Consider the following 57,671-nt stretch of genomic DNA (forward strand, 5'->3'; position numbering starts at 1 on the left):
AATGGGGGCAAAGCCGTACAAATAATAAAACAAGACAATACGGAAGAGTGGATTATGGAAGCTGAGTATAAGCTACCGGTCAATCTTCCAAAAACTAATGTAAAGCTAACGAATATGAAAAATGAAGATATACCTACTGATGAAGATAGTTACTGGGAAGCTTTTGACTTATTCGGTTCGGAATATATATGTAGATTGTTAGGAGCGCCTTTATATGGTGATGTTCCAGAAGATTTAGGATGTCCAACTTGTTCGAAAGAGATGAAATATGTTGCTACAATTACACAAGATCTTGAAGAACGGGAACTTATTTCAGTAGTTGATTTTCTGTTCGGTGAGATGAATATATATTATTACTTATGTAAAGATTGTTCCGTTATGAAAACTGAAATACAAGGAATATAAAAGAATAAGACTGACATAAAAAGTCAGTCTTATTTTTGATGTGTCACATCATTAAGAATCGCATGAAAGATGTCTTTTTGAATGAAATCATCTGTAAAAATAGTTTCTTTATCAACTTCAATTGTATCGTGAGGGTTATACCATTTACTTAATAAATCCTCACCAAACTCATGTCGTTTTTCTCTTGTATTATGTCGTCTAATGGTTTCCTCTAGTGATAAATCGAAGTAATATGTATGTGCGTCGTCGTCAAAATAATGTATTAATTCTTTTAACATATCTCCATATCTACCGCTGTTTAGAATACCTTCTAAAATAACAAATTTACATTTTCCTTTTCCATACTTCGTAATTTCAAATAGTAAATCATGAGATAAGTTACCCATTGTGTCGTGCACTTTTAACATATCTCTACGTACGGCATCTTGAGAGACTAGTAGTGTCCCTTGCCCGAAATGCTCTTGCAGTTCTTTTGCGATTGTTGTTTTGCCACTTGCGGAGTTTCCTCGAAGAATAATTAATGTTGATTTCAAATTCTCATCTCCAAATTGTTTTAGTTTTTTGCTTTGTTACATTGAAAATTGTTTTAATAAGCGTTTCTCGCCAGTTTATAGAAGCTATTGCTTTCAAAGTGATATGAGACATCGTAAATAACCTCCAGTTTATTTGTGGTTTGATTATAGGAACACTTTATTTTAAAGATACAATATTTTCTTGAAAAATAAACAGAATTATTGTAAAGTAATGATAATTAAAATTTATATTGTTTAAAAGCTATGAAAGGAAATAGTAACAAGTATCTTTTCTTTTAGAGAGTCGGTGGGTGGTGTAAACCGATAGAAAACGCTTGTGAATCCGTCCTTGAGCGAAATGTGGAACCCTTCAATGTGAAGTTAGTAATCGTTTCCGGTTAAAAACCGTTAATTTTTTAAGTGGAAAGCTTTTATATTCTATGCTTTCAACTAGGGTGGCAACGCGGGTTAACTCTCGTCCCTTTTATAGGGACGGGAGTTTTTTGTGTTTTTTTAGTGAAATTCCCTATCTTAAAAGCTTAACGTGAACGAAGAAGATGACATTAGTCACTTATTAAAGGAGAGATAAGACATGTTAGATGTAAAAGTATTACGTGCTAATTTTGAAGAAGTAAAGAAAAAATTGATTAATCGCGGTGGAGAGTTTCTTGAATTGGATACATTTGAAGAATTAGATCAAAATCGTCGTGAACTGTTAGTAGAAGTAGAAGAATTAAAAAGTAAACGTAATGGAGTATCTGAGCGTATTGCGAAGTTAAAGCGTGAAAAACAAGATGCAAATGAACTTATTAGTGAAATGCGTGAAGTAGGAGAAAGTATTAAAACGTTAGATGATGAGTTACGTAATGTAGAAGAGAAATTGAATTCTATATTATTGTCATTACCAAATATACCTAATGAAACAGTGCCTATTGGAGCATCAGAAGACGATAATGTTGAATTACGTAAGTGGGGAGAAATAAACGAATTTTCATTTGAAGCAAAACCACATTGGGAAGTTGCTGAAAAATTAGGGTTACTAGATTTTGAACGAGCAGCAAAAGTAACAGGAAGCCGCTTCGTATATTACAATGGCTTGGGAGCACGTTTAGAGCGAGCGGTAGCTAACTTTATGCTAGATTTACATGTTGAAGAACATGGATACACGGAAGTAATTCCACCGTTTATCGTAAATAGCGATAGTTTAATAGGAACAGGACAATTCCCAAAATTTAAAGAAGATGTATTTACATTAAAAGATACAGATTACTCTTTAATTCCAACGGCGGAAGTACCATTAGCGAACTATTATCGTGACGAAATATTAAATGGTGCAGAATTACCTATTAATTTTACTGCTCATACGCCATGTTTCCGTTCTGAAGCTGGTAGTGCAGGACGTGACACGAGAGGGCTTATTCGCCAGCACCAATTTAGCAAAGTTGAAATGGTTAAGTATACCAAGCCAGAAGAATCATACGATGAGTTAGAAAAATTAACTGCGAATGCCGAAAGGGTACTACAATTGTTACGATTACCTTATCGAGTTATCGTATTATGTACAGCTGATATAGCATTTCCAGCTGCGAAAACATATGACATTGAAGTTTGGTTACCAAGTTATGGGGGATATCGTGAAATATCTTCTTGCTCAAACTGTGAAGATTTCCAAGCGCGTCGTGCAAGCATACGTTTCCGTCGTACACCAGGTGCAAAACCAGAATTTGTGCACACATTAAATGGTTCTGGGTTAGCTATAGGGCGTACAGTAGCAGCAATTTTAGAGAACTACCAACAAGAAGACGGCTCAGTTATAATCCCAGAAGTATTGCGTCCATACATGGGGGGAGTAGAGGTAATTAAATAAGAAAGATGATGATGTAAAATAAAGTTTAGCAGTTTATAAAATACTAGCAACGAGGTGCTACATGTTGTTTCAAAACAATAATTTATCGGTTAGATATGTAATAGAAGAAGATGCATCTATCATCTCTAAATGGTTAACAGATCCAGAAGTCCTGCAGTATTACGAAGGACGAGATAATCCGCAATCTGTAGAAAAGGTGCTTGATCATTTTATACATCATCCAAACGGTCATGAAAAAAGATGTTTAATAGAATTTGATGCCGTTCCAATTGGTTACATTCAAATGTATCCAGTTGATTTTGAATGGAAAGCGTTATATGGATATGAAGAATCACAAAATGTATGGGGCATGGACCAATTTATCGGTGAACCACTCTTTTGGGGAAAGGGAATTGGAACAAAACTCGTTCAAGCAGCAATTACATACATTATGAAAGAAGTGGGTGCAGAAGCAATTGCAATGGATCCTAAAGTAAATAATGAACGTGCGATAAGCTGTTATGAAAAGTGCGGATTTAAAAAGGTGAAGATACTAAAGAAACATGAACTGCATGAGGGGAAATTAGAAGATTGTTGGATGGTAGAATATAAACAATTATAATAAATATGCAGGGGCTTATAAAAATAAAGGGAGCTGTGTGAAATGAAAAAGGCATTACTAGTTATTGATGTGCAAGCGGGTATGTATACAGCAGGAATCCCAGTACATAATGGGGAAAAGTTTTTAGAAACGTTGCAAGAGCTCATTGGGGAATGTCGTTCAAATGGTATTCCGGTTATTTATGTACAACATAACGGGCCAAAAGATCATCCGTTAGAAAAAGGTACAGATGGCTGGAAAGTGCATGCGGCGATTGCTCCGCGAGAAGGGGAGCTTGTCGTTGAAAAGACGACTCCAGACTCATTCCATAAGACAAACTTAAACGAAGTGTTACAAGGAAAAGGGATTGAGCATGTTATTATTTCAGGAATGCAAACAGAGTACTGTGTTGATACGACAACGCGAAGAGCGTTTAGTGAAGGGTATAAAGTAACATTAGTAAGTGATGCACATAGCACATTTGACACAGATGTATTACGCGCTGAAGATATTGTAAAACATCATAATGTTGTGTTTAGATCATTTGCAGATGTTATTACGTTAAAAGATTTAAAAGTAAAAGCGTAATTACAGAAGTTGCTGTCTCTTAAGGGGGCAGCTTTTTTATTTGAAGATAGGCTATCAAACGTTGTCGATAAATCGATATTTCTTGTCGAACCGTTGATATAATTAGAGTTACGATAGATATATTTCCAAAATCGTTGATATAATTTCATTCACCGTATTGATAGTACATAAAACAAAAAGGAGCGCCACATCGTCAAAAATTCGACTGATGAGACAGCTACTTTTTTGCACCAGTAATTATGGCTTTATTTCTTCTTATCTTTATCCAACACATTCTGTTCTTCAGCAAACTCCGTGCCATATGCAAACCGGCGATTAATTCGAATGTTATCATTGCTGTGCCTTGTGTGGGAATTAGAAAAGCGATGGACGATTACTTCAGATAATGTAAAGACGATGGCAGAAAGGATACTGCCCCATGCAATTTGCATGTAGTTGTCTAATAAAATATTACCGAAAATCCAAACACTTAAATACGTAAGTAAGAAATCCGTCATAATGGCAGCGGAATTGCCAATTCGATTTAAAATAATTTTATCAACAAACATATAAGAAACGATTGTGACGAAGAGACTAAAAGAAATGATTTGGACGAGCGTTGCTGGGAAAAATAGAGCTAGTCCGATACTAAAAGCGATGATGCATGATATAAATTTGATAAGTATTACAGTAATATCACTCAATATTTACACCTCCCATTTATACATAGTTTTACAATAAATTCAGGAGTTCATACATTGGAACGGTTTAATTTATATAAAACTTTATCATGCTGAAATTTTATCTAAATATTAAAAAAACAATTAAAAAATGTTATAGTGAAATGAGAGCGTATGACATTTTTAGGTAAGGGGGAATCCGGGATGTGGATAACTTCAGAAGTAGAAATTCCAGATGAGTTAATCGATCACCTTGAACAAGGTAAGTTAGTATTATTCGTTGGAGCAGGAGTTTCTATGAAGGGGAAATCAAACTTACCGAATTTCGATGATTTAGTTGATGAAATTTCGAAAGCTTTATATGTCGAAAGGCGTGAGATGACAGAACCCCACGATTATTATCTCGGTAAAATTGCGAAAACGAAAGATGTGCATCAAGTTGCAAGAGACCTCGTTAATATAGAAAAATCAAAACCAAATCCATTACACTATGCGATTCCAAGGCTGTTTCCGTTAGATACGGATGTTCGAATTGTAACGACAAACTTTGATCAACATTTTACGTCTGTAATTACAGAAATGAATAGAGAGCTGAATATTTATTATGCACCTGCTTTACCGACAGGGAGAGCGTTTAAAGGGTTGGCTTACATACATGGGAATGTAGAACAAGAGAAAGAAGCTTTAATTTTAACGGATGGTGATTTTGGAAGGGCTTACTTAACAGAAGGATGGGCGAGACGATTTTTAGTTGATTTATTCTCAAATTACACTGTTTTATTCGTTGGGTATAGTCATAATGATCCTGTAATGAAATATTTAGCAACAGGCTTACCACCGAGTACAAGGCGTTATGCTTTCGTCGCACAAGGTGATAATACATATCATTGGGAGCATTTAGGGATAAGACCGATTGTGTATCCGAATAAAGCAAATAATCATCAGGCGCTTGTGAAAGCGGTGAAGCGGTGGGCGGAATTAATGGGGGATAATTATATTACGAAAAGAATGCGTATTCGTGATATTGTAACCGTTCCTCCATCAGTAGAGCAGGAGCAATTATCCTATATAAAACAGTCAATAAAAAAAATTGAAACCGTTCGGTACTTCGTTGAATTTGCTCGTGATTATGAATGGGTGGAATGGCTTGAAGCAGAAGGGAAACTAAGAAATTTATTTCTACTTACAGCAAATTATGATGAAGTAGATGAATTGCTTGCGGAATGGTTGGTGGAGCAATTTCTATTTAGTCATCAAAAAGAACTATTTCAATTGATTTTTAAAAATCATTCTAAAATATCCCCATTATGGTGGCGAACAATTTGTACTTACTTAAACGAAACGAAAGAAACGATGGACCCTTTGTTGTTTGCAAGATGGACATTGCTTTTATTAGAAACAGCAGAGAAAGATAGTAGCTCTATTGAAATAATCACATATTTATTGCAAAAATGTTCTTTCCCTGAGCATAAAGAAATTGGCTTGTTGCTATTAACGTTTATTTTAGATGGGAAACTTAAATTGAAGCGTGTAAGAAGATGGGGAAATGATACGCAAGAGTCGATTGAACTCGAGGAATCGAGTCGTATACCGATGCCTATTTTTTCTCATGTGGAGCGAATTTGGAAAGAGAAAATGAGACCACATATCGCTTACTACGCAAATCCGATTATGGTTACGGGGTTAGAAAAGATACAACTATTGTCATTAAGACAAAATGCACTGAAAAGAAGAGATAGAGAAATTTCAGAGCAGGAGTTACAGCAAAATGATTTTACATTTTTAATTCAAATTGTAAAAGAGTGTCTTACATATTTATGTGAAAACAATGAAAAAAAAGCAAATCATTATATTACAGAAATGATAGAAACTGATAGTGTACTTCAAAAGCGAATTGCAATTGAAGCAATGATTAATAATGTATTCGTTACAGCGGATGACAAACTGAAGTGGTTGTTACATGTAGATGTTCTGTTAGATTTCACATGTAAACATGAAGTGTTTCAACTTTTAAAGAATTATTACGCAGATGCTTTAGAGGAAACGAAAGAAGAAGTAATTCAACATGTATTAGAGTATCTTGCAGAAGAGAGGGCGTTTGATGCTTGTCTTGTATTAGACTTACTATTCACGTGTGATTCGAATAGTAAGTGTACGGCGGAAGGATACGAGCTAATGAAACAGAAACACCCCCATTTTTCTTCAGATCTATACAGTGTTCCAAAGAAAGAGGCAAATGAACAACGTATTACATGCAATGTAACAGCTGATGGATTACTGCAGCTGAAAGACGATGAAATAATGGAGCAAGTTCGGCAATTTTCAAGAGACGGTGTTTTTGAACAACGCCATTTTTCAGAGATGTTATCAAAAGCGTGTAAATTGAATGTAGAGTGGAGTATTTCGTTTGCTTATCAACTAGTAGGCGTGCACGAAATTAGTAATGAAGTATGGTTTGTGTGTATTAGAGAATGGCGAAATAATAGGAATTTGGCGAATGAACAAATTCAAAAAATCATTCCGTTATTGCAGAAATTTATTAGAAATACTGCTTTTCATTGGTTAATTAGTAGTTTTCTATATGAAATTAGTAATCGATTAGAAGAGTTAGATGAAAATAGTATAAGGATTGTAAAACGCTTTGCTTTTTCTGTACTTCCACAAGTTATGAGAGGGGAATCGGATTTTAAGATTGGAAAACAAGAGTTTTACAATGAATCTATACAGCATCCTGTTGGGAAGATGACCGCTGTATTACTAAAACTGCTAGCATATGATCATTTATACGATCGCAACGTGTATGAATATTTATTTTTATTTGAGGAGCAGGTAAGGGTTACTTCGGAAAGAACGAATTTCATGTTTGCGCGTTTAACAGCAGATATTACGTTTTTATACCATATTGAGAAGCAATGGTGTCGGAAAAATGTATTACCTTACTTAGATTTAAAGAAAGAAAGTGAGCTTACGAAATATGCGTGGGCGGGATTATGTTATACGCAAATTAATCTACCTTTGTTTACAGAAATAAGACGATATATTAGGTATGCAGTAGAACATTTAGATGCACTACATCCATATACGAGAGAAGCATTTTTAAAATGGCTTAGCTTTGTATTTATTAAATGCGTATTATATTGGGAGCAAAAAACAGATTGGTTATATCCACTTTTGATGCAAGAAAACGAAGAGAATAAAATTAAGTTTATGCAGTATTTATGCTACTACGTAAAAACGTTAAGTGGTAAGGAACAACAAAAATTTTGGACAGCGTGGCTTAGTGTGTTTTTAAGAGAACGTCCGAAAATGGGCGTAATAACAACGAGAGAATATATGATGCTTTTACGTATTGTTTTATGCATGGATGAGGTTTTAGAAAAAGGATTAAATATTATTTCTAGTAAATTTCAAGGTGTGGAAGGACAATCTAATCAAGAAGAAATGAAACAGTTGTTTATAGAGATACTTGAAAAGAAAGAGCGTATGAAAGCGTATAAAGAATTGTATGCAAATGTGTTTTTTACTTTACTGCAGACGTGTCAAGAAGCCGATTTACTTGAAAGTGAGATCATACAAATAAAAGAACTATTAACCAGGTATGAAGTAGAAAGACATGTATTAAATTTAATAGAAAATGAAATAATTCGCATCGGAATCGTAACGGAGAATTTACAAGAGGAATCATAGGGCGGAAGTGGAATTTTAAAAAAATATATAAAAAGTTATTGACAGTGTTTTGAAAAGCGTTCTATAATACGAATCATACTTATTCAATTTCAAAAACATTTGAATAAACAAAGTGCAATGAAGAGATCACAGTAGTGGTTAGTCTTACTGTAACAGAGAGCTGGTGGTTGGTGTGAACCAGTACAGGGATAATCATGAATTACAGTCTTGGAGCATCTTTTTCGTAGTAAAGATAGTATTGTCTTTATGAAGGAAAAGCGGTCAATTGATCGTTAACAGTGAAGAGAGGTAGACGGAAAGTTAGTCTACAACTAGGGTGGTACCGCGATAAATATCGTCCCTACTGATTTATTCAGTAGGGACTTTTTGTATTTTAGTGGTCCAACTTGAAAATAAAATAGTCACGCGTTGAAAGGAAAAGAAGTAGTTGTTGTTTCCCTGTAACAGAGAGCTGGTGGTTGGTGCGAACCAGTACAAAAACAAGAGCGAATTACAGTCCTGGAGCATCTTTTTCGTAGTAAAGATAGTTATTGTCTTTATGAAGGGAAAGACGGTCAGATGATCGTTAACAATGAAGAGAGGTAGGCGAAATAAGTCTACAACTAGGGTGGTACCGCGATAAATATCGTCCCTACTGATTGAATCAGTAGGGCTTTTTTGTACAAAAAAGTGGCTTATTAACCAGTAGTTAGTGTCTTTATGGTAATTATTAGTTTAAAATAAGAAGAGGTATCGATTCCACTTTAAATTTGTATAATTTATCAGTTCAGAAAATAGAGAATTTTTCATTCTCTTACTATACTTTTAAAACATTAGAGGAGGATTTCCAAATGGCAAATCATGAATTAGATCAATTACGTAAACAGGTAGATGAAATTAACTTACAACTATTACACTTATTAAACAAACGCGGTGAAATCGTTCAAAAAATTGGGGAACAAAAGCAAGTACAAGGTACGAAACGTTTTGACCCAGTACGTGAGCGTGAAGTACTTGATATGCTTGCAGAGCATAACGAAGGACCATTCGAAACGTCAACGATTCAACATATTTTCAAAACGATTTTCAAAGCAAGCTTAGAATTACAAGAAGATGATAACCGTAAAGCATTACTAGTTTCACGTAAAAAGAAAAAAGAAAATACAATTGTTAATGTTAAAGGTGAATTGATTGGAAACGGAACACAAACGTTCATCATGGGACCTTGTGCGGTAGAAAGTTTAGAGCAAGTTCGCCAAGTAGGGCAAGCGATGAAAGATCAAGGACTTAAATTAATGCGCGGCGGTGCTTTCAAACCGAGAACATCTCCATACGATTTCCAAGGTTTAGGAGTAGAAGGTTTACAAATTTTACGACAAGTAGCAGATGAGTTCGACTTAGCGATTATTAGTGAAATTTTAAATCCGAATGACGTAGAAATGGCGCTAGAATACGTTGATGTAATTCAAGTTGGAGCACGTAACATGCAAAACTTCGATTTACTACGAGCTGTAGGTAAGGTTAATAAGCCAGTATTACTAAAACGTGGATTAGCAGCAACAATTGATGAGTTCATTAATGCAGCGGAATACATTATTGCACAAGGAAACGACCAAATTATTCTATGTGAGCGTGGTATTCGCACATACGAAAGAGCGACACGTAACACATTAGATATTTCAGCAGTACCGATTTTAAAGAAAGAAACACATTTACCAGTTATCGTTGACGTAACACATTCAACAGGACGTAGAGATCTATTATTACCAACAGCGAAAGCGGCACTTGCTATTGGAGCAGATGCAGTAATGGCTGAAGTTCATCCAGACCCAGCAGTTGCGTTATCAGATTCTGCGCAACAAATGGATATTCCAGAATTCCATAGATTCATGGATGAGTTAAAAGGTTTCAAAAATAAATTATCTTAATTCCATATCATAAATGCACTGAAGAGGAAACAGTAGTGCTTATCTCACTGTTAAAGAGAGCTGATGGCCGGTGTGAATCAGTACAAAGGTAAGCATGAATTACAGCCTTGGAGCATCTTTCCCGCCAACTTTTGGAGAGAAAGACGGTCAAACGATCGTTAAAGAAGAAGAGAGGTAGACGAAAGAAGTCTACAACTAGGGTGGTACCGCGATAAACATCGTCCCTACTGAGCGCTCAGTAGGGACTTTTTTGTACAAAAAAATAGTAAAGGGGCAAGAGAAATGAGATATATTACAGCTGGAGAATCACATGGGCCGCAGTTAACAGTTATTTTAGAAGGTGTACCAGCAGGTTTAACATTAACAGCGGAACATATTAATAAAGAATTATTAAGAAGACAAAAAGGGCATGGGCGCGGAAGACGCATGCAAATTGAAACAGATACAGTTGAAATTGCAAGTGGTGTACGTCACGGAATGACACTTGGTTCACCAATTACGTTAATCGTAAAAAATGATGATTTCAAACATTGGACGAAAGTAATGGGTGCTGAACCAATTTCGGAGCAAGAAAGTAAAGAAATGAAACGTACTATAACGAAACCACGTCCAGGACATGCGGATTTAAACGGGGCAATTAAATACGGCCATCGTGATATAAGAAACGTATTAGAGCGCTCTTCTGCAAGAGAAACGACAGTTCGTGTTGCTGCTGGTGCAGTTGCGAAACAAATTTTGAAAGAATTAGGCGTGGAAATCGCAGGACATGTTCTTGAAATTGGTGGGGTACAAGCGAAGCGTATTTCAAACTTACCAATTGAAGAAATTCAAACGATAACTGAAAATTCACCAGTTCGATGTTTAGATAAAGAAGTAGAACAAGAGATGATGAATGCGATTGATGATGCGAAAAGTAGCGGAGATTCTATAGGCGGTATTGTCGAAGTCGTTGCAGAAGGAATGCCAATTGGAGTGGGTAGCTACGTTCATTACGACCGCAAATTAGATGCAAAACTTGCCGGTGCTATTATGAGCGTGAATGCGTTTAAAGGTGCTGAGATCGGAATTGGTTTTGAAGCGGCAAGACAGCCGGGAAGTAAAGTGCACGATGAAATTTTATGGGATGAAGAAAAAGGATACACGAGAAATACGAATAATGCCGGCGGTTTAGAAGGCGGTATGACAACAGGTATGCCAATTGTCGTAAGAGGCGTAATGAAGCCAATTCCTACATTATATAAACCGTTAGCAAGCGTAGATATTGATACGAAAGAAGCGTTCCAAGCGAGTATTGAGAGATCTGATAGCTGTGCAGTACCAGCAGCAGGTGTTGTAGCTGAAGCTGTCGTTGCATGGGAACTTGCCGGTGCACTAGTCGAGCAATTCGGAAAAGATCGCATGGAATTACTAAAACAAAATATTTCGCAACATAACAAATACGCAAAAGAATTTTAATGAAAAGGTGGATTTAACATGCGAGTAAAAGATCAACTATCATCATTACAACCGTATAAACCAGGTAAATCACCAGAGCAAATGAAAGAAGTATACGGGAATCATTCATTTGTTAAGTTAGCATCAAATGAAAATCCATTTGGCTGTTCACCTCGTGTTTTAGGAGAATTACAAAAATCGTGGCAGGAACATGCTTTATATCCTGACGGAGGTGCTGAAGTACTCCGTCAAACAATTGCAGAGAAATTACAAGTGCAAATGGAACAAGTGCTTTGTGGTAGTGGACTTGATGAAGTCATTCAAATTATAAGTCGTGCAGTGCTCTGTAAAGGAGATAATATCGTAACTGCCGGCGCGACATTCCCTCAGTACCGTCATCATGCAATTATTGAAGGCTGTGAAGTGAAAGAAATTGCTTTAAAGAACGGTGTATATGATCTAGATGAAATTTCTTCAGCAGTTGATGAACATACAAAAATCGTATGGATTTGTAATCCGAACAATCCGACAGGCACATATGTGAATGAGCGAAAATTGACTCAATTCATTGAAAGCATTAGTGAAAATACGTTAATTGTCATTGATGAAGCGTACTATGAATACGTAACAGCAAAAGATTTCCCTGAGACATTACCGCTTCTAGAAAAACATAACAACATTCTTGTACTTAGAACGTTTTCTAAAGCGTACGGATTAGCTTCTTTCCGCGTTGGTTATGCGATTGGACAGGAAGAGTTAATCGAGAAATTAAATGTCGTACGTTTGCCATTTAACGTATCTTCATTAGCGCAAAAAGCAGCGACGATTGCTTTTAACGATGAAGCATTTATTGAAGAAATTGTACGTGTTAATACAGAGGGATTACAACAATACGAGAGTTTTTGTACGGAAAGTGAAATTCCATTTTATCCGTCGCAAACGAACTTTATCTTCTTGCCGGTAGATGATGCTGGGGAAATTTATGAAGCTTGTGCGCATGCAGGGTTTATTATTCGTCCGTTCCCAAATGGTGTCCGTATTACAATCGGAACTAGGGAACAAAATGAAGGAGTGATCTCAGTGTTAAAACAACACTTTGAAAATAAAAAAGGTAAGTCTCGAGATGAGGCAAATGTGTAAAAAGGTAGTATTAATCGGTACTGGATTAATAGGAGGCTCACTTGCATTAGCGATTAAAAAAGAGCACGATGTAACGATTATCGGTTATGACATATTTAAAGAACAAGTAGAACGCGCGAAAGAATTGCACGTAGTTGATGAAGTAGCAGTAGATTTACAGCGTGCATGTGAGGAGGCAAATTTAATTGTATTTGCCTCTCCAGTTGAAGAAACGAAAAAGTTGTTACACAAACTTGCATCATTTCATTTACGAGAAGATGTCATTGTTACCGATGTAGGAAGTACGAAAGGGACAATCATGAATGAAGCGGAAGCTTTATTAACAAAGAAAGTTTCATTTATCGGCGGTCATCCGATGGCAGGTTCTCACAAAACAGGAGTTGAAAGTGCAAAGGCACACCTTTTTGAAAACGCATTTTACATTTTAACGCCAATGAATCACGTGCAGGCGGATCAAGTAGACGAGCTAAAAGAATGGTTAAAAGGAACAGGCTCTCATTTTCTTGTATTAAATACAAAAGAACATGATTATATAACAGGAATTGTTAGCCATTTTCCGCATCTAATTGCAGCAGGATTAGTAAAACAAGTTGAGAAACATGCTGGTGATAATCCGCTTATTCATCAACTAGCGGCAGGCGGATTTAAAGATATAACACGTATTGCATCAAGTAGTCCGAAAATGTGGAGTGATATCGTAAAGCAAAATCGCGGGCATTTATTGGAACTATTAGAAGAATGGATTTCAGAAATGGAAGAGCTATATAAGACGGTTTCTAAAGGAGATGCAGGAGAAATACAAAGTTATTTTGCAGATGCGAAAGAATATCGTGACTCTTTACCAGTTCGAAAAAGAGGGGCGATTCCTGCCTATCACGACTTATACGTCGACGTTTTAGATAAAGTAGGGGCATTAGCCCATATCACAAGCATTCTAGCAGAAGAAGAAATTAGTATTACGAACTTGCAAATATTAGAAGCGCGAGAAGGATTGCTCGGAGTTTTACGAATTAGTTTCCAAAGAGAAGAGGATCGAACGCAGGCAAAAATTGCGCTCGGAAAAGAAGAATACCAAACGTATGAAACAATTTAATGAGGAGGGTGACAACGTGAAAGAAAAAAGAGTACAAACTGTAAATAACGGATTGAATGGCACAATTACAATCCCTGGAGATAAATCAATTTCCCATCGCGCTGTCATGTTTGGCGCAATCGCGGAAGGTAAAACAACAATTAAAGGATTTCTTCCTGGTGCGGATTGTTTAAGTACTATTTCTTGTTTTAAAGAAATGGGAGTAGAGATTACACAAAATAGAGACGAAGTTATGGTAATTGGAACAGGATTAGAAGGTTTACAAGAGCCAAAAGCTGTATTAGATGTTGGTAATTCTGGTACAACGATTCGATTAATGTCAGGAATACTTGCAAACACACCATTCTTTTCTTGCGTGCAAGGTGATGCTTCAATTGCGAAGAGACCGATGCAACGTGTAACAAATCCACTAAAGCAAATGGGTGCAAAAATTGATGGCCGAAAAGAAGGAACGTTTACGCCGCTCACAATACGAGGCGGGAATTTAAAGGCGATTGAATATACTTCACCGGTAGCAAGTGCGCAAGTGAAATCAGCTATTTTACTTGCAGGCCTTCGCGCAGAAGGTGTAACAGCTGTTACCGAACCTCATATTTCCCGCGATCATACAGAAAGAATGCTTGAGGCGTTTGGCGTTACAGTAACTCGCGTGGGGAAAACAGTGAAACTAGCAGGAGGACAGAAGTTAACCGCAACAGATGTTCAAGTGCCAGGTGACGTATCATCAGCGGCATTTTTCTTAGTAGCAGGTGCAATTATCCCAAATAGTAAACTAGTATTACAAAATGTAGGAATGAACCCAACACGTACAGGTATTATAGATGTTTTAGAGAAAATGGGTGCTACATTTACTGTAGAGTCAATTAACGAAGGGGCATCTGAACCAGCTGCAAACATTACAATCGAAACGTCTTCACTAAAAGGAATCGAAATTGGCGGAGATATAATCCCAAGATTAATCGATGAAATTCCAGTAATCGCTTTAGCAGCAACACAAGCAGAAGGAATTACAGTCATTAAAGATGCACACGAATTAAAAGTAAAAGAAACGAACCGTATTGATACAGTCGTTGCTGAACTAACGAAACTAGGAGCTCGTATTGAAGCGACCGACGACGGAATGATTATTTACGGTAAATGTAAGCTAAAAGGAACTACAGTACATAGTCACGGTGATCACCGCATTGGAATGATGCTTGCGATTGCCGGCTGTATAGCTGAAGGAGAAACAACGATTGAAGATGCAGAAGCAGTAGGTGTATCGTATCCTACATTTTTTGAAGAACTGCAAACGTTAGCTAAATAAAGTGATGAGAAGCAGATATGCAATGTATCTGCTTTTTTATGTTGGCTTTTTTCGTAAATAATGTTGCTTTATTGCGTAAGAATTTTATCCTTATTGATTTTATGAGATTTTTACGCATAATTGTAACTAAGGGAGATGGTTCCAAGTTGAGTAAACAGAATATCAGCACAACAGTTTCAGGGGATTTAATTGTTACCCATCTAATTGGCAAGATTAATACAGCTGATGTTTATGAATGGTTTAATGGCTTCGAGCAGGTTTGTCAGCAATTCATTTCCGAGGGTCGGAAATACAAATTGTTGGTGGATAGAAAAGGATACACGCCAGATCATTTTTCTGTTCAAAAAGCATGGAAAGATAAGTTCTTTAATGAAACCATTWTGAATCACAGTAAGGCAATTGCGTTTCTCCTTGAAGAAGGGGAGATAATGAATTATTTACAACAATCCAATACAAAAGAATCCGTAAAATTTTTCGATGATTATGAACAAGCATTAATTTGGTTGAATGAATATCCAATATAAAACCTTTATTGAACCAGTTTCTCTCAATCAACTGGTTTTTTTTATGCCCGTAATGTTGCCGTTGTCATAAGTTTCATCACTTTCAATGGTACCTCTTAGCTTCGCAAACCCAAGAGAACGCAAGGCTTTTAATATTCTTATGCCGCCAATAGAAAGCAGTTGAAAAGAGCCTTTATGTTAGATTGGTTCTAAATCGATATCTTTTGTTGAAACATCCTCGTAATTTCACTTACCGAACTATAATAGTTTGAATTATGATATAATTCAAACTAGGAATGGAGGAGAAATATATGAACGTTATACAATTAAAAGAAGATAAGTTTAGAGAGGCATTACGTTTATCAGAATATGCTTTTCAATATAAAGCAAATGAAGAATGGATAGAGCAGAAAATTGCAAGAATGAAGGAAAGCCATCAAATATACGGTATTATGGAAGGAGAAGAGTTAGCTGCAAAGTTGCACTTAATTCCTTTTCATATTTACATAGGAAAAGAAAAGTTTAAAATGGGCGGCGTTGCGGGGGTAGCGACGTATCCGGAATATAGAAGAAGTGGATATGTAAAAGAGTTACTTCAGCATTCACTGCAAACTATGAAAAGAGATGGATATAGTGTATCGATGTTACATCCATTTGCCGTTTCATTTTATCGTAAATACGGCTGGGAACTTTGTGCGAATCGAATCGTATGTCAGATGACAAAGAGCGATTTAATAATTAAAAAACAAGTGAATGGTACAGTGAAACGTTTTAGTAAAGATAATCATCCAGAAGAAGTAGAGAATCTATATGAAACATTTGCAGAACGATTTTCTGGTATGTTAGTTCGCGGACGTAAATGGTGGATACAAGCGGTGTATCATGATTTAACATTGGCAGTTTACTATGATGAAAATAAAACGGCGGCTGGTTACATTTTATACAAAATAGAGAATTCTAAAATGAAAGTAGAAGAATTTGTCCCATTACATAATGAAGCAAGAATTGGTCTTTGGAACTTCATCTGCCAACATGATTCTATGATTAAAGATCTAGAAATGATACTAAGTGAGACAGAACCACTTCTTTACACATTACAAGAACCACGAGTAAAAGCAGAAGTAACTCCATATTTCATGGGAAGAATTGTAGATGTAGAACAGTTTTTCAAACAATATGAATGGAACTGGAACAACGAAGAGCAAGAAGTAATTTTACATATTACAGATTCATTTGCACCGTGGAATAACGTAACGGTTCAACTTAAAAATAATGAAATAACAATCGTTAAAGAAGAAACAGCAAAAGAAAATGGAATTCAAATCGATATTAATGCGTTATCTACTATTATGTTTGGTTACAAGCGACCGCTAGAATTAAATGAAATAGACTTAATAAGCGGTAGCGAAGAGGAGATACGTGCATTTGAGAATGTAGTGCCGGTGCGTAAGCCGTTTATTTATGATTTCTTTTAATTTTGTAAAGCTTTGTGCGGCATACTAATGTTTAAATGGCAATGTACTATAATTAGTCATAGTACATTGCTGCTTTTAATGAAGCATTATGAATGTTAACCACTTGACTTTTAATCCATGTAATTTATAATTATAAACGGAATGAATTTTCATTCCTGAAAATTGAGGTGAGAAAAATGGCTAAAAATAAGCAAGAGGATATTTTTGATGCTGCTATAAAACTTTTCGCAGAGCGTGGTTACGATGGTACGACAATTCCGATGATCGCTGAAAAAGCAAATGTCGGCGCTGGTACTATTTATCGCTATTTTGAAAATAAAGAGGCACTCGTTAACTCATTATTTTCAAAAAGCATGCTACAGCTATCTGAAACAATAAAAACTGATTTTCCTGTTGAAGCAAATATTCGAGAACAGTTTAGTCATACGTATAACCGTTTATTTGAATTTGCGAGAAACAATGTGGATGCTTTTCTTTTTACAAATTCGCACTGTGATAGTTATTTTCTTGATGAACAGAGTAAGAAAATATTTGACGATTTTATAGGCTTCTTTATGAATATTATTGAAGATGGAATCGAAAAAGGTTTTCTTCGTCCATTGCCTATAATTGCTTTAATTATTATTGTATATCAACCACTTGAAAAATTAATAAAAGTAATGGCGACAGGGCAGTTAGAATACTCAAAAGAATTAGTAAAAGAATTGGAAGAAAGCTCTTGGAATGCTATTAGAATCATTTGATTCTATAGCTTTATAAGGACAGGAATGAACATTCATTCCTAAATAAATATAAAAAACGATTACAGGAGATGATATATCTGTACAATTAATGGAATGAATATTCATTCCGCAGGGAGTGATTTAATAGAATTGAAAAATAATTTAATAGGATAATAGGAATGAACGTTCATTCCGAAATGATATTTTCAAAAACAGGGAATGAATATTCATTCTCTATGCACCATGAAACTCTAATAACAGGAGATGATTCAAATGAGCAAGCTAAAAAGTTGGAGAAGTTTATCTCTTCTATTATGGATAGTTATTACTATTGCAATGATCGTAACGATGCCTAATATGGATCAGTTAGTGAAGGAAAAAGGGCAAATCACGATTCCTAATACAGAACAAAGCAGTATTGCTGACAAGATGATAAAGGAGATGGATAAAGAAGGGGCTGAAAAGTATGAAATTATAGCTGTCTTTAATAGTGGAAGTAAGAAGGCTTTAACAAATGAGCAAAAAGAGGAAATAACGAAAACGATCAATGCCCTGCAAAATGAAAAAGAGCAATTAGGAATTAAGGAAGTCGTTTCACATTTAGATAATAAAGAACTGGAGAAACAATTAGTTTCTAAAGATAATACGACTATTTTAACGCAAATATCGGTAGATAAAAAACATGGTAAAATACCAAAAATTGTAAATAATCTTCATGAAAAAGTACAAACGAAAGGAGTTACAACGTACTTAACAGGAAGTGATTTAATAGCGGGTGATTTTCTTACATCCTCTCAAGAGGGCGTGAAAAAGACAGAAGTTATTTCGATCATTTTCATTCTTGTAGTATTAATCATTGTATTCCGTTCACCAGTTGTTCCGATTATTTCTCTTCTTACAGTTGGTGTTTCGTATTTAATTTCAATGGGGATTATTGCCCATCTTGTTGATCAATTTAATTTTCCGTTTTCAAACTTTACGCAAGTGTTTGTAGTTGTCGTCCTGTTTGGAGTAGGAACAGACTATAACATTTTATTATATACGAGATTTAAAGAAGAATTAAGTAAACAAGAAAATGCATTTTTGGCTACGAAAGAAACGTTTAAATCGGCAGGTAAAACCGTTTTATATAGCGGGATAGCAGTACTAATTGGCTTTGCATCTCTTGCTTTAGCGAGTTTTAAATTATATCAATCTACTTCAGCGGTAGCAATTGGTGTCGCAGTACTACTACTCGTATTAACTACTTTAAATCCATTTTTCATGGTGCTTTTAGGAAAAGGAATGTTTTATCCAGTTAAAACATTTAAAGGTCATGAGGATAGTCGCTTATGGGGATTCTTTGCAAAAAATTCAGTAGCAAGACCATTTATCGCTTTAATTATCGTATTCGTGATATCGATTCCATTCGTATTAAAATATTCTAACACGCTTAATTACAATGATTTATTTGAAGTGGATAATAAATATGAATCAAAAATGGGGATTAACGTAATAGAAGAGCATTTTCCGCCTGGTTTTTCTTCACCAAGTACGTTAGTCATTCAATCGGATAAAAAGTTAGATGAGGCGACTTCTTTACAAACTTTAGATGAACTTACTGATAAAATCTCGAAAGTTAAAGGAGTCTCAGAAGTATATTCACCGACGCGTCCAACTGGAGATAAGATTAAAGAATTATATATAAATAAACAAGCCGGAGAATTGAATACAGGCTTAGGCGATGCAAATGGTGGCATAAAAGAAATTAATGAAGGATTAACTGATGCGAAAGATAAAATGGGTAGTAATGACTCAAATAGTCTTGCAAATGTTCAAAAGTTAATTGATGGAACAAATGAAGCGAAAAATGGCGTATCAGCATTAGGAACAGCTTTAAATCAATTATCGAATGGAATAAACAATGGAGCACAAGGAGCGAAGCAAATAGAGGATGGGCTAGCATCATTAAACGGAAATATCAATGCCCTGTCAAATGCAACTTCGCAGCTTCATGCTGGTTATGCTCAGTTAGAAAAAGGTTTAAGTTCGTACGATCAATATTTCGGAAGTATTTCTCAAGCGATTGATGGTGCGAAAAAAGGATATGAACAAATTGAAACGTTAATGAACAATTTCATTCAAACAAAACCAGAATTAGCAAATGATCCTAATGTGCAGCAAACATTAGGAATTGCAAAAGAAGCTCAGAAGCAATTGAGTGTTCTTTCAAATGAATTAAATCAATTAGCGACGCAGCACAAAGCAGCGATGAGTTCATTTAAAGAAGCAAATCAATCATTATTAAAAGTAGATAATGGTTTAAAGGAAATGAACAATGGAGTAACGCAACTACAAAAAGGAGCTGCTGAACTGAAAAATGGATTGAACGAAGGAGCTACAGGTTCAAAACAAATTTCGAACAAATCGGCTGACTTACAATCTGGATTAACGAAAATAAACGATGGGCAAGGACAGTTATTAACTGGACTGAAAGATTTACAAGAAAAGATGGGGCAATTGCAATCAGGTTTATCTAAAAGTACAGAGGGGTTAGGAAAAGTAAGTAACGGTCTAGGTGACGCTCAAAAATATTTAGGAGAGTTAAATGAGTCGAAAAGCTCTGAGAAATTTTATATTCTGAAAGAAGTTTTAGAAGGAGAAGATTTCCAAAAAGCATTGAATACGTACATGTCACATAATAGAAAGATTGCTAAAATGACAATTATTTTAGACGTAAACCCGTATTCAAAAGAAGCGATGCCTATCATTCAAGAAATTAATAAAACGATAGATGGTACGTTAAAGGGAACAGAACTAAATGATGCGAAAAAAGCAATTGGCGGGACAACAGCTAGAAACGTTGATTTAAAAGAAGTAACCGGGCAAGATTTCCTACGTACTGCTACGATTATGTTATTAGGGATTTCGCTTGTATTAATCGTGATTACACGCTCATTCTTAAACTCAATCTTTATTATTGGGTCGTTAATTTTAGCGTACTTTGCATCACTTGGTATAAGTGAACAAATTAGTGCACATGTATTAAACGTAGGGTCATTAAGCTGGAATGCTCCATTCTTTAGCTTCATTATGATTGTCGCTTTAGGAGTGGATTATAGCATCTTCGTTATGATGCGATACAATGAGCTAGAAGGGGATTCAGTAACGAAAATTGTAAATGCATCTCGTCACATAGGAGGAGTCGTATTATCAGCGGCACTTATTTTAGGAGGGACATTTGCAGCTTTAATTCCTTCAGGAGTATTGACACTTATACAAGTAGCATCCGTTGTTGGCGTTGCTCTTTTACTATTAGCTTTAATTGTAATGCCGATATTGTTACCTGCTTTAATAGGATTGACGAGTAAATTGAAGAGTTATAAAGAGAAAATAATAAATACGAAATAAGAAAAACCTGTAGGGAATGTTTTCTCTACAGGTTTTTGTATATAAAATATGAAATGAAAAAATGATTCAATGTATTACAGAATGAGAAGCGAATAGGGATATTAGAAAGAGGTCGATGATATACAAAAAATAGCTAGGGGAATGGATAAAAACTATTCGATTTCGTTGTAGAAAGCTAATCAACCGTTGCTATTCATCCAGCTTCTACTATATAATAGCTATAGTCTACAATAATTGAGTCGTAATATGCGATTTTTTAAGACAATCGGTGAGAAAACGCTGAAATAAGCGGTATTAGTAGGAGGACACAAATGATTACAGTAAGTAACGTTAGTTTGCGTTTCGCAGATCGCAAATTATTTGAAGATGTTAACATAAAATTCACGCCAGGTAATTGCTACGGTTTAATTGGAGCAAACGGTGCTGGTAAATCAACATTTCTAAAGATTTTATCTGGAGAAATTGACCAATCAACGGGTGACATACATATTACGCCAGGTGAGCGTCTAGCAGTATTAAAACAGAATCACTTCGAATATGAAGAATTCCCTGCACTAGAAACAGTAATGATGGGTCACACACGTCTTTATAAAGTAATGCAAGAGAAAAATGCAATTTACATGAAAGAAGACTTTAGTGATGAAGATGGCATGCGTGCTGCAGAACTTGAAGGTGAGTTCGCTGAGCTAAACGGTTGGGAAGCTGAGTCAGAAGCTGCAATCCTTCTAAAAGGATTAGGTATTGGTGAAGATATTCATGATAAAAAGATGTCTGAATTAACAGGGGCAGAGAAAGTAAAAGTATTACTTGCTCAAGCTTTATTCGGTCAACCTGACATTCTATTACTAGATGAGCCTACCAACCATTTGGACTTAAAAGCGATTCAATGGTTAGAAAACTTCTTAATGAACTTTGAAAATACAGTTATCGTTGTATCCCATGACCGTCACTTCTTAAATAAAGTATGTACGCACATGGCTGACCTTGATTTCGGTAAAATTCAATTATACGTTGGTAACTATGACTTCTGGTATGAATCAAGCCAATTAGCATTAAAACTAACGCAAGATTCTAACAAGAAAAAAGAAGAAAAAGTAAAAGAGTTACAAAACTTTATTGCACGCTTTAGCTCAAATGCATCTAAAGCGAAACAGGCAACTTCTCGTAAAAAATTGTTAGATAAAATTACATTAGATGATATTAGACCATCATCACGTCGTTATCCGTTCGTTGGTTTCACACCAGAACGTGAAGTAGGAAATGACCTATTAACAGTTGAAGGTATTTCGAAAACGATTGATGGCGAAAAAATATTAGATAATGTGAACTTCACTTTAAATAAAGGTGATAAAGTTGCATTTATCGGACGTAACGATATTGCGATGACAACATTATTTAAAATTCTTATGGGTGAAATGGAGCCAGATAGCGGTTCATTCAAATGGGGTGTAACAACATCTCAAGCTCATTTCCCAAGAGATAACTCTGAGTACTTCGAGAACAGTGATTACACTTTAATTGATTGGTTACGTCAGTTCTCTCCACAAGATGAATCAGAAAGTTTCTTACGTGGTTTCTTAGGCCGTATGCTATTCTCTGGTGAAGAAGTAAAGAAAAACGTTTCTGTTTTATCTGGAGGAGAAAAAGTTCGCTGTATGTTATCTAAAATGATGTTAAGCGGTGCAAACGTATTAACACTTGATGATCCGACGAACCATTTAGACCTTGAGTCTATTACAGCATTAAACAACGGTTTAATCACATTTAAAGGAACATTATTATTCACTTCTCATGACCATCAGTTCGTACAAACAATTGCAAACCGTATTATCGAAGTAACGCCAAACGGTGTAGTTGATAAGGTAGCAACGTATGATGAGTTCTTAGAAAGTCAAGAACTTCAAAAACAAGTTGATGCAATGTACAAAGGTCAATAATAAATGATTAAAACCCTCGCTTTCTTTTATGAGAGCGGGGGTTTTTTTTTAGTAAAAAAATATTCGTTTTAATATAAAGTGGGGGGAGGATTAAAATGAATAATTATTCAAAAATAACATTAGCGATGGTAAGAAATTTTTGAAGCGTGGATAAACCCTGAAATGATGAAGAAATGGTTTTTACATTGGAAGGGACGGATAAAGTAACGGGAAATACTCCTGAAGTAGGAGGGAGTTGGGAAACTATTGACCATCGTGGCGGAAAAGATTATCGAGCAATTGGGGAATATATCGAAATGAATCGTCCTAAAAAAATTAGTATTCACATTAAAACGCCGCAGTTTAGTGAATTATTAGATAAAATCACAGTTGAAATAAAAGAGAAACAACAAGGATTTAAAATGATATTTTCACAAAATATAATCGTTGCTCATGAAGAAGATTGGACAAAATATGATATTGAAAAAGCTTTAAAGGGGTGTCATGATGGCTCTGAGCATGGTTGGAATGTAATTATTCATGGGACTGAAAGAATTGGTTAAAAGAAGAGGGGATAGCTACAAAGGATGATAAACGGTAGTCGAAAAAGTGTATTTTGAGCAAATTGCCCAAACTACATTTTTTATTTTATGAAATTGGGTAGTTTACATGAATATACCAAAATTGGAGATAGGTTAGTTTGCAAATGAGGAAATAAAGGATTATAGTTTGTGGAGTCATAATTAGTGGATGAGCCTTGGGAGAAAACAGGAAATGTTACAAATGTATTTTGTTAAATAGAAACCAAGGTCAAAATGTTTAAAAAGAAATAGTTGAATAAATAAAAGCTACAAATTATAATTACTAATATTCTTCATATAGTTAAACAAATAAAATCTATTTGAAGAAGAGAAATTGAATAGAGAGACAGACTTATATAAAATAAGCCTTGGATGATCAAAAGAGGTGGAGAGATGCAACAATTTTTATTAAAGAGTAAACGAGTATTAAGTAATCATTTTGGATTTTTCGTATTTGCCGTTATTTTACTTTGGTTAAAAACATATGCCGCATATGTGACAGAATTTAATTTAGGGATATCGAACACAATCCAAAAGTTCTTACTGTTTTTCAACCCGTTAAGCTCAGCGGTTCTATTTTTAGGGATCGCACTATTCGCAAAAGGGAAACGAGCTTACATTTGGTTAATTATTATTAATTTGCTAATGTCTATACTTTTATACGCAAACGTAGTATATTATCGCTTTTTCAGCGACTTTATTACGTTCCCGACATTAACACAATCGAATAACTTTGGAGATTTAGGTGGTAGTATTTTTGCATTGCTACACTTATATGATCCACTATATTTCTTAGATACAATCATTTTAATTGTTTTAGTAGCAACGAAATTTGTAAATCCTAAACCAATTCGTGTTGCGAAGCATAAATTATCTCTAGTATTTGTAGCAGGTATTTTATTATTTAGCGTTAACTTAGGTCTGGCAGAATCTGACCGTCCTGAATTGTTAACAAGAACATTTGACCGCAATTATATCGTGAAATATTTAGGGGCGTACAACTTTACGATTTATGATGGTATTCAAAGTGCGAAAGCATCAACAGAACGAGCATTAGCGGATGGAGATAATATGACAGAAGTTAGAAACTATCTTTCATCAACTTATGCAAGTCCAAACCCTGAGTATTTCGGTAAAGGAAAAGGAATGAACGTAATTTATATTCATTTAGAGTCATTCCAAAACTTTTTACTAAACTACAAGCTAAATGGTCAAGAGGTTACACCATTCTTAAACTCATTTACAAAAGATGCGAATACGTTATACTTTGATAACTTCTTCCATCAAACAGGACAGGGGAAAACATCTGATGCGGAGTTCATGTTAGAGAACTCAATGTTTGGATTACCACAAGGATCTGTTTTTACAAATAAAGCTCATAACACGTATCAATCAGCACCGGCTATTTTAGGACAACAAGGATACACATCAGCAGTGTTCCACGGTAACTACAAAACGTTCTGGAACCGTGATGAAATTTATAAATCATTTGGTTTTAATAAATTCTTTGATGCGTCATACTACGATATGAATGAAAAAGATGTAGTAAACTATGGCTTAAAAGATAAACCGTTCTTTAATGAATCAATTCCGTTATTACAAACGTTGAAACAACCGTTCTATACGAAGTTCATTACGTTATCGAACCATTTCCCTTATCCGATTGATAAAGCGGAAGCAACGATTGAACCAGCTAAAACAGGTGATTCATCAGTAGATACGTACTTCCAAACAGCACGCTATTTAGATGAATCTGTAAAAGGATTCATTGATTACTTGAAACAATCTGGTCTATACGATAACTCAATTATCGTTATGTACGGTGATCATTACGGTATTTCAGATAATCATAGTGCAGCAATGTCTCAAATAATGGGTAAAGAAATGAACGCATTTGAAAATGCTCAATTACAACGTGTACCATTAATCATTCGCGTACCAGGAATGGAAGGCGGCGTACAACATCAATACGGCGGAGAAATTGACGTTCTTCCAACGTTATTACACTTACTAGGTACAGATACGAAAAATTATGTCCAATTCGGATCAGATTTATTATCACCAGAGCATAAACAAGTTGTTCCGTTCCGTAACGGTAACTACGTAAGCCCAACAGTTACTGCACTTAACGGCAAATACTATGATACAGCGACTGGGAAACCTGTAGAATTTACAGATGAAATAAAACAAAATGAGCAAATGGTTCAAAAATCACTAAAATACTCCGACCAAGTTGTTAACGGTGACTTATTACGATTCTACACACCAGAAGGATTTACACCGGTAGAACCTTCTAAATATAACTATAACAATCGTGATAAAGATAAAACGAAGGTGAAGACGACTGAAGACGGGGAAACGAAATAATAATAAAAAATCCTACTCGTATAGAAAACGAGTAGGATTTTTTGTTTTAAGATTTACTTTCGGATTTTTGGAGTGCTACTTTTTTAGGCATAAAACATGCAATAATCAAAGCTACAAAGGATAAGACTAACATAAATACGTAGGCATCACTTGAGCTGAAGATAGAAGCTAATTTCGTTACTTGCATAGTTGATATGCTTCCGTTCTCACTAGATAACTGTGAAGTATGTGAAGTGGATTGAATTGTATACACAGTGATAATGACTGCTGTTCCTATAGCACCTGATAATTGACGTACGGTATTATTCACTGCGGAACCATGTGAACCGAGTTCTCTTGGTAAAGCGTTTAAACCTGCTGTATTTAAAGGCATCGAAATGAAACTTAGTCCAATGCGTAGAATAATGGTACGAACCATTAAATACATATAAGTGGTGGATTCGGTCAAATCAATTACACCCCACATCGATATAATGATACATATTAAACCTATAATAAAGAGTGGTTTTGCCCCATATTTATCAAACATTTTACCCGTGATAGGTGATAAGAATGCATTAATTACAGCTCCAGGTAATAGAAGTAAACCTGATTCAAAAGCAGTAAAACCTCGTCCGTTTTGCAAGTAAATCGGTAAAAGAATTAAATCAGCATACATAATCATCGTAATGAGTACGTTAATGACTGATGTAAGAGTGAAAATTTTATACTTAAATACGGATAAATTTAATAGTGGATCGCTAGACTTTATTTGACGTAAACAGAATAGAGTTGTAACAATTATTCCGATGATAATTGTAGTAATAACAATTGGATGATCCCATCCTTTACTTCCTGCACTACTAAATCCGAATATAATACAACCAAAGCCAATCGTTGATAAAATGACACTTACGATATCTAATTTTGCTTTTGTTGTCTCAGCAACATTCATTAAATATTTTAGCGCGAGAATAATAACGATGCATACAAATGGAGCGAATCCAATAAATAACCATCTCCATGATACATATTCAATAATAAAGCCAGATAATGTTGGAGCGATGGCTGGCGCAAAAATTATGGCGAAACCGATGGTTCCCATAATACTGCCACGCTTTTCACTAGGGTATAAATATAAAATAACTGTCATCATTAGTGGCATAATAATTCCTGCCCCAACTGCTTGAATCATTCTTCCTGCTAACAAAATGCCAAAATTCATGGCACATGCACAAAGAACAGTCCCAATAAACAAGGAGAGCATTGAGCTAATAAACAGCTGCCTTGTTGTAAATCGTTTCATTAAAAATGCAGTAATTGGCACTAGAACGCCATTTATGAGCATAAAGCCTGTTGATAGCCATTGCACGGTTGCAGCTGTAACATCAAATACTTCCATTAAATTACTCATCGCTACATTTAATAGCGTCTGATTTAATGTTGATAAAAAACAACCGGAAATGAGCACAATTAATATAATTTTTTTATTTCTTTCTGATATTTCCTTTTGCATTGGTAAACTCCTTCATTGTTGTCTTGATTTATCGACATTGTGTCGATAAAATTAATGGTAACAAAATAAATTTTCTTTGACCATGAACAGTTTTGTTGAAAATGTTCACTACTCGACATAGAAGGTATGCACTGTCGAGTAAGTAAAGAGAAAATCTATAAAGGAGTTTCAAAATGTCTACACCTAAAAAAGAAGATCCTCGTACAGTTCGTTCAAGAGAAATGTTTAAAAATGCTGTTTTTTCTCTCCTATGTGAGAATCCTAGTATTTCAAGTTTAACGGTTCAGAAAGTCGCAACAAAAGCAGGATTAAACCGAACAACCTTTTACTTACATTATCAAGATATTCAAGATTTATTAGAACAAATCACTAACGAGATTTTAAATGAGCTTTCTAATAAAATTGTTGATTTAATACATGCAAAAGATTTATCAGAAAAACAAAAGCTAATACAATTGCTTGATTATTTATATAACCACCGAAATTATTTATTTATATTATTTAAAATGAATCAATTTGAGGAGCAACTATTTTTATTTTTAAAAGAGTTAATAGAAACGAGAAGAGAGAATACGAAAAAGGATTTGCCTGATGATTATGTTGCGGTTGATATTAAAACAGCTTCATTGGTAGGTATTATCATGTGGTGGATAAGGAATGGACTTCACTTTAGTTCAGATTATATCGCAAATCAAATTTATTTTATGTATAAAGGGTAATAAATGCAAACAATTTATCCGTATTAAAAAAAGATTAAAATAACCTAGTATAATTTAAAGTATCGGGATTAATAAAAATTTATAAAACAAAAGATCCAGAGATAGAAGGGAGATATGCATGAATTTTCAAAATGAAAAAATATCATTACATTTAGAGGTTGTAAATTACCAATATGCAGATGCAAAAGACGAGTGTGATAGAAATTGGTTAAGAGTAAAAGCGAAACTATCAGAAGAAAATAAAGTTTTTGAAACGATGGATCCTTTTTTACAAACATACGATTTACAGTACATGATAAAATGGTTTGAATCTTTACCAAACCCTACATATAACGAACTAGATTTCATAGAACCAAATTTAGCGTTTGAATTTATGGGGGGAAAAGCAGGGGAGTTTAACATTGTTATTCGCTTATCGCTGGAACTTAACCCCACATGGTGTAAGGAAGAAGAATACGAATTTTCTATCGGTATAACTCAAGAGGATAGGGAGAATATTATTCGTTCTATTGAAGAGCAACAAAGAAAATTCCAAAAACGATAAAAAAAGACTTGATAACCTACTAGAGGGAATCAAGTCTTTTTATTACATACGATTATCATGCCAGAAGTTTACTGGGAAGTGTTCGTTCTCATGGTAGGCTTCTAATTCATATCCTCTTTCTTTCAGTCCTTTAATAATACCAGGTACTGCTTTAACTGATTGTGGATGAATATCGTGCATAAGGATAACTTCTGTTGGATTTGTAGCACCAGCTAGAACATTTTCTACGATTTTAGCTGAAGCAGCGTCAACTGGCATTTTGTTGTATCTCCAGTCTAATGAATCAATTGTCCAGTCCCAAACTTTTAAACCATTTTCTACAACTTTGTTGCGAAGGGCTTCATTTAATCCTGGCATTGAGCCGTAAGCTGGACGAGTTAATACTGGTGCTTTTCCTAGAACGCCAGCGATTAAGCCTTGGTCTTCTTTCATTTCATCAACGTAATGACCTTCTGTGTAAAGCTTCTTGTAGTTATGAGTCATACTGTGCATCCCAACGTAGTGGCCTTCAGTATTTTCACGTTTTACAAGATCAGGGAAAGCTTTCACGTTTGAACCAATTAGGAAAAATGTTGCTTTTGCATTTTCACTTTTTAACATATCTAAAAGCTCAGCTGTGTATTTTCCAGGACCATCGTCAAATGTTAAGTAAGCGACTTTTCTAACTTGCCCGTTATAGTGCTTTGGAGCTTCTTTCGGAGCAAGGGACGTTTGAATTTCACTTACAAGTTGAACAGATTTCGCTTCATCCTCTGTACTTGCTAGAGCGATATGTGTTGATCCGTAAGCAGCTTCGTATGTAAATAATACCCCAGCGCAAATCAACAGAGCCCTTTTCACTAAAGTTGTCATCCGAATTCCATTGTGCATAATTTTCCTACTCTCTATAAAAGTTCTACTCTACTATATTAGCAATTTTAGAGGGGGAAATGCAAAAAAACTTTTTTACAAGCGCAAAAAAGTTTGTTAAAAAGTATGTAAGATTTCACTGTTTTGCAGGTTTGAAAAAATGAAACAAGAATTAAATGAATGGAACTGCATGTAAAATGGTTCATTCACGTTTTTTGTTTTAGAAAAGGAGGATAAGTATGAAAAAATTAGCTTGTTTACATGCTCATCATTCAAATATTGAATACATTGACCGAGCGTTGCAATTTTTTGAAATAGAAATACTCCATTTTGTAGATCCAATCTTATCACACAGACTAAAAATAGAACGAGAACAAGCACGAAATAATTTAAAAGATATTATAAAGTATATAGCTGAAAGTGATGTTGATACACTTTTAATAACTTGTACAGATTATATCACGTTATTAGATGAGAATTTCAAAATAGACATACCTATATTGAAAATTGATGAGCCATTCTTTGAAATGATTTGTCATGTTGAAGAGCCACAGACAATACTTTTTACAAATAATCGTACGGTTTCAGGAACGATGGAACGTTTAAAACAATACGCTCGGCAGAATAATAAATCCATACATGTAAAAGTAGAAGTGATAGAAGGGATATTTGAGTTAATTATGCAAGATCGTAAAGAAGAGCATGATGCTAAGTTAGAAAAGTATTTATATGAAATTATGAAAGATAGAAACGAAATGCTTTCAGTTGCACAATTATCGATGGTAGACGCTGCTACAAGGGTAGAAAATATAATAGGAAGGAACATAATAAATCCGTTGAATGCGCTTGTGGAGTATTGTATACAGAGTGTGAATGAACAACCGTGTGAAAAATAAGGAAGAGGATGTTTTTTATTTTAGAGAACATCAATAAAATTTCACATACCGTATTTAAAAAATAAATATAGGAAAACCAAAAAATAATGTAGAATATATCGTACATACATATGTGAAGGCAACAAAATATATAAAAGAGGTGGACCTATGTTACTTGAAGAAGTAATGCAGCAACTAGAAGAATATGGAACAGAACAAAACCGTAAAATCTTTAAAAATCATGGGGCAAAAGAACCGTTATTTGGAGTTAGTTTTGCAAATTTAAAATTGTTGAAAAAGAAGATAAAAAAGGATCATGATTTAGCAATTTCATTATGGGAAACAAAAAATATGGATGCAATGACTTTAGCAACGATGATTTTAGATCCGAAGAAACTAACATCAGAACAACTAAATAGATGGGTTCAGGATGTTGATTATTATTGTTTAATGGATGTTCTTATGACGGCTATATGTACGTCGCCAATCGCGATAGAAAGAATGGAAGAATGGACGAAGTCTGATGATGAATGGATTGGAAGAGCTGGTTGGTCATTATTAGCGAATATCGCAATGAAAAATAAAACGTTAGACGATGACTTTTTCTTACCGTATTTAGAAGAGATTAAAGTTCATATACATAATGGGAAAAATCGAAAAAGAGAAGCGATGAATAGAGCTTTAATTGCGATAGGGGTTCGAAATGAAAATTTGGAGCAACAAGCAATTGAAATTTCACGTGAAATTGGAAAAGTAGAAGTTGATCACGGTGAAACGTCATGCAAAACACCAAATGCAGAATCCTATATTAAAAAGACACGAGAAAGAGCTGAAAAGAAGAAAGTAAAATAAGAAGGGATAAGATTATGAAACCAATTGAAGTGGCACAAAGTATTATTACATCACAATTTCCGAATTGTGATGTTGCTTTACTAGGGGGAAGTGTTGCTAGAGGAGAGGCTACGAAAACATCTGACCTTGATATTGTAATATTTGACCAAAGTTTGTCATCTTGTTATAGAGAATCTTTCTATAGTAATGGTTGGCCTGTTGAAGTATTCGTACATAATTTTGAAACGTATAAAACCTTTTTTAAAAGTGATTGTGAGCGCGGGAGACCTTCATTACCTCAATTAGTTTCAGAAGGGATTGTGCTAAAAGGAAAAGATGAAATTGTAGAGACACTTAAAAGAGAAGCGAATGGTTTATTAAATAAAGGACCAAAAAAATGGTCAGAAGAAACGATGAAGCAGAAACGCTATTTTATTACGGATACCTTGGATGATTTCATTGGTGCAACAAAGAGAGAAGAAGAATTGTTCATCGCCAATTTATTAGCTGATTTAGTACATGAATATGTTTTAAGGGTAAATGGTCAATGGCTTGGAAATTCAAAATGGTTTATTAGAGTGTTAAGAAGGTATGACGAGCGATATGCAGATCATTTTGTAGCGGCTTTTGATCATTTTTATAAAACAGAGAAGAAAAATGAATTAATTAGTTTTATAGAAAATACGTTAGAGCAGTATGGAGGAAGAATGTTCGAAGGATTTTCTATAGGGAAATGAAAAGGGGATAGCAAAGTGAATGTACCATTCGTTCAATTAAGAGAACTGACAATAGATGATGTAGAAGATCGATATCAATGGTCATTAGATACAGAAGTAACAAAGCATTTAGTTGTACCAGATCAATATCCACCGTTCACTCGTGAAGATACGAGAAGGTGGATTGAAGCATGCATAAGTCGAGGGAATGGTTATGAACAACGAGCTATCGTTACAAAGGAAGGTATACACATTGGATGGGTAGACCTAAAAAACTTTGATAATACAAATAAAAATGCTGAACTAGGGATTGTAATTGGAAATAAAGAATATTGGGGTAAAGGATATGGAATGGCGGCCCTATACAGTATGTTACAAATCGGTTTTTCTGAATTCAAATTAGAAAAAATTTGGCTACGAGTAGACGAAGATAATTTACAAGCTAGAAAGAGTTATGAAAAAGCAGGATTTGTTTGTGAAGGAATAATGAGAAATGATCGGTTACGTAAAGGGAAGTTCATTCATCGTTATCGCTATAGTATGTTAAGAGAAGAATACCAATCTTTAAATAGTAGCTTATAAAAATATTATGTTAACTTAAAGGGGCAGGATAAATATGATTCGATTACTTACGAAAGAAGATGCGGAAAAATATTGGGACTTACGTTTACAAGCTTTACAAGTAAATCCAGAGGCATTTGTAACAACTTATGAAGAGGCGATTCGCCAGGAAAATCCTATTAAGCGAGTGGAAAGTAATTTAACAGCTACTACTAGTTGTACATTTGGTGCATTTAATGAAGAAAATCATTTAGTTGGAGTTGTCACTTTACTAACAGAAGAGAGAGAGGCGTATAAACATAAAGGTCATATCGTTGCGATGTATGTAGATACACAAAACAGGCGGAACGGATTGGCACGTAAGTTAATAACAAATGCCATTCAAAGAGCGCGAGATATAAAACTAGAGCAATTGACATTAGGTGTTGTATCTACAAACGAACCAGCAAAAAAATTGTATGAATCAATGGGCTTTAAAACGTATGGAATTGAAAAAAGAGCTATAAAGGTGAATGGTGTGTATAGTGATGATGAAAATATGGTGTTGTTTCTTTAAAGGAAGGATATTATCATGAAAGATCTCCATTTAGAAAAAGATATGAACCCCAACGTGGCAATTTTGTATGCAACGGTTACTGATACATTTAAACGATTGCAAAGGTTAGTCGAAGGTATTGAAAAGAACGAACTATCCTATAAAGGGTCTGAAAATAATGAAAATAACATTGGACAGCTACTTCAGCATTTAGCAGTAGTCGATTTACACTGGGTGTACCGTTTAAAAGGAGAGGGAGTTCCGCCTGCACTTGAAAATAAATATGGACCAATGTTGAATGAAATCGGAAAATTGCCTAGTTTAAGAAAGTACAAATTACAAGAATTAATGCAAGATTATGAAGCTGTGCAACATATGTTTTATGAGGAATGTATGAAACTAACAGAAAATGATTTAACACGAGAAGTTTTTTATGAAAAGGGAGAAAATGCGACTATAAGGTGGGGAATATGGCATATAGCCGATCATAATCGGTACCATCAAGCTCATATTAGTCGATTACGAAAGTTATATAGAAGTAGACCGCATGTATGATTAAATTTTCGAATATTAATTATATTCATTTTGTTATATAGTAGAAAAAGAAACTATATAAGGGGTTTTATAATGAAAGCTATTGCAGTAGGGATATTGGCATCGTTTTTCTTTGCCTTTACCTTTGTGTTAAACCGGTCGATGGACTTAGGGGGCGGGAGTTGGATTTGGAGTGCATCACTACGGTATTACTTTATGGTTCCAATGCTACTACTTATTGTCATGTATAGAGGGAATTTAAAACAACTCTTGCAATATATGAAAAACAATCCGAAAGAGTGGTTGTTATGGAGTATTGTAGGGTTTGGTCTCTTTTATGCACCGCTTAGTTTCGCGGGTGCGTTTGGACCGGGGTGGCTTGTCGCTTCGACTTGGCAAATTACAATAGTTGCAGGGATTTTGTTAACACCATTTTTTGCAGTAGACCCATTACATAAAAAACTTCCAATGAAAGAATTAGTAATGTCAGGCATTATTTTATTCGGTGTTGTTCTTATGCAAGTAGAACACGCTTCTTCTTTAGGGCTTCGTGAAACCATTTTATGTGTGGTTCCTGTACTCATTGCTGCGTTTGCATATCCACTTGGAAATAGAAAAATGATGCAAGTATGTAAGGGCGAATTAGATGTCTTCCAACGAGTTCTCGGTATGACATTAGCAAGTTTACCATTTTGGTTTTTACTATCTGGTTATGAAGTATCAACAGGCGGATTACCGTCAAGTAGTCAAGTTTTCCAATGTTTTATTGTAGCAGTTAGTTCAGGGTTAATCGCAACGGTATTATTCTTCTTTGCGACAGATCTTGTAAAAGATGATCCGCAAAAATTAGCAACAGTCGAGGCGACACAGTCTGGTGAAGTTTTATTTGCATTAGTAGGAGAGCTGATCTGGTTATCGGCTCCAATTCCGTCTTCTTTATCGTGGGTTGGAATGAGTCTTGTAATTGTCGGAATGATACTTCATAGTTATGTAGCTGTAGTTGTGAAAAAAGAAGAGAAAATAACGGCGTAATGAGATTAGCTCTTTTTCAATAAAGAGCTAATCTTTTTTCATGAGAAAGGATGGAGATAGGATGTTACAACGTGTTGAGTATTTAGAAATAGATCCCATTAAAAAAGTATTAAAGCATGCGACCGGTCCGAGTGAAGCGAGCTTATTTAAAGCAGTTTCAATGTATAAAAATGATCAGGCAGTGCTATATAAATATGGGAATAAGGGTTGCATAGGTATAGTGCTAATTCATACAAATAGAGCGAGAATGTGTCACATAGCTGTTGATGAAAAATATCGTAATCAAGGAATTGCACTTCAAATGATTAAAGAAATAATTAGGGAATATGAGTTAACATATATTGAGGCTGAGACAGATACAGAGGCAGTCGGATTTTACAAGAAATGTAACTTTAAGATTGAAAGTTTGGGTGAAAAATACCCGGGGATAGAAAGGTTTAATTGTTATTTAGAGAATGAATAAAATAAATAGCTCATCATTTGTGATGGGCTATTTCATATTAGTATAAATTAAGATTGCTAGATTGAAAGTTTTTGATTGTGTTCACCTTTCTATATTAATTTTAAATAAATACACCATAATTTAACTGTTTCCGATATGATAAAAACGACAGAGGTATAGTAATTGAAATGATTAAGTTAAAAATTAAGAAAAATATGATAATATATGTATGTATTAGTTTAAAGCAAAATGGGGGAACAATCGTGAAAATGAATGACATAGTGGCGAATACACAATTTCCAAATACAATCGAAACAATTACAAATGATTTAAAAGCATTAGGGATAGAAAAGGGAATGACAGTTATTGTACATTCTTCATTAAGTTCAATCGGTTGGATATCAGGCGGTGCAGTTGCCGTAGTAGAAGCGTTAATGAAAGTTGTTACAGAAGAAGGAACGATAATTATGCCGACGCAATCTTCGGATTTATCCGATCCAAAACATTGGTCAAGACCACCTGTACCAGAAGAATGGTGGCAAATTATTCGGGATAACGTCCCAGCATTTGATCCACGTATAACACCAACAAGGGCAATGGGAGAAGTAGTTGAATGTTTTCGTACATATCCGAATGTATTGCGCAGTAATCATCCACTCAGTAGTTTTGCAGCATGGGGGCAACACGCAGAAGAAATTACAGCGAATCATTCACTTTCCATAAGTTTTGGTGAAGAATCGCCATTACGAAAAATATACGATTTAGATGGATACATATTATTACTTGGTGTTGGTTATGACTCTAATACGTCTATACATTTATCTGAGGTACGTACAGGTGCACGCGAGTTAATAAAGGTAGGAGCACCTATTATAGAAGAAGGTGTAAGAGTATGGAAAGAATTCGTTGAAATGGATTACGATTCTGATACGTTTGTAGAAATCGGAGTTGAATATGAGCTTAAAGGAACAGTTACGCGTGGGAAGATAGGGAATGCGACGTGCCGTTTTATGAGGCAGCGTGATGCAGTTGACTTTGGAACAGAGTGGTTTCGTGCGAAAAATCAGTAAGGGATGGTTATTATGCAGGGGAAAAAAGTATTAATTACGAGCGGCGGCTGCCTAGAAAAATGGGATCAAGTACGTGGACATACAAATTTAGCAAAAGGTACGATTGGAAGAATTATTGCGGAAGAGCTAATGACAAAGGGCGCACATGTAATATATTTGCATGGCTATTTCGCTGAGAAGCCAATGGATGTAAATAACCAATTAGAATTGCACCCATTTGAGGGGATTATTGATTTACAAGATAAGATGAAAAGTATTATTACACATGAAAAAGTAGATGCAGTTATTATGGCTGCTGCTGACTCAGATTGGGTTGTCGAAAAGATTTGTGATCAAGATGGAAATGTTCTTAATATGAACGGAAAGATTTCAAGTGACATCGCTCCAATTATTCATTTTCAAAAAGCGCCAAAAGTATTAAAACAAGTAAAGAGTTGGGATCCAGAAACGATACTCGTTGGCTTTAAACTTGAAAGTGACGTAAATGAAGCAGAACTTATTGAAAGAGCAAGTAAAAGAATGGAAGATGCAAAAGCAAGTGTAATGGTAGCAAACTCACCGCATTCTTTATATTCTCGCGGTGCTGTGCATCACGTTATTGGACAAGACGGTAATGTGAAGTTATGTAATGGGAAAGATGAAACTGCAAAAGAAATTGTCAATATGTTAGAGCATTTATGTAATCGTATCACTACTATGTAGATTTAAGCTTTTAGAAAGAGATGCAGTCGCATAGTATATAATGGAGTTAATATTAAATTAGTGGGGGAACGTATCCCTCACTAATTATTAAATTGAATCAAATCAATGAAATAGGCCATTAGCTGCTCGTAAATGTGTAATACATGATATATGCATAATGAACATTTTGTGAGGAGTGGATTGTATGGAACATTTATTAAAGCAAGCTATTAAACTTAGAAATGAAAAGAAATATGCGCAGTCTAGAGAGATACTTATAGGATTAACAAACTTTACGAGGGATGCAGAAGTACTATATCAATGCGCTTGGATACATGATGTAATGGGTCTTGAAACGGAGGCGGTTCCGTATTATGAACAGGCAATTGCGAACGGACTTGATGGTGAATCCCTTTGCGGTGCGTATATCGGTCTTGGCAGTACGTATCGTTGTATAGGGGAATATGATAAAGCGATTACTGTATTAGAAGCAGGGATAAAGAAGTTCCCGGAAAATGACGTGATGAAAGTGTTTTTATCATTAGCAAAATATAACGTAAACGAACATGAAGAAGCGATGAAATTACTGTTAGAGACAGTTGTGAAAGTAGATGAGATAAAAGAATTTGAACGTGCTATTTCATTTTATAAAGACCATTTAAATGAGGTTTTTGAATAGAGGAGAGAAGGAATGAATCCATCAATTTCACGAAGGAAAAAGGCATTTGGATTGGACTCGTATCTTTAATTATGTTATCAAACTATTTATTGTATGCCCTGCCAATAGTGCCAGCTGCCCCGAAAGAAGTAGTCCTCGGTTCATTATTAGATTTTATGTTTGTAATTCCAGTCATCACATATTTCTTTATTATACGGAAAAGATATTCGTTAACGTATATGTTTCCTGTAGTTATAGCTGGGTATGTATTCGCAAGATTTATAATTCCTAGTGATTATTTACAAGCTTTTTCATTTGTTTCGTATGTAATAGTTGCTGGAGAAATTGTGTTCGTATGTTTTGAACTGTTTCTTATATATAAAATTATAAGAGTACTTCCTAAAATAATAAAACGATATAAAGAATATAGAAGTGAGTATTCTTCATTTTCTTATGCGATTGATGCAGCATTTGATGCTAATATGAAGAGAAGTAAGACAGTAAATATCATTCTAACAGAGTGTAAATTACTCTATTATGCTTTTTTATCGTGGCGTGAAAAAGTATTAGAAAGTGAATCCACATACTCATATCATAAAAAGACCGGTGCAATAGGTGTTTATATCATGATTATTCATGCAACATTAATTGAAAGTATCGGTTTTCATTATTTACTTCATCAATGGAATCCAGTAATAGCTTGGGTTTTACTCATCTTAAACATATATGCGATGTTTTATTTTTTAGCTGAAATACAAGCGATGCGTAAAAATCCAATTATCGTTGCGGAAGAAAAAATGATCATTCAAATTGGATTAGGAAAGAAAATCGTTTTACCATTTACACAAATTGATAACATTGTGTTTTATAAAGGCGAATCTTTAACGAAAGAAGAAGAGAAAGAGGTTCTTGACGCAACTGTTATGGAATTTATAAAGGAACCTCCAACTTTTGAAATAATGTTAAAAGAGCCAATTAAAGCGCAGTTGTTATATGGATTTTCTAAAACAGTAAGTCGTATTCACTTAAATGTAGACGATGAACGGAAATTTTATGATGTAGTTAAGGGAAAGTTAAAACATGAGTAAAGCTCCTAAATATCATCGTGCGTTTGGTGTATATGGAGTTTGTATTGAAAAAAATAAAAGACCATATATGAATTGTGGTTAATAAAATAGTAGTAGTTCATTAACTCCTTCCATTATAGAAGGAGTTTTTATGATGCGGAATACGGTATACTTTCTTAATCAGGAGCGTAAAGGATATAATTAAAAACGGACTATATGATAAAAGGGGTAACTAAAAAATGAATTGTTTACGTACATCAAGGATTGAAATTATAGAAAGAAAAATACGTTATGATTCTACAACTGTAGATCACGTTTGTTTATTAGTAGAAGCACAACCGAAGAGAATCGTACTATTTCATGAGGTACAGTATCCTTTTACTATGACAGCAAACGAAATAAAATTAACTATTCCTAAAGGTAGTTATACAACCGCATATTATTGGGAAGATCGTCCGTATAACCTATACATATGGAGAGATGATGCTGGGCATTATTTAGGGTCATATTTTAATATCATAAAAAACACACATGTAGGAAATGAGTTAGTAACATTTGAAGATTTAATCATTGATATTATGGTTCTTCCTAATGGTGAGTATTTCATATTAGATGAAGTCGAATTACCTGAGTCATTAGATCAATTTGAAAATGGTTATGTGAAAGAAGCTCTTAACGTATTAACGGATACAATTCATGTCTTCTTACCTCAAATGATTTTAGAAACGGAGACTATATTTAAACAGAAAGAGATTTTTTCTACATGAAAAATAAAAAAACTCGCAGCTTACTAGCTTGCGGGTTTTCGTCGTAAACTATTAGAAAATATGATAAAATTAAGAGGTAACTTATGGTACGGTTGGTTGTTCAATTATCACTTCTCCAAAGTAGGAGGGGGGTGATAATAAGTGAGTGAAATTGCGTTGTTATTGCAAGGTGGACTGTTTCTCATTGCATTGTTAACGTTTATTGTCGTCTTAATTGACAAGCTCAAAAAATAACAACCCACCTATGCCTATAGAATGTGGGTTGTTGTGTTTGGACGAAACAAATAGGATAAATGAACAATCCAATCTGCTAAGTTACGTGGACTAGTGTGTAGCCGCACACTAGTCTTTTTTATTTATATACAGGTTTTAATTGTTTTATGTGATTGTATTGTTCTTTTCACACTCATTATAACACAGTGTCTTTTCATGAAGAAAGGAGACCGTATGTTCCTATATGGATTAAATAGAACGTGTAGTTTCTTTAAATAGCCCATCCATATACTGTTTTAAACTTTCCACAAAAAATCCTTTTTTGTCTACATTATTTACGCCGACAATTGGTGATGGAAGATTGTATCTTTTTTCTGATAAATGAACAACAACATCAAAAATATCAAATAGGCGAATGAAGCAGAATAGACCGTCTTTATCACTAAGTAAAATAAAGTAATGGTTTTCGCTCGTTGTATTTAATGTATTCCATAAAGAGCTTTTGCTTAAGTCACGAACGATACTCTTTTCCTTTAATTCCATGAAATCGGCATTTAATAGAATGGTAGAAATATCAATCGCATCTGGATCGTCAAAGTAGCTATCAATTGTTTGTACAGCAAAAGTATAAGCCATTTTTAATACACTCATTTTATATTTACGGTTATCTAAAAGCAATTCACGTTGAATAGAACTAGCTACTTTTGTTACGCGCTCTTCTTTCCAAATTTCATTATGTAATGAAATATCGTGCTTTTTACATAGTTTCATAATTAATGCATTGGAATAAAGTATCTCATCACTTACTTCGACTACATCTGTCTCAGCGGCTGCTAGCTCCTCACCATGTTCATTCGTATAGAGAGGGGAGTCGATTTGTTTTTTCATTTGCTCAATCTTATATTGACTTAATTTATGTCTAATTAAAGGACGGTCAATATTTGTTGTCATATGTTCATGACAGGAATCACAAATTGAGTTTATGAAATAATATCCACATAATATCTCTGGAATGACATATTGTTCACTAAGTTCTTTCGTATCTTTTCTGCAAATGATGCATTGTGTCATATTTATCACCTTTACCTGCAAATTTGTCTGTAATCTCATTGTAGTGTATTTAATGGGATTTTGGAATATTGTAAAGGAAAATATTATGTGAAATCTAAGTTTAATTTGGTACAATGAAGAGAAGTGTTAGTTTAAAGGAGGACGTTTTTTTGAAATCGAAAGTGCACTTTTGGACATTAGAAGTGCTGATGGTTGTAGGAATTATATTTATTTGCACAAAAATATCGTTTCTATTTCAACCGATTGGTATCTTCATATCAACATTATTTTTCCCAATTTTAATCGCGTTATTTTTATACTTCATATTTAACCCATTGTTAGTCTTTTTGGAGAATAAAAAAGTACCTAGAGGTTTAGCGATCTTACTACTGTACCTTTTTATCATTACATTAACTGGAGTTGCTATTGGAGTAGTTGTTCCAACCATCTCACAACAGTTAATGGATTTAGTGAAAAATATGCCGACTTACATAAAAGAGGGAAAAGTATACATACAAGATCTATCCCATCATAGATTATTTGAATGGCTATCTACACAAAACTACGTTTCCATTGAGACAATTGAGAAAAATGCAATTGAATACTTAAAGGAAATACCAAACACACTTACGTCGAGTGCAACGGCTTTATTTGGTATTATCACGAACGTGGCGTTAGTTATCTTTACAGTACCGTTCATTTTATTTTATATGTTTAAAGATGGACATGCATTTCCAGGAAAAGCTGTTAGTGTATTACCAGAGTCTTACCGTGAAGAAGGACTTCGTATCATAAAGGAAACGAACGAAACATTATCTGCATATATTCAAGGTCAAGCGCTCGTTTGTATGTTTATTGGTGCCTTTACATTTACTGGTTATTTAATCATCGGTTTACCGTATGCTTTCGTTTTAGGAATTATCGCAGCATTTACAAATATAATTCCGAACTTAGGTCCATTTATCGGAGCAGCACCAGCTGTCATTATAGGTCTGTTCGTATCTCCGATGCAAGCTCTGTACGTAATTATTATAGTAACAATCGTACAACAGTTTGAAAGTAACATCATTTCACCGCGTATTATGAGTTCAAAATTAAATATCCATCCGTTGACAATTATCATCCTTATTTTAGGGGTAGGTAATTTCGCGGGAATTATCGGGATGATTTTAGCAGTACCAGCTTATGCGGTAACAAAAACAGTTGTTTCGAACTTAGTGAGATTGTTTAAGACGAAACGAAGTAAACGGAAATAGAATATGTTGAGAAAGATACACCGCTTAATAAAAAGGGGTGTATCTTTTATTTTTTAGTGTATGAAATACTTATTATTGTATATTTTTTACACATCAAATCAGGCGGTGAATTTTTGTTAAATAAACTTTATCCCGCTATTTGTGGGCAGTAAAACTCCCACCTCAAAATTCAGGTGAAGAAAAAAGAAGTTAGGTGGGAGATCAACTGCGCGTAAACGCCCGATTGGTGAGAGCTAATAATCAGTGGGGATGAACAAAACCCCCACTGATTAAAGTTTCACTTTATAAACTATGTGGAATCCCTCTGAACTATCCAAATCATTTCTTTACACCGCGTTATTAACATTATAATCGACTCCTTTCATTTCTTATATAAGTTCAAACAATTATAGGCGAGTGTAGTACTTGCTTCTACGATCACGAATTTCATCTATAATCTTTTTATACTGTTCCTCTTGTTTTACTTCATTTGCAGATATAGTTTCTTTTTGAATCGTAATGGTTAAAAAGAAAAGGTGAAACCTCATACATGAATTCCTCCTTTCGAATAGGAATTACAGGTGACTACAATAATGACTTTGTCGCTCTTTTACGTTGTACATAGCCTGCTCAATTTGTCGATCATGAAGCATATCAGACTCAGACAGTTTATTTTTTTGAATGGTAATCGTTAAAAATAATACTCTGAATTTCATTGGATTTTTGCCCCTTTATAATTTATTTAGTAAAGACGATTGTAATAAGAGGACTGGCGCTCTTTCACATCATCCATAATATTTTTAATTTGTTGTTCACGAGAAATTTCATCTCTTGAAAGTTTACGCTTTTGAATGGTAATCGTTAAAAAGAAAGCTTTGAATTTCATTAGGATATTACCCCTTTATAATTTATTTAGTAAAGACGATTGTAATAAGAGGACTGGCGCTCTTTCACATCATCCATAATGTTTTTAATTTGTTGCTCACGAGAAATTTCATCTTTTGAAAGTTTGCGTTTTTGAATGGTAATCGTTAAAAAGAAAGCTTTGAATTTCATTAGGATATTACCCCTTTATAATTTATTTAGTAAAGACGATTGTAATAAGAGGACTGACGCTCTTTTACTTCGTCCATAATAACTTTAATTTGTTGTTCACGTAAGATTTCAGCTTTTGAAGATTTACGTTTTTGAATGGTGATAGTTAAAAAGAAAGCTTTGAATTTCATTAGGAAATTGCCCCTTTAAAAAATATTTTTAATACATTTGTGTATAATACGAACTTTTAATGTCCGTTATTTTATCCATAGTTTGTTTTAATTGTTGTTTACGAAAGATTTCAGCTTCAGATAACGTTTTTTTCTGAAGTGCTGTCGTAAAAAAGAAAATATGAAAAGTCATAGACGAATTCCTCCTTTCGAAAAGGAATTACAGGTGATCGCAATAAAGCACTTGGCGCTCCTTAACATCATTCATAGCTTTTGTAATTTGCTCATTATGAAGAATTTCAGCTTTGGAAAGTGTATTTCTTTGAATCGTAATACTTAAAAACAATACGCTAATTGTCATCGAATGTTGCTCCTTTCTTTAAAAAATAATGTATGAGACTAAAAAATCGCACAAAAAAGCCACAGGAAGATGTCGTTCTCCTATGGCTGGGCGTGAAAAAGCCACAGGAAAGTATACGACCTCCTGTGGCGAATTTATGAATTAAAAGAAATAAAGTACGATTTTTAATTCTCCATTAGGGTGGTCGAATTCATATTTAATTGTCCGAAAAACACAGATGCAGTTAACACTAAAGTTAAAGCATGTAATTGTAATTTCATCATTTCCTTCGACCTCCTTTTAGAATATTTTTCTTACGTTAGTAATTATATACAATTAATGGATAATTGTAAACATAAAAATTGAAAATTTTTAATTTTGATTAAAATGCGTATATTTAAAAGGGCTTTTTAAAGGATACATTGTATAGATTGGATAATAAATAGAACTTGGTGGTGTCTAATGAACTATATGAATAGAATAGCAGGTATTATGCTAACAATTTTATTAGTTGTTACTGCTTGTTCTAATGGGGAGCAAATAAAAGAAATATCACATATTGAACCTGGGGCTTTTAAAAAATATACGGGGACATACGTTGGAAATAATTCCGACGTTATTGCGATTGTTACAAACTTACCTGGTGGTGAAACAGTTCAAAGTTTAAATTTAGAAAAAATGAGAAGGTCGCGGTGAAATATAGTGAGAAAAAGAACGGTAACTTAACAGAAGATATCATTGAGACGTATTTGTTTGATGAAAAGGATATTCCTAGTTTTCATGAGAAGTTAAATTGTGTAATTGATAGAATTAGTGTGGAACGAATTGGTGAGAATGGAGAATCAATTATTGAATTTGAAGTACCATTGCAAAAAAGCTGACAAAAGTCAGCTTTTTTATTTCGAACTATGAAGTAAAGCACCAATTGCACCACTATAACCGCCGTCTTGTAAAAAGACTGGTATTTTGTTTTGATATTCTGTATAGCTACTAATAATATTTTGAAGATGTACGTTATTACATAGAGTAGAACCGATGTAAATGATATGGTCAATATTTTTTGCTTCGGCGAATTGAAGACTTAATGCTGTGACGACTTCACCGACAAGTCCTTGAACGGTAGCTAGTATATCTGAACTACTATAATTTGAGTCTGTAATGGTCGCTTTTCCGAAATTGCTAGCAGTTAAGTTATTATCAAGAGGGGAGAGAATCCCACCATAAATATCTCCAACTGTAATATCTAGACTGTTTCTTGAACCAATTTTCGTAAGCGGAATCACGTCTTCAAAATGATCTATATTTGTTAATAGTTTTGAAAGACCCATAATAGTACCACCGCCAACTCCAGTTCCACCAGCGCGAACATATTGCTTGTCGTGAACATAGTGAATGGAAGTACCTGTACCGATATTTGTTAATACAAAGCTGTTTATAGCACGTTTTTCTTCTTTTAGTATGTATCGTACTCCTGCTAAAGTAGCTTCAAACTCGTTTAATTCTACTATTTTATATGAACTTGAAAGGAGTTGTTCTAACTGTGTAGCTTTACCACCTGTAATGCATAATTGTGTAATTGAATTATTATTATGAAGCCATTCTTTAATTCTTTCTTGTTCATATGAATAAAATTTTTCAAAAACTAATTTGTTCATTTCGTTAAAGTAAGCAATTTTTGTTAATGTTCCCCCAGCATCAATACCAACAACATTCCGCATTTCCCTACCCCTTACTATGTAATCTGTTTAATCAGCTTGATATATTAATAGCTTTTCAATGGTAACGATTGATTGACCGTTTACAGAGGCAATTCCTTTCCCAAGAACAAAACCTCGTCTGTTACGTGTTAATTCATAATGTAAGTCAAGTTTATCACCGGGATACGCATTTTCATGAAATTCCACCCCATCTAAAGAGGAGAGGAAACCAAGTCCTTCAGATTCACCTGTACTTACAAAAGCACTAAGTTGAGCGAGTGCTTCTACAATTAGCATATGAGGCATATAGTTTTGATTTTTATTAATAAACCACTCGTTATTTGTAATCAGTTTGTATCCTGTAGCCGATTGAGATTCTTTAACGTTTGTAATTTTATCAATCATTAAAAATGGATAGCGATGGGGAAGAGTATCTTTAATATTCATATCGTACCTCCAGGAATAATAATACCCCTGCTAAAGTTAAGCAGGGGGGTATTATTAATTCTTAACTAATTCTTCTATTTTTTCAATAGAGAAAATACCGCTGTTTTTAATGTTTTCAACTACTTCTTGTAATACTACTTTATCTTGAACAAGTGCAATACGTACAAAACCTTCGCCATGAGGACCAAATGCATGGCCTGGTGTGACAACGACATTTGCACGATCCATAAGTGCATAAGCGAACTCTAGCGAAGTCCATCCTTTCGGAATTTCAGCCCAAACGAACATACTTCCAGCTGGTTTATCGACATTCCAACCGAATTTGCGGAATCCGTCCACTAAAGTATCTCTACGTTCTTGGTAAATTCCACGGTTTTTTTCGCAAAATGCAGCGCCGTGTCGTAATGCAGCGGATGCAGCTTTTTGAATTGGTAAAAACACACCGTAATCTGTATTAGACTTAAATTGCGTAAGCGCGCCGACAATTCCTTCGTTACCAATCATATAACCAATACGGCTACCAGCTAAACTATAACTTTTAGATAAAGAATTAATTTCAACGCCAACTTCTTTTGCACCAGGTACAGATAAGAAGCTAATTGGCTTTTGACCATCAAAATAAAATTCAGCATAGGCAAAATCATGGACAACGATAATATTATGTTTTTTCGCGAATGCGATTACATCTTTAAAGAAATCTTCATGTGCCATTGCTGGAACTGGATTTCCTGGGAAGTTCAAAATCATCATCTTTGCTTTATTGGCGATTTCTTCAGGGATAACTTCTAAGTTAGGTAAGAAATCATTTTCTTTTTTTAATGGCATGTAGTAAGATGTTGCACCGGCCATTTGAATTCCTGTTTCATAAGCTGTATATCCTGGATCAGGAACTAGTATTATATCTCCCGGATTTGCAAAAACCATAGGTAAATGAACGAGTCCGTCTTGTGAACCCATTAATAATAAAACTTCTTTTTCAGCATTTAATATAACGTTATGAGTGTTGTTGTAATATTCAGTTACAGCTTCGTGAAATTCTTGAATACCAGATAATGTATATCCGTAACTTTCTTTTGCACTTGCTGTATGTACCATTTCTTCTCTCACAAAATCAGCAGGAGGCATATCAGGATTCCCGATACTTAAATCAATCATTTTATGACCTGCTGCAATTTTCTCTTTTTTATAGGCCCCTAATTCACTAAATATAGAAGATTGGAATGCTTTCATTCTAGTTGCTAAAGTGTAAGTCATCAAAACCCCTCCTAAAAACAGTGTTTTCTTTCTGTATTTTTAATTATTCTGAAAACACATGTTTACATTTTATCATTTTTTTATGAAAATTAAAACGATTGACAAATTTAGAGGGAGGATAATAAGGGGAAATATAAAAATAACGTAGAAAATATTTTCTACGTTATAAATGAAGATTAATTGTTTGTTTTTTTATATGTACATGTGTTTTCAGTTGTAAAAAAGTATACATTTAATTCATTATCGACAACTTTTAAAGATTGATCCGATGTAAACGAGTTACCATAATCAATACGATACACGTTAGAATTTTTAACAAACGATCCTTTAAATAAATCCTCTTTTTTATTTGTTGTTTGCATTTCCACTAAATTGTGAACAACCTTTTCTTTCTTTTCTTCTTTCACAACTGTTTCAAATTTATAATATACAGGGCATTCACCTTTTTTATTATCAATGACTTCCCAAGAGCCGTATATATCATTATTGCTACATCCACTAAGTAGAACGATTAATATAGGGAAAATAAATAGAAACTTTTTCATTGTGTACTCCTTTCTTATTCGTTTTTATAAACGTGCGAATACGATAGGAATATTGTAAAAAATAAAGTTTAAATTTTCATAAAGAATTTTTAAATTTCACATAAAAATTTGGAGAAAGGTGAGATTTTTAAAATGAAAAGGCATGAATCTAGTGTAATGCTAGATTCATGCCTAGTACTCTATCTTATGTTATGTTTTTTGAGGATAAATGAAGCGGAAAGAAGAATGACAATTCCATTTACAATATATACATTTAAAATAACGAAGACTAGGTTAGCTACTCCCAAACCACCTTTATCGAATATAGATGTGAGTGCTGTAGTAGTCAAAAAGATAATGGGAGTTAACAATAAAAATAGGAAACCTGCAACAATCCTTCTTTTAAAGTTATTTTGAGATAAGGAAATGGCTAAAAAATTAAGGACGCCAAACATGACCAATGAAAAAAGAAGGATAATTAATAATTGGATGCCATAAGACATTTCCACAGCTCCTTTTTGAAAAATCTATAATTTATTTTATTCGAAAGTAGTAGGGGATACTCCTTTAAATATTTGAACTACATAAAGAAAATAGATTTTAATCCTTGAAATTCAAAAAGAATGGACCCAGTAAAATACGGGATCCATTCTTAAGAAGTATTAGTTTTATATATTCGCAGATTGTGACGTTTGTTTTTTAAATTGTTTCTGCTTAGATAAGGAAATAAAAATAATCAACAACGAAATAACTCCGAAGATGAGAACCATATATTGTAACCCAATCGTATCTAAGAAGAAGCCAGTTCCAAGTAAGACAATTTGGAACATAACTCTTTCAAACATATTACGGAATGAGAAGAGACGTCCGTGATAGCTTTTTTCGACTTTCGTTTGGAAAATTGTCGACATAATAGGGAAGAAGCAGCCTACACTAAATCCAAACAAACCAAATGAGGCAAGTGCCATCCATTTAATATCGCTAAAGAACAACGAAAGGTGTGCAAAAGCGGTACAAATTGCGAAGAAGTATAGTAACTTTTCAGGTTTGAAATGATCAGATAAACGTTTAATAACGAAGGCACCTAACATAAATGCTACACCTTCAATTGTATATATGAATCCTTTAATCGTTGGGTCATGTTGCATTTCGCTAATGTTAATAACCATTAAATTGAATCCAGCTATAAATAATAGAGGGATAATACTTAATATAAGTGCTGTAAAAGCAATAGGAATTCCTTTTAAAATACGAAATACTTCCATAAAACTATTATCTTTAGCTGATTGCTTACTTAATGTAGCGGATTTTTTATCTTCAAATTGTAGGAAGAAAGTTGAGAGGAATAATAAAGCGTATGCTGCCATTGAGAAGGCATACATATACTGTAAACTCATTACAACTAAAAGAATGCCACCTAGTGAAGTACCTGCAATACGAGCGATTGTACCGATATTCATATGTACACCGTTCATTTGTAATAGCTCATGTTCATTAACGATGAGTGGAATTACAGATTGTAATGCAGGGAAATAAAATGCCGCGGAAATTTGAAGTGCAATCATAAATGCAATCATGAAAGCGATACTTTCATATTGAATAGCGAAAAACATGAAAATAACACTAATAACACGACCAAATCCAGCGTAAAGAAGAACTTTCTTTTTTTCATATTGATCAATGACACGCCCAGCCATTGGACCGACTAGAACACCAGCTAACAGTCCGATAAATAATATAACGGATTTCATAAAATCAGAAGGGACGTATTTTTGCATAAATTCAAGATTACCAAGAATACCAAGCCATAACCCTAGACCAGCAATAAACTCCCCAATTAATACGATCCAAACATTTTTATTACGCCACATAATTTAAACCTCTCAGTCTTTTAAAATTAACAACTCGTATATAAAACCTCCTAATTTATTCATTATTTTTTAACGCGCTTTTTTTAGAGTCAGAGTCTATATTACGTGTTTCATTAGTGAATTTCAATCTTTTTGATTTGTTGAAAATTTGATTAATTATATGATGAAATAAGTAATTCAAAATGTGAAAAACTCTTGATTAAATACAAATTGAAAATAAAGAAAAACATAGAGAAAATAAAAAAGTGAGAACGTAGTTACTACGTCTCACTTTTCTCAAATGCAACATCAAACAATAGATTCCTTTAGCAACACTTATGATCTTGTCCAATAGCTAAACCACTAAAAGATAGAGGGCCAACAACGTCTGCACTTGCAGCATTTGTTAGATTTTCCACAGTTAATGAATATTCGTGAGTCCCGCAGCTTACATCTTTATCAATAGCTTGAAATGTTTGCGCGTAAAATTGCTCAGAATCTGTAGATTCAATCCCTACTTGAGCGTTGAAGATTTCTGTATTGTCACGGAAAATTCGGAATAAAACTTGTGAAATCTCAGTTATACCTTTAACCCCAACTGTAGCAATTAATTCTACTCGATTATTACGTGAATCTCTTCTTGAAATTTTTAATTTAATACTTGCTAGAATTGCTTTTTCTGGGGAATGGGGAATTACAAAAGTTGTTTCACCTGTTTTATTTAAAGGTTGAGTAGCTTGATAATCAATGATATGAGTCATATTCGTCACCTCCTCATATACTAAAATATGAAGGTAACGATGAATTAGCTTGGACATATACTATAAGATTTTAAGAGAATTGAGGAGTAATGTTGAATAAAGGGAGATAATATAAAAGCATCAAGAAAAAATCCCAATTATGAGAGTCATTTTTTGATGCTTTTCATACTTTAGGCGGAATATTCTTCTTTACGTACTTCGAAGAATTCATTCCGGCGTAAGTAATTAAAAATTTTTTCCGAAACCTCTTCTTCATGAGACACTAAGAATCGTTGATCAAAAGCATAGAAAGATTGACCTTTAATTAATTTTACGTAGTATATTTTACACGCCTCCTTTAAATTAGGATTCTTAAATACTTTATATTATGATGACCTATCTGGTTGTTAATAATACTTAAAGTTTCAAAGGGGAGAAGTATAAATTCAAAAAAACATTGAAATAGCTTACAAATCTGTAATGTTTTTGTCACCTTTGCCGATAGTTAAAATTAACCAGTATCTTCTATACTACAAATAGGTTCCATAAAACAAGGGGGTAGAAAGATGGAGGAAGTAATTGGAGAAGTTGTAGCAGGGATTTGTGAATTTGTAGTTGAAGTTACGGTGGATGTTTTAGGAGATTTAGTTTCTGGAAATGATGAAGAGAAAGAAACATTATAAAATTTGTAAAAAGTTTAAAGATAAACAATGTGTAAAAGCTGATTTCTAAAGGAAAGTCAGCTTTTATATTTTTTACATTATATTAATAATATCTAAATATTAATATGTTATAATATTAATGAAATCAATAAAGGAGCTGACCGATATGAATATGCCGAATTCTAGATGTGATGTACCTGATTCTAATACGATTGTAGCGAATATAAATGAAAAAGAATATCACTTTATAGTTCGTATACATCCACTTGCAGGAAAGATGATAGCGCTATTTGAAAATGGGAAAGAATATGGCTTGCTTGATAAGGAAATCGCTAGTAGGGATAAATTTATTAGGTCAGAGCTTACTAAGTTGAAGCATTTCAACATAGATATTCTTTATGATAGTCCTGGGTGGATATGGATTGGCATGGACCAATATGGATTGCATGCAAGAGAGGCTACTAATAGCGAAGTAGAAGTTATTGTGAAGTTACAGGGGGATTAGACGTGTAAGAAGATCCTCAAATTTAAGAGATACTTTGTGGGGGTGTGGGATAATTCCCCATAACCTTTTTTGTTTTGTGCTTAAAAATAAAAGAGTTAAATTTTTTTGATAGAAGGTCTCTAATACAAGAGACGAGATTAAACTAAAAGAGGATTTGAAATTATATAAAGAGAACTTATAAATTAAATATAATACTTTATAGAAAGAAGATGATAAAAGTGAGTAAAGAAGAACTTGTGAAACAACAATTTGGTAGTAATGCAGAGAAGTATGTGAAAAGTAAAATTCATGCAAAAGGACTGGATTTACAATATGTAGTTCAGCAAGTTGAAACTCGTCATAATACTCGTCTTCTTGATATTGCTACTGGTGGTGGACATGTTGCTAATTTGTTAGCCCCAATGTTCAAAGAGGTAGTCGCTCTTGATTTAACAGAAAAAATGTTAGAAAAAGCAAAAGGTTTTATAGAAGGGAACGGACATGAAAATGTATCATTTGTAGCAGGACATGCAGAAAGGTTACCATTTGCTGATGATTCCTTTGATACAATTACATGCCGAATTGCAGCACATCACTTTGTTGATCCTTTGCAATTTATTTTTGAAGTAAATCGAACGTTAGAAGATAATGGATTATTTATATTAATTGATAACGTTTCACCAGAAAATAATGAGTTTGATACATTTTATAACTTTATCGAAAAGAAGAGAGATCCAAGCCATGAACGAGCTTTGAAAAAAACAGAATGGATTACTTTATTAGAAAAACATGGTTTGCAAATGCAGTCATGTCATACTTTTGACAAGAAGTTCGATTTTGATTGGTGGTGCGATATGATGGATGTTCCTATGCAAAAACGTGTAAAGTTAACAGAGTGTATGATGAAAACATCAAATGAAATGCAAGAATTTTTCAAAATTCAATTTGGAAACAATAAAATAGAATCGTTTTATACTGAAATGGCACTGTTCGTATGTAAAAAAAGTTCAACATTAAAAAGATAAATTTCTTGCAGTCTTTCTGATGTACGATATACTTAGTACAGAGAAAATGAGAATTGAGGAATAGTAATAATGATTCGTGTACGTATTGAGGGAACTGAGGAAGAGATGCTTGAATTTTTAGAGAAAATGCCTGACATTCCTGKGTTTGAAAAAACACATATGAGAGAACCGAGAAAAGGGAATAATCCGAAATATGATTCAAGCAAAAGTGTACTAGCATATTTATCTTATAAAAAGATTGAAGTCGCCAATAAATAGGCGGCTTTTTTAATTATCTCTGTTTCACCGCCTTGTCTTTTTCGCATAATAATAATAGTAGATTATGCTGGAGAGGGGTGAGGAAAGTTAATAAAAAAATAATCTTTTTCGGAGATTTTGGTATTGATGATGCAGTAACGTTAATTTATGCGAATAAAACATGCAAATTAGATATTATCGGTATCGTTGCAGAGTATGGAAATGTATCAAGAGAAATTGTTACGGAAAATGTTTATTTTTTAGAAAGATACTATGCTACAAAAGTGAAGATTATTGAAGGTGCCAGTAGACCAATGACAGCTGAAGAACCTTTGTTTTTCCCTGAAATTCATGGGGATCACGGTTTAGGTCCAATTATTCCACCGAAAATGAGAATTTGTGACAGAGAAAATTTTTGTGAATTGATTAAATTAATTGAGCCTTGTCCAGAAGATATTATTATAGTGGCGACGGGACGATTAACAACACTTGCAACATTATTTTTATTGTACCCCAATTTAATGAATCGAGTATGTTCTTATTATATAATGGGCGGTGCTTTTCTATTTCCGGGAAACGTTACACCTGTATCAGAAGCTAATTTTTACGGCGATCCAATTGCCGCGAATATCGTTATGAAATATGCGCAGAATGCTACAATATATCCGTTAAATGTAACGCAGCGTGCTCTTATTACCCCTGAAATGGTCGATATTATTGATAAAGAAGGAACAGGGCAGGCGAAACTCATAAAGCCAATGATCGATTTTTATTACGAGAACTTTTACAAAAAAGAATATCCAGGTATTGGTGGAAGTCCGATTCACGATTTACTTCCGTTCATTTCATTTATAAATGATGATATTTTTGAATATAAAAAATCAGCAGTTTGGATAAGTACGACAAATGATGTAACGAGAGGTCAAAGTGTTGCAGATTTTAGAAAAATAGCTGAGCCGACGAGGTTTGATGATCGTCCTATACAAAGAATTGCCGTTGAATTCAATTATCAAGCGTTTAAAGACGAATTTATGAGAACAATATTGAAGCCAGATTGTCCTTAAAAGGTTGAGCAGATTTGAATGATTTTCATAAGACGAATAACTTACGAAAAATGAAACATAACTAATGGTAAGCAATTGTTTCTGATTATAATTTTTATCGTTCAAAAATAAAGGAGGTAATGATATGATTTGGTCTTTAATCGTTGGTGGTATATTAGGATGGTTTGCAAGTTTAATTACTGGGAAGGATGTACCTGGCGGTGTAATCGGTAATATTATTGCAGGTATTGTCGGTTCTTGGCTTGGTACAGCGTTACTTGGTAAATTCGGACCTGTTATAGGCGGATATGCGATTGTTCCGGCTTTAATAGGCGCGATTGTTTTGATTTTCATCGTAAGCTTTATATTCCGTGCAATGCGGAAATGAATACAGGGGACTGTTTACATTTGTAAGCAGTCCCTTTGTATTATGTTGTCTAATCTGTTATGCTACTGTTATACAATCAGGAGGTGTCAGCATTGAAATCATTTACAGTAAATTTTCATCAAGAGGATAATGCAAAGGCAACAACAGTACATAAATTAAGTGAAGAGGACTTCGAGAAAGCAACAGAAAAAGGTACTCGTCATCTATTTGATTTAGATACAAACGTTGGTTTCTTCGTATTCTTTGATGCTGAAGATACAGAAGGAAACGAGCAATACTTAATGTTACAATATGAAGGAGATCATGAAGAACCAAGTGCTTGCTACGGATTTGATTTGAAATTGTTCTATCAATTTTTAGCACTATACTTAAATGATCTTGAATTCCAAGGTGAGACAAATGAAGAAGAGGAAGAAAATGGTCCAATTCATCATTTAGCGCACTTACTTTACCATATCGTTGAAGATGGTAAATCTATCGAAGTATAAAATACATAATTGAAGCTGTCCTTAAATAGGACAGCTTTTTAAATTTTATTAAAATATAATTCCAAGTGCCGTTCCCTCAAGTCCTATAGGTTAAACAAGTTGAGATTGGAAATTCAATCTTTTCGGGGGAATTGTTTATTCCCTCCATGTTTCAGTCGCAACACTTCTGTTATAATTAGCGTAATTAAATTCATGGAGGCTATATCTATGCTCATAGATGTAAAACATTTTATTAAAACAGCAGGACTAACTATTATCACATCATTAAGTGGAGATAATACATTTGCTCACAATTTTGATAATGTAAAAAGTACTTTTTCTACATATTTAAAGAAGTTAAGATTCACCTCTTGATTTCATTTTTAGAGCAGTATTTAATAGTAGATTTATAGGCGATTGGAAATTCGGAATACGTATAGTAAAATGAGGTTGTAAGACAGGGGTTAAAGAACAAGAAGTCGGGTGGTTCTGATTCTCGTTCTTGTCATATTATTAGGTCCTTGAAAAGTCTTGGTTTGGTCGCCAAGGCTTTTTTATGTTTAAGATAGGAATAAAGCAGGTGGTACAAGTGTTAAATTACTGTCCTATTTTAGTTTTTAGGATTATGATGAATGCTTTGATTTACATAACAGAAAATAGATTTCTGGTAGCGACAAATGGTTTGATTAAATTCAAGAACAAAAGGGAAAGATTTATCTTTCTGTTAACAAGTAAAACAGTCTTTTACTGAGTAAAGGGTTCTGTAACAGGTTAAATCTAAAGAAGTTATTGATTGAAAATAAAAAGCATGACAATTTTATGTCATGCTTTTTATTTATATACGTCAAATTTAAATACTATAAGTGTACTTGATTTATGAATAGTTTGGTGTGATTTAACACATATAACTTTCTTTTGTCATATCCAGCTCCATATATAACTTTACATGTGTCATAGTAGAAAATACCTTACTTTATTTATATAAGAAAGATTTCTTAACCTCATTTTATTATTAAGGATAACTAGATTGTTTTTGATTCAGGTACTTTTTGTATCAAATTCAATTGGAACATCTCTTTTAATATCGCATTTCCTAACCATTCATAAAACTTAGACATATGGAATGTGCACCATAAAAATCACACGCTTTTCTCTAAGCGTCGCACAAATATTTTGATTTAATTTCAAAATTATATTTTAAATAGTAGATTTAGTTTACAAACATATCGAACAATCAATCGACTTGAAATTTATCTATTAATATATTTAGAGCCTTTGACTTTATCCTTTCATACTCCATTGCTTCAGTGAGTTCAGCAGCAAGTAGTGGTGATTTTCTGACGTATTTTTCACGGATTACATCATATAATTCGTATGGAAATAGCATATCAATAAACATGATTTTTTTTTGCTCGGCTGTTAAAGGAGAAACTGATTCATATGCATTAATCATAATGTTAAATTGGTCTTCGTTCCACGTACCCGTTGTATCTAATAAAGGAATAATCATTTTGCGTAAATCCCGAATCGGTAGATCGAACGAAACGGTGTCTAAATCAATTACCCAAATTTGATTATTCGTATCTAGTAAAGAATTTCCTGTACCATAATCTTGGTGGCATAAATTTGGGGATACGTGTAATTCTTCTGTCCACTCTCGATATTCAGACTCTAATAAACGTTGATACGTAAGTTTTGCTTCTGTAATAAAAGGATCGATTTCAGCTAAGTATAGTTGTGAAAAAGGGTCATCGATCAAGGTTGCAGATAGGTTTTTCCAAACCTCCATCTGTTGGAATCTTTTAATATAATGATTAGGCCAACGACCTAATTTTGTAAAGATAGGTATACCTGGTGGTGGCTTATAACCAATAGAAGCTAAGTGGAAATCTGCTAATCCCTTCATAATCATTTCAAGATCTTCTTGCATAGTCAGTTCAAAAGGTCTACCTTCAATCCACTCGTATAAAACAAATAAAAACGGACCGTGTTTTGTATAGAGTTGATTCCCTTTATTAGGAATTATATTTGGAACACGCATACCTTTTTTAGAAAGATAATCTTGAGCATGAATTGAAAATAAAGCTTTCTTTTCAGGGCGATGAATTCTTTTTAAACAAAATGGTCCATCTGAAGTATGAATTTTCCACACTAGAGCAAGTTGCCCACCTTGTATAAGTTCGATTGTAGTTGTATGAATATCCCAATGTTTAATCATGCTTTCTGCTAATGATATTAATTTTTGCTCCTCTTCAGGTGATAGTATATATTCCGCTTCCTCATTGTGAATTTCCAAATATGTCACCATCCTTTTGTATTCTCTTATTAGTTTATGGTGCATGGTCATTTTTGTTTGAGACATTCGCCTTTAAAACAAAAAAGTGATGTTTTGCCTAATTTAATTGTAATGAATAGAAAAAACAATGAATAATTCACAATGATAAAACTTATTCCGTAACATATATTGAAAAGAATTGTATTTTTATGAAATAGGGAGGGAAAAGAATGAAAATTGCAATAATTTCTACTGAAAAGCTACCAGTACCTGCCGTGAGAGGGGGTGCTATTCAAATTTATATAGATTCCGTCGCCTCCATTATTGCTTCTAAAGGAAATGATGTAACAGTTATCTCCATTACGGATCCAAATTTAAAAACGGAAGAAAAAAAGGGTGGTGTAAAATATATACGCTTTGCAGAAGAGGGTTATCTTCATGATATTCTTGAACATTTGAGAAATGAGCAATATGATGTGATTCATTTATGTAATCGCCCTAATTGGATTGCGTTTTTAAGTGAAGTGGCAACAAAGACAAAATTTGTATTAAGTGTGCATAATGAAATGTTCGCGTATGAAAAGATGAGTGATCAAGAAGGAGAAGCATGTATTAAAGCTGTTTCGAAAATTATAACAGTTAGTGATTATATAGGAGAAACGATTACCTCGCGCTTTAAGACAGCAAAATCTAAGACAAAAACAGTATATTCAGGTGTAGATTTAAATGAATATTATCCGGCTTGGACTATAAATGGAAAAGAAGTTAAACGTTATGTAAAGAAGGAGTTGAATTTGCAAAATAAAAAGGTGATTTTGTTTGTTGGACGCCTGAGTAAAGTGAAGGGACCTCATATTTTGCTACAAGCTCTCCCTAAAATCATTGAAGAAAACCCAGATATTGTAATGGTTTTTATTGGATCAAAATGGTTTGGTGATAACAATGTAAACAACTATGTAAAACATTTATATACATTGGGAGCAATGTTTCAAAATAATGTAACCTTTATTAAATTTGTTAAGCCTAA

The 57,671-nt window shown here is 34.0% G+C and carries 62 protein-coding genes, 3 pseudogenes and 4 other annotated features (2 of these 69 cut by a window edge); of the genes and pseudogenes, 44 read left to right on the forward strand and 21 right to left on the reverse strand.

Annotation, left to right across the window (positions count from 1 at the left end; all coding sequences use genetic code 11):
* Window positions 1–405: the 3' portion of a hypothetical protein gene (locus AC1DS7_RS12080; RefSeq protein ID WP_476998995.1), read on the forward strand. It extends 270 nt beyond the left edge of the window; only the last 405 of its 675 coding nucleotides appear in the window; its start codon lies beyond the left edge, outside the window; its stop codon occupies window positions 403–405.
* A 29-nt stretch (window positions 406–434) separates the two neighbouring features.
* Here AC1DS7_RS12080 and AC1DS7_RS12085 read toward each other — a convergent pair whose 3' ends face one another.
* A complete protein-coding gene (locus AC1DS7_RS12085; protein WP_012261159.1) occupies window positions 435–938 on the reverse strand; it encodes a kinase in 504 nt (167 codons plus the stop codon).
* A 234-nt stretch (window positions 939–1,172) separates the two neighbouring features.
* Window positions 1,173–1,403, forward strand: a binding site (T-box leader).
* 106 nt (window positions 1,404–1,509) lie between these two features.
* Between AC1DS7_RS12085 and serS the strand changes: the two genes are divergently transcribed.
* The 3 genes from serS to AC1DS7_RS12100 all read left to right on the forward strand — a co-directional run bounded on the left by serS (window position 1,510) and on the right by AC1DS7_RS12100 (window position 3,952).
* On the forward strand, window positions 1,510–2,784 hold the full coding sequence (serS, locus tag AC1DS7_RS12090; protein ID WP_427351901.1) for a serine--tRNA ligase: 1,275 nt from the start codon (window positions 1,510–1,512) through the stop codon (window positions 2,782–2,784).
* A 61-nt stretch (window positions 2,785–2,845) separates the two neighbouring features.
* Entirely contained in the window at window positions 2,846–3,385 is a 540-nt protein-coding gene (locus tag AC1DS7_RS12095) for a GNAT family N-acetyltransferase (RefSeq protein ID WP_012261157.1), read from the forward strand.
* A 42-nt stretch (window positions 3,386–3,427) separates the two neighbouring features.
* Entirely contained in the window at window positions 3,428–3,952 is a 525-nt protein-coding gene (locus tag AC1DS7_RS12100) for a cysteine hydrolase family protein (RefSeq protein ID WP_476998996.1), read from the forward strand.
* 245 nt (window positions 3,953–4,197) lie between these two features.
* On the opposite strand, the gene AC1DS7_RS12105 is transcribed toward AC1DS7_RS12100, so the two are convergent.
* Complete coding sequence (locus AC1DS7_RS12105; protein WP_002032800.1) at window positions 4,198–4,635, reverse strand: YndM family protein; 438 nt, start codon at window positions 4,633–4,635, stop codon at window positions 4,198–4,200.
* A 150-nt stretch (window positions 4,636–4,785) separates the two neighbouring features.
* Here AC1DS7_RS12105 and AC1DS7_RS12110 point away from each other — a divergent pair, with 150 nt between their 5' ends.
* The 13 genes from AC1DS7_RS12110 to ltaS all read left to right on the forward strand — a co-directional run bounded on the left by AC1DS7_RS12110 (window position 4,786) and on the right by ltaS (window position 26,132).
* On the forward strand, window positions 4,786–8,298 hold the full coding sequence (locus tag AC1DS7_RS12110) for a DUF4020 domain-containing protein (RefSeq protein WP_476998997.1): 3,513 nt from the start codon (window positions 4,786–4,788) through the stop codon (window positions 8,296–8,298).
* Between the two features lie 108 nt (window positions 8,299–8,406).
* Window positions 8,407–8,643 (forward strand) — a binding site (T-box leader).
* Between the two features lie 54 nt (window positions 8,644–8,697).
* Window positions 8,698–8,934, forward strand: a binding site (T-box leader).
* Window positions 8,935–9,128: 194 nt separating this feature from the next.
* On the forward strand, window positions 9,129–10,205 hold the full coding sequence (locus tag AC1DS7_RS12115; protein WP_002013433.1) for a bifunctional 3-deoxy-7-phosphoheptulonate synthase/chorismate mutase: 1,077 nt from the start codon (window positions 9,129–9,131) through the stop codon (window positions 10,203–10,205).
* Window positions 10,206–10,214: 9 nt separating this feature from the next.
* Window positions 10,215–10,434, forward strand: a binding site (T-box leader).
* Between the two features lie 53 nt (window positions 10,435–10,487).
* Window positions 10,488–11,660, forward strand: coding sequence for a chorismate synthase (gene aroC, locus AC1DS7_RS12120; RefSeq protein WP_012261155.1), 1,173 nt, complete (start codon window positions 10,488–10,490; stop codon window positions 11,658–11,660).
* Between the two features lie 18 nt (window positions 11,661–11,678).
* Window positions 11,679–12,779, forward strand: coding sequence for a histidinol-phosphate transaminase (gene hisC, locus AC1DS7_RS12125; protein WP_305926323.1), 1,101 nt, complete (start codon window positions 11,679–11,681; stop codon window positions 12,777–12,779).
* Entirely contained in the window at window positions 12,772–13,872 is a 1,101-nt protein-coding gene (gene tyrA / locus AC1DS7_RS12130) for a prephenate dehydrogenase (RefSeq protein ID WP_002084896.1), read from the forward strand. Before hisC ends, tyrA begins: the two co-directional genes overlap by 8 nt.
* A gap of 16 nt (window positions 13,873–13,888) precedes the next feature.
* Window positions 13,889–15,178 (forward strand): 3-phosphoshikimate 1-carboxyvinyltransferase, encoded by a 1,290-nt coding sequence (gene aroA / locus AC1DS7_RS12135; RefSeq protein WP_016101186.1) that lies wholly within the window; start codon window positions 13,889–13,891, stop codon window positions 15,176–15,178.
* A 17-nt stretch (window positions 15,179–15,195) separates the two neighbouring features.
* Entirely contained in the window at window positions 15,196–15,702 is a 507-nt protein-coding gene (locus tag AC1DS7_RS12140) for an STAS/SEC14 domain-containing protein (RefSeq protein WP_476998998.1), read from the forward strand.
* Between the two features lie 290 nt (window positions 15,703–15,992).
* A complete protein-coding gene (locus tag AC1DS7_RS12145) occupies window positions 15,993–17,156 on the forward strand; it encodes a GNAT family N-acetyltransferase (protein ID WP_016101188.1) in 1,164 nt (387 codons plus the stop codon).
* A 176-nt stretch (window positions 17,157–17,332) separates the two neighbouring features.
* Window positions 17,333–17,899: a TetR/AcrR family transcriptional regulator gene (locus AC1DS7_RS12150; protein ID WP_002013443.1), complete on the forward strand. Its 567-nt coding sequence runs from the start codon at window positions 17,333–17,335 to the stop codon at window positions 17,897–17,899.
* Between the two features lie 252 nt (window positions 17,900–18,151).
* On the forward strand, window positions 18,152–21,268 hold the full coding sequence (locus AC1DS7_RS12155; RefSeq protein WP_476998999.1) for an MMPL family transporter: 3,117 nt from the start codon (window positions 18,152–18,154) through the stop codon (window positions 21,266–21,268).
* Between the two features lie 311 nt (window positions 21,269–21,579).
* Entirely contained in the window at window positions 21,580–23,205 is a 1,626-nt protein-coding gene (locus tag AC1DS7_RS12160; RefSeq protein ID WP_002032778.1) for an ABC-F family ATP-binding cassette domain-containing protein, read from the forward strand.
* Window positions 23,206–23,378: 173 nt separating this feature from the next.
* Window positions 23,379–23,747: an SRPBCC domain-containing protein gene (locus AC1DS7_RS12165; protein ID WP_476999000.1), complete on the forward strand. Its 369-nt coding sequence runs from the start codon at window positions 23,379–23,381 to the stop codon at window positions 23,745–23,747.
* Between the two features lie 411 nt (window positions 23,748–24,158).
* Window positions 24,159–26,132 carry a lipoteichoic acid synthase gene (ltaS, locus tag AC1DS7_RS12170; RefSeq protein ID WP_476999017.1) on the forward strand — a complete coding sequence of 658 codons (1,974 nt, stop codon included), beginning with the start codon at window positions 24,159–24,161 and terminating at the stop codon, window positions 26,130–26,132.
* A 46-nt stretch (window positions 26,133–26,178) separates the two neighbouring features.
* Here ltaS and AC1DS7_RS12175 read toward each other — a convergent pair whose 3' ends face one another.
* On the reverse strand, window positions 26,179–27,627 hold the full coding sequence (locus tag AC1DS7_RS12175; RefSeq protein WP_016101193.1) for a DHA2 family efflux MFS transporter permease subunit: 1,449 nt from the start codon (window positions 27,625–27,627) through the stop codon (window positions 26,179–26,181).
* 173 nt (window positions 27,628–27,800) lie between these two features.
* Here AC1DS7_RS12175 and AC1DS7_RS12180 point away from each other — a divergent pair, with 173 nt between their 5' ends.
* Entirely contained in the window at window positions 27,801–28,346 is a 546-nt protein-coding gene (locus AC1DS7_RS12180; RefSeq protein WP_016101194.1) for a TetR/AcrR family transcriptional regulator, read from the forward strand.
* Between the two features lie 118 nt (window positions 28,347–28,464).
* A complete protein-coding gene (locus tag AC1DS7_RS12185) occupies window positions 28,465–28,890 on the forward strand; it encodes a WapI family immunity protein (protein ID WP_002142217.1) in 426 nt (141 codons plus the stop codon).
* A 42-nt stretch (window positions 28,891–28,932) separates the two neighbouring features.
* On the opposite strand, the gene AC1DS7_RS12190 is transcribed toward AC1DS7_RS12185, so the two are convergent.
* Complete coding sequence (locus AC1DS7_RS12190) at window positions 28,933–29,760, reverse strand: peptidoglycan-N-acetylglucosamine deacetylase (RefSeq protein ID WP_002142216.1); 828 nt, start codon at window positions 29,758–29,760, stop codon at window positions 28,933–28,935.
* Between the two features lie 218 nt (window positions 29,761–29,978).
* On the opposite strand from AC1DS7_RS12190, the gene AC1DS7_RS12195 reads away from it, so the two are divergent.
* The 14 genes and pseudogenes from AC1DS7_RS12195 to AC1DS7_RS12260 all read left to right on the forward strand — a co-directional run bounded on the left by AC1DS7_RS12195 (window position 29,979) and on the right by AC1DS7_RS12260 (window position 39,742).
* On the forward strand, window positions 29,979–30,635 hold the full coding sequence (locus AC1DS7_RS12195; RefSeq protein WP_002142215.1) for a hypothetical protein: 657 nt from the start codon (window positions 29,979–29,981) through the stop codon (window positions 30,633–30,635).
* Between the two features lie 147 nt (window positions 30,636–30,782).
* Window positions 30,783–31,466 (forward strand): DNA alkylation repair protein, encoded by a 684-nt coding sequence (locus AC1DS7_RS12200; RefSeq protein WP_002142214.1) that lies wholly within the window; start codon window positions 30,783–30,785, stop codon window positions 31,464–31,466.
* 14 nt (window positions 31,467–31,480) lie between these two features.
* Window positions 31,481–32,182, forward strand: coding sequence for a nucleotidyltransferase domain-containing protein (locus AC1DS7_RS12205; RefSeq protein ID WP_002142212.1), 702 nt, complete (start codon window positions 31,481–31,483; stop codon window positions 32,180–32,182).
* A 15-nt stretch (window positions 32,183–32,197) separates the two neighbouring features.
* Window positions 32,198–32,743, forward strand: a complete 546-nt coding sequence (locus AC1DS7_RS12210) for a GNAT family N-acetyltransferase (protein WP_002142211.1) — start codon at window positions 32,198–32,200, stop codon at window positions 32,741–32,743.
* 34 nt (window positions 32,744–32,777) lie between these two features.
* Window positions 32,778–33,278 carry a GNAT family N-acetyltransferase gene (locus AC1DS7_RS12215; RefSeq protein ID WP_002142210.1) on the forward strand — a complete coding sequence of 167 codons (501 nt, stop codon included), beginning with the start codon at window positions 32,778–32,780 and terminating at the stop codon, window positions 33,276–33,278.
* A 15-nt stretch (window positions 33,279–33,293) separates the two neighbouring features.
* Window positions 33,294–33,812, forward strand: a complete 519-nt coding sequence (locus tag AC1DS7_RS12220; protein ID WP_429689219.1) for a DinB family protein — start codon at window positions 33,294–33,296, stop codon at window positions 33,810–33,812.
* Between the two features lie 72 nt (window positions 33,813–33,884).
* Window positions 33,885–34,823 (forward strand): DMT family transporter, encoded by a 939-nt coding sequence (locus AC1DS7_RS12225; RefSeq protein ID WP_476999001.1) that lies wholly within the window; start codon window positions 33,885–33,887, stop codon window positions 34,821–34,823.
* 61 nt (window positions 34,824–34,884) lie between these two features.
* Window positions 34,885–35,286: a GNAT family N-acetyltransferase gene (locus AC1DS7_RS12230; RefSeq protein ID WP_305926318.1), complete on the forward strand. Its 402-nt coding sequence runs from the start codon at window positions 34,885–34,887 to the stop codon at window positions 35,284–35,286.
* Between the two features lie 248 nt (window positions 35,287–35,534).
* On the forward strand, window positions 35,535–36,335 hold the full coding sequence (locus AC1DS7_RS12235) for an AAC(3) family N-acetyltransferase (RefSeq protein ID WP_125930143.1): 801 nt from the start codon (window positions 35,535–35,537) through the stop codon (window positions 36,333–36,335).
* A 12-nt stretch (window positions 36,336–36,347) separates the two neighbouring features.
* Window positions 36,348–37,037, forward strand: a complete 690-nt coding sequence (locus tag AC1DS7_RS12240; RefSeq protein ID WP_476999018.1) for a phosphopantothenoylcysteine decarboxylase domain-containing protein — start codon at window positions 36,348–36,350, stop codon at window positions 37,035–37,037.
* A gap of 184 nt (window positions 37,038–37,221) precedes the next feature.
* Window positions 37,222–37,695: a tetratricopeptide repeat protein gene (locus AC1DS7_RS12245; RefSeq protein ID WP_002084932.1), complete on the forward strand. Its 474-nt coding sequence runs from the start codon at window positions 37,222–37,224 to the stop codon at window positions 37,693–37,695.
* 12 nt (window positions 37,696–37,707) lie between these two features.
* Window positions 37,708–38,762 (forward strand): annotated as a pseudogene (locus AC1DS7_RS12250) (hypothetical protein).
* Window positions 38,763–38,980: 218 nt separating this feature from the next.
* Entirely contained in the window at window positions 38,981–39,508 is a 528-nt protein-coding gene (locus tag AC1DS7_RS12255; RefSeq protein ID WP_002013419.1) for a ribonuclease FAU-1 family protein, read from the forward strand.
* A gap of 141 nt (window positions 39,509–39,649) precedes the next feature.
* The gene (locus AC1DS7_RS12260; RefSeq protein WP_001289318.1) at window positions 39,650–39,742 is read left to right on the forward strand and encodes a putative holin-like toxin; all 93 of its coding nucleotides are present in this window, start codon (window positions 39,650–39,652) and stop codon (window positions 39,740–39,742) included.
* Between the two features lie 228 nt (window positions 39,743–39,970).
* On the opposite strand, the gene AC1DS7_RS12265 is transcribed toward AC1DS7_RS12260, so the two are convergent.
* Complete coding sequence (locus AC1DS7_RS12265) at window positions 39,971–40,792, reverse strand: HNH endonuclease (protein WP_476999002.1); 822 nt, start codon at window positions 40,790–40,792, stop codon at window positions 39,971–39,973.
* Between the two features lie 149 nt (window positions 40,793–40,941).
* On the opposite strand from AC1DS7_RS12265, the gene AC1DS7_RS12270 reads away from it, so the two are divergent.
* Complete coding sequence (locus AC1DS7_RS12270) at window positions 40,942–42,027, forward strand: AI-2E family transporter (protein ID WP_000837889.1); 1,086 nt, start codon at window positions 40,942–40,944, stop codon at window positions 42,025–42,027.
* A gap of 386 nt (window positions 42,028–42,413) precedes the next feature.
* Here AC1DS7_RS12270 and AC1DS7_RS12275 read toward each other — a convergent pair whose 3' ends face one another.
* Genes AC1DS7_RS12275 through AC1DS7_RS12305 form a run of 7 tightly spaced genes read right to left on the reverse strand, consistent with a single transcriptional unit; the run spans window position 42,414 to window position 43,572 of the window.
* Window positions 42,414–42,554 carry a YrzI family small protein gene (locus AC1DS7_RS12275; RefSeq protein WP_002189927.1) on the reverse strand — a complete coding sequence of 47 codons (141 nt, stop codon included), beginning with the start codon at window positions 42,552–42,554 and terminating at the stop codon, window positions 42,414–42,416.
* Window positions 42,555–42,581: 27 nt separating this feature from the next.
* Window positions 42,582–42,722 (reverse strand): YrzI family small protein, encoded by a 141-nt coding sequence (locus AC1DS7_RS12280; protein WP_000672237.1) that lies wholly within the window; start codon window positions 42,720–42,722, stop codon window positions 42,582–42,584.
* A gap of 26 nt (window positions 42,723–42,748) precedes the next feature.
* Entirely contained in the window at window positions 42,749–42,892 is a 144-nt protein-coding gene (locus tag AC1DS7_RS12285) for a YrzI family small protein (protein ID WP_002120145.1), read from the reverse strand.
* A 26-nt stretch (window positions 42,893–42,918) separates the two neighbouring features.
* Window positions 42,919–43,062 carry a YrzI family small protein gene (locus tag AC1DS7_RS12290; protein ID WP_002013394.1) on the reverse strand — a complete coding sequence of 48 codons (144 nt, stop codon included), beginning with the start codon at window positions 43,060–43,062 and terminating at the stop codon, window positions 42,919–42,921.
* A 26-nt stretch (window positions 43,063–43,088) separates the two neighbouring features.
* Entirely contained in the window at window positions 43,089–43,232 is a 144-nt protein-coding gene (locus AC1DS7_RS12295; RefSeq protein WP_215588258.1) for a YrzI family small protein, read from the reverse strand.
* A 28-nt stretch (window positions 43,233–43,260) separates the two neighbouring features.
* Entirely contained in the window at window positions 43,261–43,404 is a 144-nt protein-coding gene (locus AC1DS7_RS12300) for a YrzI family small protein (RefSeq protein WP_000142704.1), read from the reverse strand.
* Between the two features lie 27 nt (window positions 43,405–43,431).
* Window positions 43,432–43,572: a YrzI family small protein gene (locus tag AC1DS7_RS12305; protein ID WP_000156202.1), complete on the reverse strand. Its 141-nt coding sequence runs from the start codon at window positions 43,570–43,572 to the stop codon at window positions 43,432–43,434.
* 441 nt (window positions 43,573–44,013) lie between these two features.
* Here AC1DS7_RS12305 and AC1DS7_RS12310 point away from each other — a divergent pair.
* Together AC1DS7_RS12310 and AC1DS7_RS12315 are read left to right on the forward strand one after the other, a co-directional pair.
* A pseudogene (locus AC1DS7_RS12310) lies at window positions 44,014–44,318 on the forward strand (DUF4825 domain-containing protein); the annotation flags it as partial.
* Window positions 44,313–44,432 (forward strand): annotated as a pseudogene (locus AC1DS7_RS12315) (2'-5' RNA ligase family protein); the annotation flags it as partial. The pseudogenes AC1DS7_RS12310 and AC1DS7_RS12315, both read left to right, overlap by 6 nt.
* A gap of 15 nt (window positions 44,433–44,447) precedes the next feature.
* Here AC1DS7_RS12315 and coaW read toward each other — a convergent pair.
* The 8 genes from coaW to AC1DS7_RS12355 form a co-directional block, all read right to left on the reverse strand.
* Window positions 44,448–45,269 carry a type II pantothenate kinase gene (gene coaW, locus AC1DS7_RS12320; RefSeq protein WP_016101207.1) on the reverse strand — a complete coding sequence of 274 codons (822 nt, stop codon included), beginning with the start codon at window positions 45,267–45,269 and terminating at the stop codon, window positions 44,448–44,450.
* Window positions 45,270–45,296: 27 nt separating this feature from the next.
* Window positions 45,297–45,695, reverse strand: coding sequence for a 3-hydroxyacyl-ACP dehydratase FabZ family protein (locus AC1DS7_RS12325; protein WP_001021821.1), 399 nt, complete (start codon window positions 45,693–45,695; stop codon window positions 45,297–45,299).
* 54 nt (window positions 45,696–45,749) lie between these two features.
* Complete coding sequence (locus AC1DS7_RS12330; protein WP_002032510.1) at window positions 45,750–46,949, reverse strand: LL-diaminopimelate aminotransferase; 1,200 nt, start codon at window positions 46,947–46,949, stop codon at window positions 45,750–45,752.
* A 176-nt stretch (window positions 46,950–47,125) separates the two neighbouring features.
* On the reverse strand, window positions 47,126–47,494 hold the full coding sequence (locus tag AC1DS7_RS12335; RefSeq protein ID WP_002127817.1) for a hypothetical protein: 369 nt from the start codon (window positions 47,492–47,494) through the stop codon (window positions 47,126–47,128).
* A 179-nt stretch (window positions 47,495–47,673) separates the two neighbouring features.
* The gene (locus tag AC1DS7_RS12340; protein WP_000120186.1) at window positions 47,674–47,976 is read right to left on the reverse strand and encodes a hypothetical protein; all 303 of its coding nucleotides are present in this window, start codon (window positions 47,974–47,976) and stop codon (window positions 47,674–47,676) included.
* A gap of 165 nt (window positions 47,977–48,141) precedes the next feature.
* Entirely contained in the window at window positions 48,142–49,344 is a 1,203-nt protein-coding gene (locus AC1DS7_RS12345) for an MFS transporter (protein WP_061690247.1), read from the reverse strand.
* 305 nt (window positions 49,345–49,649) lie between these two features.
* Entirely contained in the window at window positions 49,650–50,084 is a 435-nt protein-coding gene (gene exsC, locus AC1DS7_RS12350) for an exosporium protein ExsC (RefSeq protein WP_016101210.1), read from the reverse strand.
* 170 nt (window positions 50,085–50,254) lie between these two features.
* On the reverse strand, window positions 50,255–50,407 hold the full coding sequence (locus AC1DS7_RS12355; protein ID WP_078179002.1) for a YqbF domain-containing protein: 153 nt from the start codon (window positions 50,405–50,407) through the stop codon (window positions 50,255–50,257).
* Between the two features lie 484 nt (window positions 50,408–50,891).
* Here AC1DS7_RS12355 and AC1DS7_RS12360 point away from each other — a divergent pair, with 484 nt between their 5' ends.
* From AC1DS7_RS12360 to AC1DS7_RS12390, 7 genes are all read left to right on the forward strand, one after another.
* Window positions 50,892–51,230, forward strand: a complete 339-nt coding sequence (locus AC1DS7_RS12360) for a hypothetical protein (protein ID WP_002127815.1) — start codon at window positions 50,892–50,894, stop codon at window positions 51,228–51,230.
* Window positions 51,231–51,448: 218 nt separating this feature from the next.
* On the forward strand, window positions 51,449–52,234 hold the full coding sequence (locus AC1DS7_RS12365; RefSeq protein WP_002192837.1) for a class I SAM-dependent methyltransferase: 786 nt from the start codon (window positions 51,449–51,451) through the stop codon (window positions 52,232–52,234).
* Window positions 52,235–52,303: 69 nt separating this feature from the next.
* Window positions 52,304–52,492, forward strand: coding sequence for a DUF3970 family protein (locus AC1DS7_RS12370; protein WP_476999003.1), 189 nt, complete (start codon window positions 52,304–52,306; stop codon window positions 52,490–52,492).
* 77 nt (window positions 52,493–52,569) lie between these two features.
* Window positions 52,570–53,535 carry a nucleoside hydrolase gene (locus AC1DS7_RS12375; protein ID WP_476999004.1) on the forward strand — a complete coding sequence of 322 codons (966 nt, stop codon included), beginning with the start codon at window positions 52,570–52,572 and terminating at the stop codon, window positions 53,533–53,535.
* Window positions 53,536–53,659: 124 nt separating this feature from the next.
* A complete protein-coding gene (locus AC1DS7_RS12380) occupies window positions 53,660–53,902 on the forward strand; it encodes a GlsB/YeaQ/YmgE family stress response membrane protein (RefSeq protein ID WP_002013368.1) in 243 nt (80 codons plus the stop codon).
* Window positions 53,903–53,994: 92 nt separating this feature from the next.
* Entirely contained in the window at window positions 53,995–54,390 is a 396-nt protein-coding gene (locus AC1DS7_RS12385) for a hypothetical protein (protein ID WP_002084959.1), read from the forward strand.
* Between the two features lie 207 nt (window positions 54,391–54,597).
* Window positions 54,598–54,744 carry a chorismate mutase gene (locus AC1DS7_RS12390; RefSeq protein ID WP_431179583.1) on the forward strand — a complete coding sequence of 49 codons (147 nt, stop codon included), beginning with the start codon at window positions 54,598–54,600 and terminating at the stop codon, window positions 54,742–54,744.
* Window positions 54,745–55,603: 859 nt separating this feature from the next.
* Here AC1DS7_RS12390 and AC1DS7_RS12395 read toward each other — a convergent pair.
* On the reverse strand, window positions 55,604–56,716 hold the full coding sequence (locus AC1DS7_RS12395; RefSeq protein ID WP_476999019.1) for a CotS family spore coat protein: 1,113 nt from the start codon (window positions 56,714–56,716) through the stop codon (window positions 55,604–55,606).
* A gap of 158 nt (window positions 56,717–56,874) precedes the next feature.
* Here AC1DS7_RS12395 and AC1DS7_RS12400 point away from each other — a divergent pair, with 158 nt between their 5' ends.
* A protein-coding gene (locus AC1DS7_RS12400) for a glycosyltransferase family 4 protein (protein WP_476999005.1) crosses the window boundary here: on the forward strand, window positions 56,875–57,671 show its 5' portion. 340 nt of this gene lie beyond the right edge of the window; 797 of the gene's 1,137 nt are visible here — the first part of the coding sequence; the start codon lies at window positions 56,875–56,877; the stop codon falls past the right edge of the window.

It is taken from the genome of Bacillus sp. P4_E1 (assembly GCF_056401715.1).

What these genes read in the sequence shown, in the direction of transcription:
- serS (WP_427351901.1), top strand. Translation starts at nt 1,510, where the DNA reads ATGTTAGATGTAAAAGTATTACGTGCTAATTTTGAAGAAGTAAAGAAA.
- AC1DS7_RS12095 (WP_012261157.1), top strand. Translation starts at nt 2,846, where the DNA reads ATGTTGTTTCAAAACAATAATTTATCGGTTAGATATGTAATAGAAGAA.
- AC1DS7_RS12100 (WP_476998996.1), top strand. Translation starts at nt 3,428, where the DNA reads ATGAAAAAGGCATTACTAGTTATTGATGTGCAAGCGGGTATGTATACA.
- AC1DS7_RS12110 (WP_476998997.1), top strand. Translation starts at nt 4,786, where the DNA reads ATGACATTTTTAGGTAAGGGGGAATCCGGGATGTGGATAACTTCAGAA.
- AC1DS7_RS12115 (WP_002013433.1), top strand. Translation starts at nt 9,129, where the DNA reads ATGGCAAATCATGAATTAGATCAATTACGTAAACAGGTAGATGAAATT.
- aroC (WP_012261155.1), top strand. Translation starts at nt 10,488, where the DNA reads ATGAGATATATTACAGCTGGAGAATCACATGGGCCGCAGTTAACAGTT.
- hisC (WP_305926323.1), top strand. Translation starts at nt 11,679, where the DNA reads ATGCGAGTAAAAGATCAACTATCATCATTACAACCGTATAAACCAGGT.
- tyrA (WP_002084896.1), top strand. Translation starts at nt 12,772, where the DNA reads ATGTGTAAAAAGGTAGTATTAATCGGTACTGGATTAATAGGAGGCTCA.
- AC1DS7_RS12145 (WP_016101188.1), top strand. Translation starts at nt 15,993, where the DNA reads ATGAACGTTATACAATTAAAAGAAGATAAGTTTAGAGAGGCATTACGT.
- AC1DS7_RS12150 (WP_002013443.1), top strand. Translation starts at nt 17,333, where the DNA reads ATGGCTAAAAATAAGCAAGAGGATATTTTTGATGCTGCTATAAAACTT.
- AC1DS7_RS12155 (WP_476998999.1), top strand. Translation starts at nt 18,152, where the DNA reads ATGAGCAAGCTAAAAAGTTGGAGAAGTTTATCTCTTCTATTATGGATA.
- AC1DS7_RS12160 (WP_002032778.1), top strand. Translation starts at nt 21,580, where the DNA reads ATGATTACAGTAAGTAACGTTAGTTTGCGTTTCGCAGATCGCAAATTA.
- AC1DS7_RS12165 (WP_476999000.1), top strand. Translation starts at nt 23,379, where the DNA reads ATGGTTTTTACATTGGAAGGGACGGATAAAGTAACGGGAAATACTCCT.
- ltaS (WP_476999017.1), top strand. Translation starts at nt 24,159, where the DNA reads ATGCAACAATTTTTATTAAAGAGTAAACGAGTATTAAGTAATCATTTT.
- AC1DS7_RS12175 (WP_016101193.1), bottom strand. Translation starts at nt 27,627, where the DNA reads ATGCAAAAGGAAATATCAGAAAGAAATAAAAAAATTATATTAATTGTG.
- AC1DS7_RS12180 (WP_016101194.1), top strand. Translation starts at nt 27,801, where the DNA reads ATGTCTACACCTAAAAAAGAAGATCCTCGTACAGTTCGTTCAAGAGAA.
- AC1DS7_RS12185 (WP_002142217.1), top strand. Translation starts at nt 28,465, where the DNA reads ATGAATTTTCAAAATGAAAAAATATCATTACATTTAGAGGTTGTAAAT.
- AC1DS7_RS12190 (WP_002142216.1), bottom strand. Translation starts at nt 29,760, where the DNA reads ATGCACAATGGAATTCGGATGACAACTTTAGTGAAAAGGGCTCTGTTG.
- AC1DS7_RS12195 (WP_002142215.1), top strand. Translation starts at nt 29,979, where the DNA reads ATGAAAAAATTAGCTTGTTTACATGCTCATCATTCAAATATTGAATAC.
- AC1DS7_RS12200 (WP_002142214.1), top strand. Translation starts at nt 30,783, where the DNA reads ATGTTACTTGAAGAAGTAATGCAGCAACTAGAAGAATATGGAACAGAA.
- AC1DS7_RS12205 (WP_002142212.1), top strand. Translation starts at nt 31,481, where the DNA reads ATGAAACCAATTGAAGTGGCACAAAGTATTATTACATCACAATTTCCG.
- AC1DS7_RS12215 (WP_002142210.1), top strand. Translation starts at nt 32,778, where the DNA reads ATGATTCGATTACTTACGAAAGAAGATGCGGAAAAATATTGGGACTTA.
- AC1DS7_RS12220 (WP_429689219.1), top strand. Translation starts at nt 33,294, where the DNA reads ATGAAAGATCTCCATTTAGAAAAAGATATGAACCCCAACGTGGCAATT.
- AC1DS7_RS12225 (WP_476999001.1), top strand. Translation starts at nt 33,885, where the DNA reads ATGAAAGCTATTGCAGTAGGGATATTGGCATCGTTTTTCTTTGCCTTT.
- AC1DS7_RS12230 (WP_305926318.1), top strand. Translation starts at nt 34,885, where the DNA reads ATGTTACAACGTGTTGAGTATTTAGAAATAGATCCCATTAAAAAAGTA.
- AC1DS7_RS12235 (WP_125930143.1), top strand. Translation starts at nt 35,535, where the DNA reads ATGAATGACATAGTGGCGAATACACAATTTCCAAATACAATCGAAACA.
- AC1DS7_RS12240 (WP_476999018.1), top strand. Translation starts at nt 36,348, where the DNA reads ATGCAGGGGAAAAAAGTATTAATTACGAGCGGCGGCTGCCTAGAAAAA.
- AC1DS7_RS12245 (WP_002084932.1), top strand. Translation starts at nt 37,222, where the DNA reads ATGGAACATTTATTAAAGCAAGCTATTAAACTTAGAAATGAAAAGAAA.
- AC1DS7_RS12255 (WP_002013419.1), top strand. Translation starts at nt 38,981, where the DNA reads ATGAATTGTTTACGTACATCAAGGATTGAAATTATAGAAAGAAAAATA.
- AC1DS7_RS12265 (WP_476999002.1), bottom strand. Translation starts at nt 40,792, where the DNA reads ATGACACAATGCATCATTTGCAGAAAAGATACGAAAGAACTTAGTGAA.
- AC1DS7_RS12275 (WP_002189927.1), bottom strand. Translation starts at nt 42,554, where the DNA reads ATGAGGTTTCACCTTTTCTTTTTAACCATTACGATTCAAAAAGAAACT.
- AC1DS7_RS12280 (WP_000672237.1), bottom strand. Translation starts at nt 42,722, where the DNA reads ATGAAATTCAGAGTATTATTTTTAACGATTACCATTCAAAAAAATAAA.
- AC1DS7_RS12285 (WP_002120145.1), bottom strand. Translation starts at nt 42,892, where the DNA reads ATGAAATTCAAAGCTTTCTTTTTAACGATTACCATTCAAAAGCGTAAA.
- AC1DS7_RS12290 (WP_002013394.1), bottom strand. Translation starts at nt 43,062, where the DNA reads ATGAAATTCAAAGCTTTCTTTTTAACGATTACCATTCAAAAACGCAAA.
- AC1DS7_RS12295 (WP_215588258.1), bottom strand. Translation starts at nt 43,232, where the DNA reads ATGAAATTCAAAGCTTTCTTTTTAACTATCACCATTCAAAAACGTAAA.
- AC1DS7_RS12300 (WP_000142704.1), bottom strand. Translation starts at nt 43,404, where the DNA reads ATGACTTTTCATATTTTCTTTTTTACGACAGCACTTCAGAAAAAAACG.
- AC1DS7_RS12305 (WP_000156202.1), bottom strand. Translation starts at nt 43,572, where the DNA reads ATGACAATTAGCGTATTGTTTTTAAGTATTACGATTCAAAGAAATACA.
- coaW (WP_016101207.1), bottom strand. Translation starts at nt 45,269, where the DNA reads ATGCGGAATGTTGTTGGTATTGATGCTGGGGGAACATTAACAAAAATT.
- AC1DS7_RS12325 (WP_001021821.1), bottom strand. Translation starts at nt 45,695, where the DNA reads ATGAATATTAAAGATACTCTTCCCCATCGCTATCCATTTTTAATGATT.
- AC1DS7_RS12330 (WP_002032510.1), bottom strand. Translation starts at nt 46,949, where the DNA reads ATGACTTACACTTTAGCAACTAGAATGAAAGCATTCCAATCTTCTATA.
- AC1DS7_RS12335 (WP_002127817.1), bottom strand. Translation starts at nt 47,494, where the DNA reads ATGAAAAAGTTTCTATTTATTTTCCCTATATTAATCGTTCTACTTAGT.
- AC1DS7_RS12340 (WP_000120186.1), bottom strand. Translation starts at nt 47,976, where the DNA reads ATGTCTTATGGCATCCAATTATTAATTATCCTTCTTTTTTCATTGGTC.
- AC1DS7_RS12345 (WP_061690247.1), bottom strand. Translation starts at nt 49,344, where the DNA reads ATGTGGCGTAATAAAAATGTTTGGATCGTATTAATTGGGGAGTTTATT.
- exsC (WP_016101210.1), bottom strand. Translation starts at nt 50,084, where the DNA reads ATGACTCATATCATTGATTATCAAGCTACTCAACCTTTAAATAAAACA.
- AC1DS7_RS12360 (WP_002127815.1), top strand. Translation starts at nt 50,892, where the DNA reads ATGAATATGCCGAATTCTAGATGTGATGTACCTGATTCTAATACGATT.
- AC1DS7_RS12380 (WP_002013368.1), top strand. Translation starts at nt 53,660, where the DNA reads ATGATTTGGTCTTTAATCGTTGGTGGTATATTAGGATGGTTTGCAAGT.
- AC1DS7_RS12390 (WP_431179583.1), top strand. Translation starts at nt 54,598, where the DNA reads ATGCTCATAGATGTAAAACATTTTATTAAAACAGCAGGACTAACTATT.
- AC1DS7_RS12395 (WP_476999019.1), bottom strand. Translation starts at nt 56,716, where the DNA reads ATGACCATGCACCATAAACTAATAAGAGAATACAAAAGGATGGTGACA.